The sequence below is a fragment of the Actinoplanes sp. KI2 genome (assembly GCF_025630775.1).
Classification (GTDB): domain Bacteria; phylum Actinomycetota; class Actinomycetes; order Mycobacteriales; family Micromonosporaceae; genus Actinoplanes.
The window spans coordinates 55621-110437 of record NZ_JAOSZE010000023.1; the positions used below are offsets into that span (position 1 = coordinate 55621).

Sequence of the window (54817 nt, forward strand, 5' to 3'; positions counted from 1 at the left end):
GCCCGGGCGGCACGATCGACGTCCGGGTCGCCGGCCACCCGGCGCTGATCGTCACGAACACCGGCGACGACGTCCCGCCCGAGGAGGTGACCGGCCTGTTCGAGCCGTTCCACCGCCTCTCCGGCACCCGCATCGACCACAGCGGCGGCGCCGGCCTCGGGCTGTCCATCGCCCGCTCGATCACCCGCGCCCACGGCGGCACCATCGCCGCCCACTCCACCGGCCACGACGGCCTGCGGGTCCAGGTGTCCCTCCCGGCCCAGGAGACGGCACCGGCCCGCACGCCCTGATCGTGGTCGATGCGTACCCCGGCCTGACACCGCCCTTACCGAACGCTTACCCGGCGGCCCTAGGGTGGCCGCCATGACGGACCGATCCGTGGTGGCGCACGTACTGCGGCGGCTGACGTTCGGGCCGACCGCGGCCGAGGTGGACGCCGCGGTGCGCGACGGGCTGCCGGCGACCGTCGACCGGGTCCTCGCGCCGCCCGGCCCGGTCGCGTACCCGTCGCTGCCGCCGGTCGACCGCAGCGACCGGCAGGCGGCACAGGCTCAGGTCGCCGACGCCACCGCCTGGTGGATCGGGCAGATGGCCGGGCGCGGCGGGACCGCTGCCGAGAAGCTGACCTTCTTCTGGCACGGTCACTGGGCCACCAGCGTGCAGAAGGTGCGCTCGGCCGGCCTCATGCTCACCCAGCAGAAAACCTTGCGCACGTACGGGTCGGGCCCGACCGGCCCGCTGGTCCGGGCGATGCTGCGCGACCCGGCGCTGATCGTCTGGCTGGACGGGCAGAAGAACACCCGCCGGGCGCCGAACGAGAACCTGGCCCGCGAGTCGATGGAGCTGTTCACGCTCGGCGTCGGCCACTACACCGAGGACGACGTGAAGGCGGCCGCCCGGGTGCTCACCGGCTGGACGGTCGACCGGCAGGCCGGCACCAGCCGCCTCGCCCCGGCCCGGCACGCCACCGGCCCGGTCACGCTGCTCGGCCGGACCGGACCGCTCGACGTCGACGGCTACGCCGACCTGCTCGTCCGGCACCCGCAGCACGTGCCGTTCCTGGCCGGGCGGGTCTGGCTGCGCTACGGCGGAACCGGCCCGGCGCCGGCCACGCTCACCGCGGCCGGCAACGACGTGCCCGCCATCCTGCGCGCGCTCGCCCTGGACCCGGCCTTCCCGCGAACCGCCGGGCAGCTCGTCAAGCAGCCGGTCGAGTGGCTGGTCGGCGCGGTCCGCCAGCTCGGCGTCGACCCGGCCGCGGCCCGCAAGCCACTGCAGGCCGGGCTGCGCGCACTCGGCCAGGTGCCGTTCCGCCCGCCGAGCGTGGGCGGCTGGCCGGCGGGGGAGGCCTGGCTCACCACCGCCGCCTGCCAGGCCCGGCTGCGCACCGGCCAGGCCCTCGCCGCCCTCGCCACGGCGACGACCCAGAGGCTCGCCGAGGCGGCGGAGGCCGACCGGCTCGACGCGCTCGCCCGGCTGCTCGCCGTGGACGCCTGGGCCGGCCGGACCGCCGCGGTGCTGCGGCCGGCCGCGAAGAACCCCGAGCGGCTGCTCGCGATCGGCCTGGCCACCCCCGAGTACACGGTCTGCTGAGGAGGCAGGAATGGACACCGTCACCCGACGCCGGTTCCTCGTCGCCAGCGGCGTCGCCGCCGGGGGCCTGCTCGCCGCCGGGGGCGCCGTCACCCTCGCCGACCTCCTGGCGACCGCCGGGGAGCGCGACCCGTCGGCGCGCACCCTGGTGCTGGTGACGCTCTACGGCGGCAACGACGGGCTCAACACCCTCATCCCGTACGCGGATCCCGCGTACGCGAAAGCACGTCCCGGCCTGGCCTACGACGCGGCGCAGGTGTTGCGCCTGGACGACGAGTTCGGGTTGAACCCGGCCATGGCCGGCCTGCACCGGGCCTACCAGGACGGCCGGCTCGCGGTGGTGCGCGGCGTCGGCTACCCGAAACCGGACCGCAGCCACTTCCGCTCGATGGACATCTGGCAGACCGGCCGCCCCGATCGTCCGGAGACCACCGGCTGGCTGGGCCGCTGGCTCGACACGGCCGGCGGCGACCCCCGGCTCGCGGTGTCCTTCGAGCCGGTGCTGCCGCCGCTGCTGGCCGGCGCGCACAGCGCGGGCGCGACCGTGCCCGGCGGCGAGGTGCGGCTCCCGGCCACGGTCACCACCGCCCAGCTGACCGCGCTCGGCCGGGCCGACCCCGCCGAGCCGGCCGCCCGGCAGCGCGCCGCCACCTGCTTCGCCGACCTGACCCGCATCCAGGACCTGATGCACGACGTGGCCGCCGCCGGTACCGGCCCGGACGACGAGCCCGCCGCGACCGCCACCGGCGGCGCCGCCCAGCCCCTGGAGCAGCAGCTCGCGCTGGTCGCCAAGTGCGTCGAGGCGGGCGCCGCCACCCGGGTCTACTCGGTCTCGCTCGGCGGCTTCGACCTGCACGCCGACGAGAAGACGGCGCAGGAGTCCCAGCTCACCAAGCTGGACAAGCCCCTCGCGGCCTTCGCCGACCGGATGTCGCGCACCGCGGCCGGCCGCAACGTGGTGGTCGCGGTCTACTCGGAGTTCGGCCGCCGGGTCGCCGCGAACGCCTCGGACGGCACCGACCACGGCACCGCCTCGTCGATGTTCCTGCTCGGCCCGGGGGTCACCGGCGGCATGTACGGCGAGCCGCCCAGCCTCACCGACCTGGACCAGGGCGACCTCAAGTACACGACCGACTTCCGGGACGTCTACGCGACGCTGCTCGCCGACGTGCTCGGCGCCGACCCGGCCCGGATCCTCAACGGCTGGACCGGACGGCTCACAGGCCGCCCCCTGACCCGTCGCTGATCAGCATCTGCGGGTGCCGCACCAGGAAGTCGCTGAGGTTGTCCTCGGCCGTGGCCTTGAACAGGTTCATGGTGTCCGGGTTGAAGGACTCGGCGGCGCCGCCGTCGATCGACGCGAACGTGCCGTCGTTGGTCTTGATCGGGATCAGGTCGGCGGCGGCGACGCTCTTCAGGCCGAAGATGAAGTCCTGCACGCCGACGCCGTGGGTGTCCATCTTGAGCGCGCTGCCGGCCGCCTTGAGGATGTTCGCCACCTTGGCCGGGTTGGTCAGGACGCCGGAGCTGCTCGCCTTCTTCGCCATCGCCCGCAGCAGCTGCTGCTGGTGGCGCTGCCGGTCGTAGTCGCCGTTGGCCGAGTGCCGGATCCGGGAGAACTCCAGCGCCTCCCACGGCGCCATGGTGCGGCAACCCTTGTGGAACCAGAGCGCGTTGCGCGGCGGCGAGGTCGGGTCGGCGCCGACCGCGTACTGCACCTTGCCCTTGACGATGACGTAGTGGCTCGACCAGACGTCCTTGTCGACGCACATGTAGACGCCGCCCATGGCCTCGAGGATGCCCTTGAAGCCGTTGAAGTCGATGACCACGACGCCGTCGAAGTTGATCCCGGTCACCGAGCGCACCGTCTTGGTCGCCAGCTTCGCGCCGCCGGCCCAGCCGCGGTTGTTCTGCGAGCCCAGCGCGTACGCCCCATTGATCTTGTCAGTGGTCGCGGAGGTGCCCAGCGTGCTGTCGGCCGGGATCTGGACCCGGGTGTCCCGCGGGATGGAGAGCATGTACGCCCGGTCGTGCGCCTTCGAGATGTGCAGGATGATCATCGTGTCCGAACGGGAGATCTGACCCTGCTTGTCCCAGTTGTCGCGGGTGTCCAACCCGAGCAGCAGCAGGTTGATCGCGCCGTCCGGCAGCTTGCCGGTCTCCTTGCTGCCGCCGCTCTCGTCGTCCAGCACGCTCTTGGTGGTCTGGATGTTGTCGGTGAGCTGACCGAGGAAGTACTTCACGCCGACGATGCCGGTGACGCTCAGGACGGCCAGGAACGCGCCGAGGGCGGTGACCGCTTTCGCCCAGAGAGGCGCCTTGCGCTTCTTGCCTGCGAGGGCGGGGACCTTACCGTTCGAACGGGCGGTCTGTCCCGGCATGCGCCGTCTCCTCCTGACACGAGCGTTGTTCACCCGCCCCGCATGAAGCGGGGCTGCCCGCGCCGGGCATGACATCGCACAGAAACAGATATATCTTCGCGTTGACCAAGTCAATCGGCCGTAGGGACGCTACACCCTCGGCGGTGACCGCTCGTGATCCCCCGGTGCCGGTTCGGGATGCCATCGGCTCGACCCAATTTGACCGATGACGATCCAGGGCCCGCCATCAATCCGGCCAAATATGACGAAGGGTCACGGACTCCCGTTTCGCCGAGGTTCTCGTTGTGGTCCCCGTCACACTCATCGCTGTCCCGTGCCTCAGGCGAAGACGATCGTGTGGTTCTCGTGCCGGATCACCCGGTCCTCGCTGTGCCACCGCACGGCCCGCGACAGCACGTCCCGCTCCACGTCCGCGCCCCGGCGCTGCAGATCGGCCACGGTGTCCCGATGGCTGACCCGGACCACGTCCTGCTCGATGATCGGTCCCTCGTCGAGGTTCTCGGTCACGTAGTGCGCGGTCGCGCCGATCAGCTTCACGCCGCGCTCCTTGGCCTTCGCGTACGGCCCGGCCCCGATGAAGGCGGGCAGGAACGAGTGGTGGATGTTGATGATCGGCACGCCCAGCCGGCCGATGAAATCGCCGGAGAGGATCTGCATGTAGCGGGCGAGCACCACGAAGTCGACGTTGCCGTGCAGCAGCCGCAGGTGCTCGGCCTCGGCCGCCGACTTGTCCGGGCCGGTCGACGGCACGTGGAAGAACGGGATGCCGAACGAGCGCACCTCGCCCGCGGTGTCCGGGTGATTCGAGATCACCATGGAGACGGTGATCGGCAGCTCGCCCCGGCGGTGCCGCCAGAGCAGGTCGAGCAGGCAGTGCTCGGCCTTCGACGCGAAGATCGCCACCCGCTTCGGGATGGACAGGTCGCGCAGCGTGAAGTCGAGCTCGAAACCGTTGTCCAGCTCGGCCCGCAGATCCGCCTCGATCTCCGGGAGCGCGACCCTGAGGTTGTCCCGGCCGAAGACCGTACGCTGGAAGAACGCTCCGCCGTGCGGGTTGTCGCTGTACTGGTCGAGCGACACGATGTTGGCCCGGTGCTTGGCCAGCACCGCGCCGACCGCGGCCACGATGCCGGTGCGGTCGCGGCCGTGCACGATCAGCGAGGCGTGGTCGGCCAGTGGTGCGGGCGACGGCGCGCGGTGGGGTGCCACCCCGGTGATCGTCACGTCGGCCCTCCTTCGGGTTCGGTCGGTGATTCAGTGGCTGAGGGTACGCATCCCCGGCGCGGCCTTCGAGCCCGCCGGGTGTGTCCACAATAAAAGGATATATCCGTTGTCTACCGCGGTGGTACGGGGAGTTGGCAAGGGTCGCTAACGTTCGGCTATGTCTCAGGAGACCCGCCGGGCGACACTCAAGGACGTGGCCGCCGCCAGCGGGGTATCCCGGGCCACGGTCAGCTTCGTGCTCAACGACACGCCCAACCAGACCATCTCGCGGGCCACCCGGGAACGGGTGCTGCGCACCGCCCGCGACCTCGGCTACGTGCCGCACGGCATCGCCAAGGCGCTGCGCGAGGGCGCGTCCCGGATCGTGGTGCTGCACATCGGGAGCGGGCCGGCGGGCAACTACTCGCGCAGCTACATCCACGGCCTCGACGAGGAGCTCGCGGTCCACGACCACGTGTTGCTGGTCCGGCACGGCCCGCCCACCGGCGCGTCCGCCCAGCAGGTGATCGCCGCGATCCGCCCCCGCGCGGTGCTCACCTTCGGCGAGATCTACCGGACCGGCCACGAGCGCGACGCCGGCGACGGCCTGGCCGCACATGCCGCGATGCAGATCGGTTACCTGGCCGACCGCGGCCATGCCCGGATCGCCCTGGCCACCCCGGCCGACCCGCCGTCGGGCGAGGCGCGGCTGCGTGTCGCGAACCGGGCCGCCGCGGCCGGGGCCGCCTCGGTCGACCCGGCGCCGGGCGAGGCGCGGCTGCGCGTCGCGAACCGGGCCGCCTCGGTCGACCCGGCGCCGGGCGAGGCTCGGCTGCGTGTCGCGAACCGGGCCGCCTCGGCCGACCCGGCGCCGGGCGAGGCTCGGCTGCGTGTCGCGAACCGGGCCGCCGCGGCCCGGGGCATCGAGCCGCTGCGCACGGTGGAGGTGCCCCGGCCGCGCTCGGCCGCGGCGGCCGCGATCGCCGCGTTCCGGGCCGCGCATCCGGAGGTGACCGCGATCGCCGGCTACGACGACGACACCGCGCTGAGGGTGCTGACGGCCCTGCACGACCTGGGCGTCCCGGTGCCCGGGGAGCTGGCGGTGATGGGCTTCGACGACACCGAGTACGGCGCGCTCGCCACGCCGTCGCTGACCACTGTGCACATCGACGCCGAGGCGCACGGGCGGCTGGCCGCCCGGCAGGCGCTCGGCCAGGACCTGGACGGCCTCGCGCCCACCCACGGCGAGATCGTCGCCCGCGAATCGGCCTGACCGGCGCGCCTGCCTATCGGGGTGAGCGCTCGAAGGTGAGCAGCGGCTCCGCGAACGGTGGCGAGGGCGCGCCCGGTTCCGCGGCGACGGCCTGCTCGATCCGGCGCAGGCCCTCGTCCTGCTCGTCCGGGCTGAGCCGGGCGAAGAACGAGAAGGTACGCAGCCGCAGCCGTTCGAGCATGTCCTCGCGGGTACCCGGCGACGGTTCGGTGACCATGTCGAAGCTCGCCACCCGCCACCCGGCCGCGGTGAACATCGCGATCACCTCGTGCAGCGGCTGGAACAGCGAGGCGTCCACCTCGTACCCGTGGGGGAAGTAGCCGAGCCACCACGGCCGCGGATGATGGTCGCGGAAGTTGGCGCGCAACAGCAGCCGCCCGCCGGGCCGGACCACCCGGCTCAGCTCCCGGACCGCCCGCGCCTTGTCCCCGACGTGGTGCCAGGACAGGAACAAGAGCGCATAGTCGGCGCTCGCGTCCGGCACCGGCAGGTTCTCGGCGGCGCCGGCCAGGTACCGCACGCCGGGGCGGTGGCCCTGCGTCGCGGCGACCTCCCGCATGCGCGCCGACGGCTCCACCCCGGTGACCGGCCCGAGGGCCTCCGCCAGCGCGGGCGTGAACCGCCCGGTCCCCGAGCCGACGTCCAGCCCGGTCAGCGGACGGCGCCCGGGCAGCACCGCCACGAAGGCGTCGACCCAGACCCGCAGTTGCTCCGCGCTGAGCGCACGGCCGCGCGCGTAGTCCCGGTACTGCTCCGTGTCGTAATCGACCAGCGTCATCGTTTCCCCCGTGTCGATATATCGATCCGATACATCAGGACGATATGCGCCGATGCCTCGCGTCACAAGGGTGGCGACGAGGTCACTGGAAGGGGCAGCCCGGGTTGGGCGCGTCCTCGGCCAGTGGGGCGCCGTGCGGCAGCACGTACAGCACGTCGAGGACCACCTCGGTCCGGCCGAGATTGCGACCGATGTGCACGTGTCCGGCCCCGGCCCGCTCGAAGATGAACGATCCGGTCCGGTACACGGCGTCCGGGTTGCAGGTCGAGTCGAAGTGGCTGAGCGTGCCCTTGCGCACCACCGCGTACAGATTGCCGTCGTGGAAGTGCCAGCCGGTGGCCTGGCCCGCCGGCAGGTGAATCTCCCGGAAGACCAGGTCGCGGCCGCCCACCGTCTTCTGCCAGAGGATCGTCCCGGTCACGCCCGGCCCCGGCGGCGTCGCCTCGGCCGCGCTGCCCACCAGCGACAGGCCGAGCACCGCCGCCACGCAGGCCAGGATCATCCGATTCGCTCGTGTTCGCTCCATAATTGAGCAACATGCCACAATCGCGCGGGTTCATGGTGGTTACCGCCCCGACGTCCAGCGATGCGGGACAGCCCGCGGGAGGTTCAGCCGTCCGAACGTTGGGGCAGGAGCCAGGTCAGGTCGAGCTCGACCGCGGTGGCGTCGGCGATCTCGTTCAGCTGGCGGGCCTCGTCCAGGTCGGCCGCGCGGGCCTCGGCCGACCGGTGGTCGCCGCCCGGCGGTCCCTCGGCGAGCACCTGGGCCAGGCTTCGCTGGGCCGCGGTGACGTGCGGGCGGGCGCCGCACGCCGCGCGCAGGTGCATCGAGCGGCGCAGCAGCCGGAGGCCGGTCGACCAGTCACCGTCGAGCAGGATCGCGCCCTGGTGCCGGACCGCGTACGACTCCAGCAGGCGGTCGCCGTCGGCCAGGGAGGCGCGCCGGGCCCGCTCGTAATGGCCCGCGGCGGCCACCGGCTCGTCGCGCAGGTTCTCCAGCGCGATGCCCTGCCAGAAGGCGGCCCAGCCGGCGAGCGCCGGGTCCGCTGCCGCCTCGGCGAAACCGTCGACCGGGTCGTGGGCGCCGTACGCCCCCGGCGGGCCGAGCTCGAGCAGGCGATGCCAATACACGATCTGGCTGAACAGCAGGGCCGCGAGCGCGGGATCCGTCGGCCGGATCGCGTCGATCGCGGCCACCGCCTCGCCGGGCGGGTCGAACCGCCACGCGTGCCGGTCGGTGAGGATCTCGGCCCGGCGTCGCGGGGAGGTGGTCGCCGCCAGCGCCGACTCCCACTGCCCGGCGCGCTGCAGCGCGAGAGTGTCGTCCAGGATCACACTGTCTACTGTGACACCTCGCCGTATGTCGTCGGCACGCCGCGAACGCCGCAACGACTGGCCCGAACCGGAGTCACCGGTAGTCTCGGCGGGTGATCAACTCAACCGGCCGGGATCCCGCGGCCGCCCCCGACGCCGCCCGGTTGCACGAGGTGGCGCCCGGCGCGTACGCGTGGGTGCAGCCGGACGGCACCTGGTGGATCAACAACGCCGGGGTGGTGGCCGGCGACGACGGACTCCTGGTGATCGACACCTGCGCGACGGCGGCCCGCTCCGAGCGCTTTCTGGACGCGGTGCGCGTCGCGACCGGCGGCGCGCCGATCCGGCTCGCCGTCAACACCCACCAGCACGGCGATCACACGTACGGCAACAGCCTGCTCCCGGCGAGCACGGTGCTGATCGGTCATGAGCGGATGCGCGAGGGCCTGCGGACCGATCCGGTCATCGACGGCTGCCCGCCGTTCTGGCAGCCGGTGCCCGACTGGGGACCGGTCCGCCGCCGCCTGCCGGACGTGACGACCGCGGCCGGGCTGACCGTCCACGTCGGCGACCGCCGGGTCGAGCTGCTGCACCCCGGCGGCCCCGCGCACACCACCGGCGACCTGATCGCGTGGCTGCCGGGGCAGCGGCTGCTCTACTCGGGCGACCTGGTCTTCGCCGGGCTCACCCCGCTGGTGTTCATGGGTTCGGTGCGCGGCGCGCTGGCGGCCGTCGACTGGCTGGCCGGCCTCGGCCCGGCGACGGTGGTGCCCGGGCACGGTCCGGTGCTGACCGGCCCGGACATCGAGCGGGTGTTCGACGAGCACCGCCGCTACTACCGGCTCGTGCTCGCGATCGCCGAGGACGGGATCGCGCGCAACCTGACCCCGCTGGCGGCGGCGGCCGAGGCGGACCTCGCCGAGTTCGCGGGCTGGGCGGACGCCGAGCGGATCGTGCTCAACCTGCATCGCGCGTACGCCGATCACGCCGGCAGCGACGTCGATCTGATGATGGCGTTCACGGACGCGACCGCCTGGCTCGGCGGCCCGATGCACACCTCGGTCTGATCGGATCAGATCAGGCCGAGCCGGAAGGTCTCGAAGCTCGCCGCGTACTTGGTGCCGAGCCGGGCGCCGGTCTGCCGGGAGAACCCTTCCAGGAACTCCTCGGGGTCGAAGTCACCGGTGCCCAGCCCGCGCAGGTACGCCGCGTGCGCCTCGAGCGAGCGCACACCGAGGTCGAACGTGTCGGTGATGTCCACGGCGTGTCTCGATCGGGGCGACCCGCCCGCCCACACCTCGCGTACGCCGCCCCACCGCTGGAGACCGTCACTCTCGATCTGCTCGCGGAACACCCACCGGTTCGCGGCGTCCCGCACGGCGTCCAGCACCGCCTTGCCGGTGACGATGTGATCGGACATGTTCAGGGCATTGCCCTCGTCGTCCCAGCTGTCCCGGAAGTTGCCCGTGATCACGATCTCCGGCTGATACTTGCGGATCACCCTGCTCAGCTCCCGCCGCAACGGCACGCCGTATTCGAGTACGCCGTCCGGCAACCCCAGGAACTCGACCGTGGCGACGCCGACCACCTCGGCCGACGCCCGCTGCTCGGCCTCCCGCAGCGGGCCCGCCTCGGCCGGGTCCATCCCGTCGATCCCGGCCTCGCCGCTGGTCAGGAGCACGTAGACGATCTGTTTGCCCTGCCCGGTCCACCGGGCGATGGCGGCGGCCGCGCCGAACTCGAGGTCGTCGGGATGGGCCACGATCGCGAGGGCGCGTTGCCAGTTCTCGTCGAGAGGCTGCAGCGGTTGGGGAACGGTCGGCGCATCGGCAGTCATGCGCCCATCTTGCTCGCCTCCCGCACCCACCGGCATCGCCGGGACAGCGGACGACCCCCGGGTCGATCTAGTCTGCGTGGGCTCGTCCGAGCGTCCGCGGGGGGACAAAACTGTATGCATCACCTGCTCACCGTCCTGTTCGGCGCGTTGGCCGGCGCGGTGTCGGCGGCCGCGCCCATCTACGCGATCACCACCGGCCGATCGGAAGAGACGCCGGCGCCGGACGAGGCGGTCGCGGTTGTGAGCGCTCCGGCGACACTCCACGTCGAACGAAGACGACGTCAGAGGCGCAGGGCACCGTGCAGGAAGCGCTCGATCGTCTCCAGCGTGGGCCGGTCGGCCGTGGCCTGACCGGGGACGTCGCTCACCACCATGGCCACCGGGTGGGCGGGGGAGACGATCGTCTTGTCGTGACCCGCGGCCGGCACCGCGTAGAAGGTCGCCGGGACGTGCGCGGAGGTGAGCGCGTCGAAGAGCAGCTCGCTCTGCTGCAGCGGCACCAGGGCGTCCGCCACGCCGTGCGCGATCAGGATCGGCGGGGCGGCGCTCGTCACGTACGCGATCGGATCGGCGCTCCTGACCCTGGCGGGGCAGGCCTGGATCGGGCAGCCGAGCAGGGACGACTCGGGGGAGCGGGGGTCGTCGTGGCAGGCCGTGAGCCCGAACGACCGGTCGAACGAGTCGCACGCGCCCGCAAGCATCTGTGCGTTCATCCGCGTGAAGTCGGTCGGCCCGTAGAGGTCGACCACCGCCTGCACGTCGCTGGGGTAGCCGGTGACCCCGACGGTGCCCTCCAGCGAGCGAACGTGACCGGTCACGCCCGCCATCGTCGCCGTCCAGCCGCCGGACGAGTCGCCGAGCACGGCGATGCGGCGCGGGTCGATGCCCAGCGCGCGAGCGTGCTTGCGCAGCCAGCGGATCGCGGACTTGACGTCGTGGAGCTGGGCCGGGAAGCGAGCCTGGGAGCTGGACCGGGTGGAGACGCCGACGACCGCGTAGCCCGCGGCGGTGAAGAACGGGGCCAGGCTCGACGCGTAGGCCTTGCCGTCGTCGCCGAACCAGCCGCTCCCGCCCATCACGATCAGAACCGGCCGGCCGACCTTGGTTCGCCGGCCCGGAAGATAGAGATCGAGGAGGTGTCCGCGGCCGACGGGCGCGGCGTACGCGATGTCGGAGTGGATCTGCATCTGTTCACCGGACGAGGCGGGCGCGGGCGTGGCGGCCACGAGCAACGTGATGACCGCGATCAGGCCGGGAAGGACGCGGTGCCGGGCCATGGGCGCCTCCTTCGGCCGATGGTCGCAGGCCGAGGCAAATCTTGGCGAGGGTGATCCTCGTCCGCTCTTGGCGAGGGTGATCCTCGTCCGCGGCCGGCCGGGTCGCGGCTTGCCTGCTCAGCGGTGGCCGGAGGCGACCAGTTCACGCACGGGCGGGTGGACCGGTGCGGGATCGATCGTGCTCGGCCGGATCGGGCGTCGCCGCTTCTCGGCGAGGGCGAACAGGGCGGCGAGACTCATCCCGATCGCGATGCCGAACGCGGCGCCGAGCAGCGGCGAGTGCGCGAACGTCGCGCCGCCGAGCCGGCCCAGACCGATCGCGTACGCGGCCCATGCCGTGCTCGCCAGCGCCGAGAACAGCCGGAAGCGGCGCCGAGGCAGCGACACCGACCCGGCCGTCATGGTGGTCGCGGTGCGCCCGTAGGGCAGGAACCGGCCGAGCAGGATCGCCGCGCCGCCGTACCTGAGCAGGGCCCACTCCGCCTTCGCCAGGGCCGCCGCCGCCCTGCCGCGCGCGGCCCGGCGGCCCGCCCGACGGCCGAGCAGATAGGAGATCCGATCGCCGGCCAGCCCGCCGGCTGCCGCGGCCAGGGCCAGCGCGGCGAGGTTCGGCCGCCCGGTCGCCGACAGAGCGCCGAGGCCGATCACCATCGTCTCGGACGGCACGATCGGCACGAAGCCGTCGATCGCCACCGCCGCGAGAACGACCAGGTACAGCCACGGCGAGGAGAGCAACGGGGTGAGGTGGTCGAGCATGTTCTCGACCGTACGGATCAAGCAGACTCCGCACGATGGTGCAGGCAGGCCGATCGAAGGTGGGGATAACACGACCCCGACTTCCTGCCGGAAGGCCGGCCGTCTCCCTATAGTTGGTGCAGTCGCGTGGAGGAGGCCGGGATGCTGCTGGTACCCAAGCAGTTGCTGCGCTCCGGGATGACCGGGAACGTGCCCTACTACGGTGGCCGTTTCACGCCGGCCCAGGCCTGGGCGGCGTCCCAACCGACCGGCGCACCCAAGACACCGCCGGCCGGACCGGCTGTCGGCGCCCGGCCACCGGCATCGGAGGTCCGGGCGGCGCTCGACCACCTGCACGAGTCCGGGGTGCTCACCACGACCGAGTACGACGAGCTGCTCAGCCGGATCAGTCGGTGACGGGCCCGGTCCAGGTCCTGGTCGTCGGATTCGATCAGCTTGTCCAGACCGGCGAGGTGATGGCGGAGCTGGAACGGCTGCGCCGGGCAGGCACCGTACGGCTCCTCGACGTCCTGGTAGTGAAAAGGACCGAGGACGGGGCGTTCCATACGCTGCCCGCGCCGGCCGGCGCGCCGCCGGACATGGGCACCCGAGTAGCCGCCATCCTCGGCGCTCCACCGGACGAGGACGGCAGCGCCGCAGCGCCGGGCGGCGGTCCGACCTGGTCATTGGCCGACGCGATCCCGGAAGGCACCACCGCCGCCGTAGCTCTCCTCGAGCACCTGTGGGCGACGCCGCTACGCGAAGCGATCCACCGCGCCGGCGGCAAGGCGCTCGACGAGACCTGGCTCGCGCAGCCGGACGTCGAACGGCTGGAACACCTGATCACCCCGTGATGCCGGACAGCCCCCGCCAAGCACGCGATGCGTTGCTCAGCGGGGGAGACGGTCGAGGCCGATCAATGGTCTAGGGGAGCGCGAACGAGGGGTGCGGCGGCTGGTTGTAGGCGGTGTTCACCCTCGCCTCATGATCGGGATACTTTGCAAGATCCTCCGGATTTCTTCCACGGGCGGCTCCCTCACCTTCACAGGCTGCAAGCTCAAGTAAGGGGTCACGCCGGACGCGTTGCCCAGTTTTGCAGAATGCTGACCTGTGCGGGCATCCCGTCGCGCAGGCTCCGCCGGACAGGCGCGGTCTGGCTGTCGCGCTGCGGGGATCCGGATCAACTGCGAGGTGGCGCATCCCAGCGGGCAAGCTCGTCGTCGATCACTCGCTGGTCGAAGTCAGCTTCGCGCTTGTCGGCGGCCTGGTCACGCCGGTCGGCTGCCTGGTCACGTTCCCGGGATGCCTGGTCGCGCCGGTCGGCGGCCTGGTCACGTTCCCGGGATGCCTGGTCACGCCGGTCGGCGGCCTGGTCACGTTCCCGGGCTGCTACGTCACGCCGGTCGGCGGCCCTGTCACGCTTGTCAGCGGTACTGTCGCGTTCGTCGGCTGCCTGGTCATGCATGGCGGCTTCCGAGTCTCGCATCTCCGCGTCGATCTCCCGCTGGTCGGCGTCGCGCTGCCCAGCACGGAATGCGGCGTCTCGTTCCCTGACTAGCCGGACTCGTGGAAGGCCACGTGGGAACGCCTGGCGGAGGCTGCCGAGTTGATGGCCGAAACGGCTCGGAACGGCGCACGTATTCATGATCAGATCATCGGTCGCTTGCCGGGCGCGGCTGACCATGCCGACCGCCAACGGCGCCTTGCGGCAGCAGCAGCGGCAGCGGCCGTCGCCTACCGCAACCTCGAGATACCCGCGGACGACGTACGGCGCGCGATAGTCGAGAACCGGTACCACCCGTACTGTGGCGCCACTGTCCCAGCCGCCGCGCGACAAGGCGCGACAGACCAATAGACACCCAGACCTAGACCAACCGTCAAGCAACAGCTGGGACGGAAACGTCAAGCATCAGCCGGGACTAGACATGATGTTGCTGGCCTGTCTGGTCTCATGACCCGGGCGACAGATTGGTATCAGGACCTGGGCGACACTCCGCCGAGTGTTGGTGGAGATCAGTGTGGTGGAGCAACGCTATCAGGCCGTTTTGGAAGTGCGGGCCGGATCGCGGTCACGGACCTGGCGGAACGGTTCGGGGTATGCCGACAGACCGTGCACGAATGGTTGGCCCGGTATCGTGACGACGGGCTCGCCGGGTTGGCGGACCGGTCCAGCCGGCCCAGGTCCTCGCCGGGCCAGACTGGGCCCGAGGTGGAAGCGCTGGTTTATGAGCTGCGCCGGAACCATTCGCGGTGGGGTGCCCGCCGGATCGTGTTCGAGCTCGGCCGGGAGGCCGAGGTCGTGACCGGGGTGGACCATTCCCGGTTCTGTGTGATCGCCGCGGTGGTGCCGAAGGCGACCGGCCGGGCCGTCTGCCTCGCCTTGGTCGCCGCCCTGCGTGCGCACGGGATTCCGGACGAGCTGCTCACGGACAATGGCAAGCAATTCACCGCCCGATTCAACGCCGGTGGTGGGGAGGTGATGTTCGACCGGATCTGCCGGGAGAACGGCATCACCCATCGGCTCACCAAACCCGCAGCCCGACCACGACCGGGAAAGTGGAACGGTTCCACCAGTCGCTGCGCCGGGAACTACTCGACGACCACCCGCCATTCGCATCGGTCGCCGCAGCCCAGACAGCGATCGACGCCTTCCGGCATGAGGACAACACCAACCGGCCGCACCAATCCCTGGACATGGCGTTCCACCACCCGCCTCTGTCAATGGGGTCGTCGAGGTGGACCGCACCGTCAACGGCAGCGGCCGGATCGGGCTCGCCGGACGCCAACACCCGGTCGGCTAACACCTCGCCGGACGCCGGGTCACCGTCCGCCTCGACCACAACCTGCTACACCTACTCGACACCGGCCGCGCCCTGCTTCGCACTCTGCCGAACCCGCTCACCCCGGCCCAGGTCGCCCGGATGTCCAACGCCCGACCCGCCGGCCCGGCCCCGGCACCCCCGGCTGGGCCGCTACGAGTGGATCGCCGGGTCAGCTCCCGCGGCAGCGTCAGCATCGCCCGCCAGAAGACCCAGGTCGGGATCGGCTACGCCGGCCACACCGTCACCGTGGCGGAAGCCGATACCACATTCCGCGTCTATCTCGGCGACCAGCTGGTGACCGAGGTCGTCCGCACCACCGCCCACACCATCGCCCGGTTCAAAGCCCGCAAGCCCGAACCGCCTCGGCGGCGGCCAAGAACCCGAACAGCCCACCCAGGTCCGCTGAGCTTGACATGATCGAGTCCATTGGCAGCGCGGACGACGCCTGACGCATATCCAGTGCCGGAGGAACTAGCCAGGTATGCCCGACGACCACCTGAATTACCCGGACATGATCGCGGAAGCAACCCGTGAAGCCGCGTTGCACGGACTCATGACCAGCACTGCCGAACGTGATCAGTGCCTCTTCGTCACCCTGACCTACGATCGGCAGCCTGGCGTCGTCTCGTCACGCCGCGAAGTCACGTTCTGGACCTCCGGGACGGGCGCCTTTCTCATCAATCTCGATCAACGATGGTCCTGGAATGTCATGGCCTACGAGCGGGCGGCCCAAATCGAAGCGATCCATGACATCGTTCGTGTCGCCCACCACTACCTGTCCGGGGCCGGGGAGGAAACCTGCGGCCCGGGACGGCGTGGACGGCCAAGGCTCGTCCTGCATGTCGACGGCGACCAGGTCGTCCTGCAAGAACGCAAACCACCAGGCCGCTGAAACAGCGCACATCACACGGCCGGACAACGCCCGTCAGCACACGGCCTATCCGACCACCAGAGCAGTCGTCTAGCTCCCTGTCACGGAGCATCTGACGCGTTCGCCGATTGATCTGCAGCAGCGTGCCGCTCCGTCGGGAAGTCGGCAGGCTCCTGGGCTGTCGCGCTTCACCTGGCAGACATGTGCTGCGCTGCTGGACGCGGGGAGAAGGCAAAGGCGGTAGCCGAGTGGCTCGGCCACGCCGATCCGGCGCTCACGCTGCGGGTATACGCCCACTTGACGCCGGACAGCCCCCGCCGAGCGCGGCGCGCACTCGATGCGCTCGGCGGGGGCGACGGCCCGGAGACGGCCTGGACCGATGGATGATCTACGGAAGCGCGAACGAGGGGTGCGGCGGCTGGTTGTAGGCGGTGTTCTGCCAGGCCACGGCCTCGCGGTACATGCGGTCCTGCATCAGCGACACGTGCGAGATGCTGGTGCTGTCGGTGGTGCTGTAGATGCGCAGCTTGGTGTTGTCCGTGGTCGGCCAGATGACCTCCTCGCGCCAGTCGCCGAGGATGTCGGCCTGTAGCGAGGGGGTCGACTTGGTGCCGTTGTTGGAGTGCACGCCGCTGGCGGTCAGCAGCCGGGTGTCGGCGCTGGTGCCGTACTTGTCGATGTGGGTGCCGTCGAGCAGTTCGCGCTGGGCGTCGCCGTCCCACCAGATGACGAAGTTGGTGCTGGACGGTTTGCGGCCGATGTTCTGGCCGGACGCGCTGTAGAGGCCGGAGACCGCGGACGACCACGACTCGGCGCCGGGGCTGCCGGCATAGATGTCGTCCGAGACGCCGCGGCCGTTGTCGCAGCCGCAGGACGGGTTCGACCAGATGATCTGACCGGTTCGCGCGTCGGCCATCCAGGCGGCGAGGCTGCCGGTGTTCTCGTCGACCTTGAACTCCTCGAGGCCGGGGCGGCTCGGGATCAGGTCGCCGACGTGCAGGGCGTCGCCGTGGCCCTGGCCGTTCACCCACAGGCCGGCGCCGTTGTCGTCGATCGCCATCGCGCCGTAGATGATCTCGTCCTTGCCGTCGCCGTCCACGTCGGCGATGGACAACTGATGGTTGCCCTGGTCGGTCCACTTCGATCCGTTGGTGGACGAGTTGCTGTCGAACGTCCACTTCCGGGTCAGGGTGCCGTTGCGGAAGTCCCAGGCCGTGATCGTGCTGCGGGTGTAATAGCCACGGGCCGTGATCAGGCTGGGGTAGGAGCCGTTGAGGTACGCGGTGCCGGCCAGGAATCGATCGACCCGGTTCCCGTACGAGTCGCCCCACGCCGAAACGGTCCCGCGCGCGACCACGTAGTCGACGGTCGACATCGCCTTGCCGGTCTGGCCGTTGAACATGGTCAGGTACTCGGGACCGGACAGGACGTAGCCGGACGAGTTGCGGTAGTCGGCGGTCGAACTGCCGATGACCGCGCCGGTGCCGTCCCTGGTGCCGTCGGCGGTCTTCATGGCGACCTCGGCCTTGCCGTCGCCGTCGTAGTCGTACACCTGGAACTGGGTGTAGTGCGCGCCGGCCCGGATGTTCCGGCCGAGATCGATCCGCCACAGGCGGGTGCCGTTCAGCTTGTACGCGTCGACGTACACGTTGCCGGTGTAGCCGGACTGCGAGTTGTCCTTGCTGTTGGACGGGTCCCACTTGAGGACGATCTCGTAGGAGCCGTCGCCGTCGAGGTCGCCGACGGAGGCGTCGTTGGCCGAGTACGTGTACGCGACGCCGTCGGGGGTGGTGCCGCCGGACGGGACCTGGATGGGGACGTCCATCGAGCTCGCGGCCAGCGTGGCGGTGGGCGCGACGGCGGCGAGCGTGCTCGATCCGGCGGGCCGCACGGTGTAGGACGCGCCGGCCGGCGCGCCGCGATCGGTGAAGTTCGTGGTGCTGGTCGTGGTGATCTTCGTGGCGCCGCGGTAGACGTCGAACGCGGCGCCGGCCGGATCGGATCTGAGCAGCCGCCAGGACAGGAAGTTGCCGGCGGTCGTCCGCATGCTGATCAGGCCGCGGTCGAGGTTCTCGGTGGTGCTGGTGACGTCGGGAGCCGCGGCCGCGGTTGACTCGGCGGCCCGGGCCACGGCGGCGGTGGAGGCGGCCACGACCAGGACCGTGGCGGTGGTGGAGGCGGCCACGACCAGGACCGTGGCGGCGGCCAGGATGCTGACACGTTTCATTCGTGCGTTCCCCTACTCGGTGGGCGATAGGCAAGCGCTTTCCGGCAAGCTAGTCCTTCCATCGAGAATTGTCTATGTCAAGCCGTCTGGTAGGCAGGAGCGATGAGAGCGTTGGTGGTACGCGGCGGCTGGGCGGGACACCGGCCGGTCGAGGCGACCGAGCTGTTCCTGCCCTTCCTCGAGGAGCACGGGTACGACGTCCGGGTCGAGGAGTCCCCGGCCGTCTACGCCGACCAGCCGGCAATGGCGAGCACCGATCTGATCGTGCAGTGCGTGTCGATGTCCTCGATCACTCCCGAGCAGGTCGACGGGTTGCGGTCGGCCGTCGCGGCGGGCGCCGGGCTCACCGGCTGGCACGGCGGGATCGTCGGCGCCTACGCCGAAACCCCCGCCTATCTCCAGCTGGTCGGCGGTCTGTTCGCGGCCCACCCGGCCAAGGAGCCCGCCGCGCGCCGCGGCGGGCCCGAGGACAACTTCCTGCCGCACCGGGTGAACCTGACCGAACTGGGCCGATCACATCCGATCACCGCCGGCCTGCACGACTTCGAGCTGGAGACCGAGCAGTACTGGGTGCTGCACGACGACCTGATCGACGTGCTCGCCACCACGACGCATCCGGTCCGGCCGTGGCATCCCTGGCACCGCGCGATCACGTCGCCGGCGATCTGGACCCGGCAATGGGGCGAGGGCCGCATCGTGGTCACCACGCCCGGGCACGACCTCGACGTGCTCCGGCACCCGACGGTCCGGACCGTGATCGAGCGGGGCATGGTGTGGGCGACCCGAGCGGTCAGGTCGTGAGGACGACCAGCCGCTGGGTGGCCCGGGTCATGGCCACGTAGCGGTCGACCGCTCCGAAACGCTCCGGATCGACGAGCACCACCAGGTCGAACTCCAGGCCCTTGGCCAGCTCGGGGGAGAGCGAACGCACCCGCGGGCGCTCCGCGAACGCCGGATCACCGATGACGCAGGCGATGCCCTCGCCGTGGGCGTGCTCGGCCAGCCACGCGTCGACGATTCCGGTCAGTTCCGATCGGGCGCCGCGGTGGACCGGGATGCCGTTGCTGCGGATCGAGGCCGGGACGTTGGCGTCGGGCAGGACGGCCCGGATGACCGGCTCGGCCTCGGCCATGACCTCGGACGGGGTGCGGTAGTTGATGGTCAGCGTGGCGACGTCGACCCGATCGAGCCCGATCCGTTCGAGCCGCTCCCGCCACGACTCGGGGAAACCGGCGCGGGCCTGGGCGCGATCGCCGACGATCGTGAAGCTGCGGGCCGGGCAGCGCCGCAGCAGCATCTGCCACTCGGCGTCGGTCAGCTCCTGCGCCTCGTCGACGACGACGTGCGCGAACGGTCCGGCCAGCCGGTCGGGTTCGGCCCTGGTCAGGACGGCCTCGTCGACCAGAGACGTGCGCATGTCGTCGCCGCGCAGCATCGACCAGAGGCCCTCGCCGTCGTCGAAGGCGAGCGAGTCGAGCAGGTCGTCGACGACCCGGTCCATCTCCCGGCGCTGGGTCTTCAGCTCGGCCTCGTTGCGGCGCAGCCGGCGGGAGGCCTCCGGGTCGCCCAGTCGCTGCCGGGCCGCGTCCAGCAGGGGCAGGTCCTCGATCGTCCACGCCTTGGCGTCGGAGCGGTGCAGGGCGCGAATCTCGTCGGCACTCAGCCAAGGGGCGCATTTGCGCAGGTAGGCGGGGACCGACCACAGATCCGAGACCAGGTCGGCGGGGTCGAGGAGCGGCCAGGCGCGGTTGAAGGCGGTGGCCAGCTCCCGATGGCGGGCGAGCTCCGCCCGTACCGAATCGGTGGTCTCCTCGCCGTCGTAGCGATCGATCAGGATCGTGAGCAGCTCCGTCCAGACCTCGTCGCGGGCCTCGTTGTGCGGCGTGCCCGGACCGGGGACCGCGAACGCCTCGGCCCAGTCGGCCGCGGTCAGCCGGAGGTCGGTGTCGCCGGCGGCCACCGTCATGCCGACGGCGGGCGGCTCCTCGTAGAAGCGGACGGCGGCCTCGATCGCTGCGGCCATCTCCCGGGACGACTTGAGCCGGGCCACCTCGGGATCGGTTTCGGTCATCGCGCCGGCGCCCTCGGCGACCAGATCGCGCAGGGTGCAGGTCTGCACGTCCTCCTCGCCGAGGCTCGGGAGCACGTCCGAGACGTACGCGAGGTAGGGCTCGTGCGGGCCGACGAACAGCAGGCCGCCCTGGCGCCGGCCGAGGCGGGGATCGGAATAGAGCAGGTACGCCGTACGGTGCAGCGCGACGACGGTCTTGCCGGTGCCGGGTCCGCCGTCGACCACGAGCGCGCCGTTCGAGCCGGCCCGGATGATGGCGTCCTGGTCGGCCTGGATCGTTCCCAGCACGTCGCGCATCCGTCCCGAGCGGCCGGCGCCGAGGCTGGCGATGAAGGCGGACTCGTCGTCGAGGGCGACGGTGCTCGCCAGCCCCTCGAGGGTGAAGACCTCGTCCCAGTAGTCGGTGACCAGGCCGCCGGTCCAGCGGTAGCGGCGGCGGCTGCGCAGACCCATCGGGTTGGCGTGGGTGGCGCCGAAGAACGGCTCGGCGGCGGGCGAGCGCCAGTCGACCAGCAGGCGCCGGCCGGCCGGGTCGGTCAGGCCGAGCCGTCCGATGTAGACCGGATCGCCGGCGATCGGATCCATCCGGCCCAGGCAGAGGTCCATCCGGTAGCGGTGCAGGGTGCGCAGACGGGCGGTCAGCCGGCGGACCTCCTGGTCGCGGTCGAGGGCGCGACGGCCGATGCCGCCGGGGGACTTGCGTTCGGCGTCCAGGCGATCGGTCAGCTCCGCGGTCGACTGCTCGATGCCGGCCGCGATCGCCGTGAAGTGTCTCTGATCGGCGGCGATCAGGGCCGGGTCGGCCTTGGCGGCGAGTCGCTCGGGGAGGTCGAAGGTGCTGGTGGACGAATCGGGTCGCACTTAGCGAATCTCCTAATTGCGCAGGTTCCTGGCCTCGAGTGACGATTCTGCGCCCTGACCTGGGTCTTGCCGCAAGCCCCGGGGTGCGATATACGTTAGAAGTGGCGGAGGGTGTCCCTCCGCCTTTTCCGTGTTCCAGGCCGGTTACCTAGCCTCCTAGGAAGCCTAAAGACGCCGTGACCGCGAGACACCGGGTCGGGCGGGACTCAGGTGCTGTCTCGGCGGGCCTGGCGGCGGGCGTTGGTCGCCCGCGTGGAGGCTCGGCGCTTTTGCAGATCAGGGGAGTCCGGGCGGGTCGTCGAGCGCTGCCGGGGCAGGCGCGTGACCTTGGCGGGCGCGGGCGCCGGCGGCGGCGGGGCGAACCGAGGCTGCTCGTCGGCCAGGCGTTCGGCGTGCAGGGCGTCGGCGCTCGCCTGGGCGGCTACCGCGAGGAGGCGGCTGACACCGGCGAGGATGTTCTCGAAGAGCTCGGCCTTGGCGCGGGCGCGGGAGTTGCGCGCGTGGGCCTTGCCGCGGCCGCCGGCCGGTTCGATGCTGGCTGCCGCCTGGCGGCGGTACTGCTTGACGTACTTGTCGCGGTGCCGGCGCACCCGGGCGTGCAAGGCGATCAGTTCGTCCTCGTCCAGGCCGATCAGGCGGTCGGGTTGCACCTCCCGCACCACCGCGAGCTCCGCTTCGGCCAGTGTGCCCAGTAGCGCGTCCATCCTGGTTCTCCCTCCGGCGGAAGTTTCCAGTCTGGTGCCGCGCACGCGGGCCGCGCCTCCTTCGTGCCGGGTGAAACCCGCTCGTATTAGGGTGCGGACATGCCGCCCCAACGCCGCGACGCCGCCCGCAACCGGGAGCGCCTCCTGGCCGCGGCCCGGCGGGTGTTCGCCGAGCAGGGTCACGACGTGCCGCTCGAAGAGGTGGCCAAGGCGGCCGACATGAGCCGGACCACGATCTACCGGAACTTCGCCACCCGGGAGGAGTTGGCGGCCGAGGTGCACGAGGACAACGTCGCCCGGATCGAACGGCGGGCGGCGGAGCTGGCCGGGCGGGCCGACGGGGTCGTGGAGCTGTTCGACTTCGTGCTGGCGATGCAGGCGGAGCACCGGTCGCTGGCCCGGATCCTGTCGGCGGCCGAGGTCGAGTGGTTCGCCGCCCTGGGTGAGCGGACCCGGGCCGCCTTCGTGCCGCTCGTCGAGCGGGCTCGCGCGGCCGGGGTGGTGCATCCGGGGGTCGGGGTGCAGGACGTGATGCTCGCGTTCTCGATGGCCGGCGGGGCCCTCGCCGATCACGTCCTGGCCGGCCACCCCGAGGTGGAGGACAGGTTACGAGCGATGCTGCACCGCGCGCTGTTCACGCACTGACGCAAGGGTCATTCCTTCGGGTGCTCGCCGAAGCTCGGCGCCCGGTCGCCGAACACCGAGGCGTCGGTCTCCCACCACGGGCGCTCCCAGACCGCCTCGGCGGTCGCCGGACCGGTGGTCGAGGCCCGGCGGGCGTCGAGCGCCTCGTCGGCCGCCCTCGCGTCGCGGGCGTCCGAGCGGACCCACTGCACCAGCAGCAGCACCAGGAAGGGCAGGTCGATCACCTCGCCCATGCCCCACAGCAGGTCGCCGCCGAGCTGCTGGTCGCGCAGCGGGTGAGCGGTGACGAACTGGCCGGCCGCCAGCACGTGCGTGTCCAGGCGGATGATGATTCCGGGCAGCGCGTCGGCCAGCAGCTCGATGAAGGCGACGAGCAGAGCCAGCGCGTACGGGATGCGGGTCTCGAGGGTTTGCGACTCCCACAGCGGAACCAGCACGATGATGCCGGCCGCGAGCAGCACCAGTCGCAGCAGGGCCAGCACCACCGGATGCGTGAGGCTGGCCGGCAGCAGCGCGGTGAAGAAGATGCCGAACGGCAGCACGGCCAGCATCAGCGGGCCGACGATGGGCTGCGAGAACAGCCGGGCCACCGGGTTGGCAAGCGCCGTGCGCAGCCGCTCGGCGCCGCGCGGCGGCAGGGCGCCGAGGGCCAGTTGCAGGGGGTGGCCCAGGGCCATCAGGAACGGGACGACCAGCAGCAACGCCATGACTTCCACGGCGTACGCGGGAAAGCGGGCCGGCGCGATCGCGGAGACCGCGACCAGGGATCCGACGCCGAGCAGCAGGAAGGCGGCGGTGTCGCGCAGCGGCCACCGGCGCACCCGGCGGACGCCCCACAGGTAGAGCGTCGCCGCGATCGCCGCGACGGCGAATCCCACCAGATCGGGCAGCACAGAGCTCACCCGGCCGATTGTGCTCCCAGCCCGATCGGATCGGTCAGGAGCCCACCCCCGCCGTCTCTGCTGCGGCTCAGTGCGGGCTGACGCGAACCTCCGGCGCGGGCAGCCCTTCGAACCAGGAGGCCTCCCGGATCGTGCTCAGCAGGCGTTGCCGGCCGGCCTCGTCCTGGCGGTCGATGAACAGGATGCCGTCCAGGTGGTCGGTCTCGTGCTGGATGCAGCGCGACAGCAGGCCCTCGCCGACGACCTGCACCGGGTCGCCGTGCTGGGTGAAGCCCTTGGCGACCACGTTGAGCCGGCGGCGGGTGTCGAGGTAGATGCCGGGGATCGACAGGCAGCCCTCGAAGCCGTCCTGGGTGTCCTCGTCCGGGAAGGTCAGCACCGGGTTGACCAGGTGGTCGAGCTTGCGGTCGTTGCCCGGCAGCTCCGGCGCGATGGCGAAGACCCGCAGCCCGACGCCGATCTGCGGGGCGGCCAGGCCGGCGCCGCGGGAGGCGGCGAGCGTCTCGTTCAGGTCGTCGACGAGGCGGCGAAGCTCGGCGTCGAAATCGGTCACCTCGGCGGCGGGCTTGCGCAGCACCGGGTCGCCGACCTTGCGGATGTCCAGCACGGTCATGCCCACAGTCTCCATCACCGAGGGGGCTGCTCGTCCAGCGGAAATCAAGTCTTGAAAGATGTGTCGATCTCGCAGAGACTGCGTGTTCCGCGCGCCCGGCCCGAGGCTCCGCCAGACCCTGGGCCGGGCACGCGGGTCAGCGGCCCGCCGCGACGAGGGCGGCCGCGGCGTCGCGCGGGCTGTCCGTGGTCACCAGGCCCTCGCCGACCAGCACCGCGCCGGCGCCGGCCGCGGCGTACCGGATCAGATCGTCCGGGCCGCGCACGCCGGACTCCGCCACCTTCAGCGACGCGTCGGGCAACAGCGGCGCCAGCCGCTCGAAAACCGATCGATCGACCTCGAGCGTGCGCAGGTTGCGAGCGTTCACCCCGATCACTCGTGCGCCGGCGTCGACCGCCCGGGTCAAATCGTCCTCGTCGTGCACCTCGACCAGGGCGGTCATGCCCAGCTCGTCCTCGATCAGCGCGCGCAGGTGGCTCAGCGTGGGCTGGTCGAGGGCGGCGACGATCAAAAGTGCCGCGTCGGCGCCGTACGCGCGGGCCTCGTACGCCTGGTACTCGCCGTACAGGAAATCCTTGCGCAGCACCGGAATCCGGACCGCTTGCCGGACCGCCGCGAGGTCGCGCAGCGATCCGCCGAACCGGCGCTCCTCGGTGAGCACGCTGATCCAGCTCGCCCCGCCGGCCTCGTAGTCGGCGGCGAGCGCGGCCGGATCGGCGATCGGCGCCAGCTCACCCTTCGACGGCGACCGGCGCTTCACCTCGGCGATCACCGACACACCGGGGCGGGCCAGGGCGGCGTACGCGTCGAGCGCGGGCGTCGCCGCCGCGGCCCGCGCCCGCATCTCGCCGAGGCCGGTCAGTGCCTCGCGCTTGGCGACGTCCTCGCGGACCCCCGCCATGATCTGGTCCAGCACGTTGCTCACCCGCAAACCATATGCGGACCCCGGCGGGGCCCGGCTACCGGTAGCCGTACGGCACGTGCGGGCGGTACGGGGCCTCCAGCCGGGTCACGTCCCGGTCGGTCAGGATCAGGTCGGTGGCGGCGAGAGCGTCGTCGAGATGGCCCGGTCTGGTGGCCCCGACGATCGGCGCGCTGACCGTCGCCTTGCTCAGCAGCCAGGCCAGCGCGATCTGGGCGGGCGGCCGGGCATGTTCGGAAGCGACCGCGCCCAGCGCGTCCACGACGGCGGCGTCGCTGTCGTCCGTTCTCCGCTCGCCGGCCTGCTCGGCGGCCACGCGAGGGGTACGCCGCGGACCGCGGCGGGCGAGCAGGCCGCGGGCCAGCGGGCTGTACGGCAGGACGCCGACGCCCTGGTCGGCGCAGAACGGGAGCATCTCCCGCTCCTCCTCGCGGTAGACCAGGTTGTACCGGGTCTGCATGGAGACGAAACGGGTCCAGCCGGCCGCCCGCGCGGTGTACTGGGCCTTCGCGAACTGCCACGCCCACATCAGGGAGGCGCCGAGATACCGGACCTTGCCGGCCCGCACCACGTCGTGCAGCGCCGCCATCGTCTCCTCGATCGGTGTCTCGGCGTCCCATCGATGGATCTGGTACAGATCGATGTGGTCGGTCGCCAGCCGCCGGAGGGAGGCGTCCACGGCGTCCATGATGTGTTTGCGGGACAGGCCGCGGTCGTTGGGGCCCGGCCCCATCGGGTAGTACAGCTTGGTGGCGAGCACGTAGTCGCCGCGCCGGCCGAAGAACTTGCCGAGCAGCCGCCCGGTGATCTCCTCGCCGGCGCCGCCGGAGTACATGTCGGCGGTGTCGAAGAAGGTCACGCCGGAGTCCACGGCGTGCCGGACGATCGGTTCGGCCTCGTCCTGGGTCAGGAACCACGACTCGTCGGCGGGATCTCCGTAGCTCATCATGCCCAGGCCGATCCGCGAGACGCGCAGACCGGACGAGCCCAGACGGACATAGCGCATGGGACCATCTTCCGAGGCACCCAACGCGCTGTGAATGGCAAGTTGAAGGCGGGAGGCGCGATTTGCCTGGAGATTCAAGGCCACTGGACGTGGTCAATCGGCGCCTGCTGGCCGAGTTGCAGGCCGACCCGCGCATGTCGATGTCGGAGCTGGCCCGCCGGGTCGGCATGTCCGCGCCGGCGGTCACCGAGCGGGTGCAGCGACTCGAAGCCACCGGCGTGATCGCCGGGTACCGGATGGACATCGACCCCGCCGCGCTCGGCATGCCGGTGACCGCGCTGGTCCGCATCCGGCCCGGGCCCGGTCAGCTCCCCAAGGTCGCCCTCGCCGCGCAGGAGACCGCGCAGGTGGTCGAGTGCCATCGCATCACCGGTGAGGACTGCTTCCTGGTCAAGGTGCACGCGCCGTCGGTCGGGGAGCTCGAGGAGATTCTCGACCGGTTCCTGCTGTACGGGCAGACCACCACCTCGATCGTGGTCGCCACGCCGGTGCCGGCCCGGCCGTTGCCGCTGCCGGGTGTGGACGATCGGAAGGGGCACTGACGTGCACGACGACATTCCGCTCACGGTCGGCCGGGCGAGGCGGGTCCTCGACGAGCGGATCCGACCGGCGATCTACTCCGACAGCGTGCCGTTCGAGGTGGCTTTCCGCTCGCTTCCCGGCGAGCCGATCCCGCCGGCCGAGGGACTCGCGCTGACCTACGAGCCGTACGCCGTGGGCACGGCGTGGGGACCGGCCTGGAACACCACCTGGTTCCGGCTGCGCGGGCGGGTGCCGCGGGAGTGGCTCGGGCGGCGCGTGGAGGCGGTGGTCGACCTCGGTTTCGACGTGAACCTGCCGGGCTTCCAGTGCGAGGCGCTGGTCTACCGCCCGGACGGCAGCCCGGTGAAGTCCCTCAACCCCCGGAACCAGTGGATCCCGATCGGCGACGCGGAAACGGTCGAGTTCTACCTCGAGGCCGCCGCCAACCCGGTCCTGCTCGGCTACCACCCCTTCCGGCCCACCGCGGAGGGCGACATCGAGACCGCGTCGTCGCGGCCGTTGTACACGACCGGGCGGATGGACCTCGCGCTCTTCGACGAGCAGGCGTACGAGTTGACGCTCGACCTGGAGGTGCTGCTGGAGTTGCAGGCCGCCCTGCCGGCGACCGCGCCGCGCCGCATGCGGATCCTCCAGGCGCTCGACGACGCGCTGGACGCGCTCGATCTGCAGGACGTCGCGGGTACGGCGGCCGCCGCCCGATCGCAGCTGCGCGACGTGCTGGCGGCGCCCGCGGAGCACAGCGCACACCAGGTCTCGGCGATCGGGCACGCGCACATCGACTCGGCCTGGCTCTGGCCGGTCCGCGAGACGATCCGGAAGGTCGCGCGCACCGCCGCCGGGATGACCGAGCTGATCGAGCTCGACCCCGATTTCCGGTACGGGATGTCCAGCGCCCAGCAGTACGCGTGGCTGAAGGAGCACCGGCCCGAGGTGTGGGACCGGGTGGTCAAGGCGGTCCGGGACGGCCGGTTCCTCCCACTGGGCGGCATGTGGGTGGAGAGCGACACGGTCATGCCGGCCGGTGAGGCGCTGGTCCGGCAGTTCACGTACGGGCAGCGGTTCTTCCGCGAGGAGTTCGGCGTGCAGTGCCAGGGGGTGTGGCTGCCGGACAGCTTCGGCTACTCCCCGGCACTGCCGCAGCTGATCCGGCGGGCCGGGTTCCGCTGGTTCTTCACCCAGAAGATCTCCTGGAACCAGGTGAACCGGTTCCCGCACCACACCTTCCTCTGGGAGGGCATCGACGGCTCCCGGGTGTTCACCCACTTCCCGCCGATGGACACGTACAACTCACAACTTTCCGGCGCGGAGCTGGCCAAGGCGTCGTCGCAGTTCCGGGAGAGCCGGGTGGCGTCCCGCTCGCTCGCGCCGGTGGGCTGGGGCGACGGCGGCGGCGGGACGACGCGCGAGATGGCCGGGCGGGCGCGGCGGCTGCGGGACCTCGAGGGCAGCGCGACGGTCCGGTGGGCGAGCCCCGACGACTTCTTCGAGGCGGCCCGGGCCGAGCTGCCACACCCGCCGGTCTGGGTGGGTGAGCTGTACCTCGAACTGCACCGGGCGACGCTGACCAGCCAGCACCGGACGAAGCAGGGAAACCGGCGCAGCGAGCATCTGCTGATCGAGGCGGAGTTGTGGGCCGCCACCGCCGCCGTGCGGGCGGGGGCGCCCTATCCGTACGAGGAGATCGACGCGCTGTGGCGGTCGGTGCTGCTGCATCAGTTCCACGACATCCTGCCGGGGACGTCGATCGCGTGGGTGCACCGCGAGGCCGTGGCCGCCTATGAGCGGATCCGATCGGCGGCGTCCGCGGTGATCGCGTCCGCCCAGCGTGCGCTGGTCGGTCCGGGCGATCGGCCGATCACGATGAATCCGGCGCCCTTCGCGCGGGACGGGGTGCCGGCACTGGGCGCAGCGGTCGCTCAGCCGCCCGCCGGCCCCGTCACGATCGACGGGAACGTGCTCTCGAACGGTCTGGTGTCGGTGACCGTCTCCGACGACGGCCTGATCACCTCGGCGGTCGATGCCGCCTCCGGGCGGGACGCGATCGCGCCCGGTCACGAGGCGAATCTCCTGCAGCTCCACCAGGACCTGCCGAACATGTGGGACGCGTGGGACGTCGACCGGTTCTACCGCAACCGGGTGACCGATCTCCGGGCGGTCGACTCGATCGAGTTCGCCCGGGACGACGCGGGCGCGCGCGTGACGATCGTCCGGTCGTTCTCGAAGTCGCGGGTCACCCAGACGCTCACCCTCGCGCCGGGCAGCCGGACCCTGCGGATCGACCAGGAGACGGACTGGCACGAGACGGAGAAGTTCCTCAAGGTGGCGTTCCCGCTGGACGTGCGCGCCGAACACGTCGCGGCCGAGACGCAGTTCGGGTATCAGAGGCGGGTCACGCACACGAACACCAGCTGGGAGGCGGCCAAGTTCGAGGCCTCCATGCACCGGTTCGTGCAGGTCGAGGACTCCGAGTTCGGGGTCGCGCTGGTGACCGACTCGACCTACGGGTACGACCTGACCCGGGACGCCGCGTCCGCCGGGGAGGTCACCACCACCGTGCGGCTGTCGCTGCTGCGGGCGCCGCGGTTCCCCGACCCGCAGACCGATCAGGGCCGGCAGACCTGCTCGTACGGGCTGGTGATCGGGGCCGGGATCGCGGCGGCCACGGCGGCCGGGATCGCCATGAACCTTCCGGCCCGGGTGGTGCCGGGCGACCACGGCTTCGAGCCGCTGGTCTCGATCGAGGGGGAGGGCATCCTCGTCTCCGCGGTGAAGCTGGCCGACGACCGCAGCGGCGACCTGATCGTGCGGGTGTACGAGTCGCTGGGGCGCCGGGCCGCGGGGACGCTGCGGGTGCACACCGGGTTCGGGTCGGCGCGTACGGTTTCGCTGCTGGAGAGTCCCGAGGGCGAGCCGCTCCCGGCCGGCCCGATCCCCGTGCGGCTGACGCCGTTCGAGGTGCGCACGATCCGGTTGACGGCGGTCAGCGACCGTTTTCCCGGCCGCTGAGGGAAGCCATGTACCGGCTGATCCGGCCGTCCTCGACCGCGTCCAGCCACAGGTCGAGGATCTGCTGGTCGAAGACCGGACGCGTGCGGGCCAGCCGCTCGTGCACCGGAGCCTGCAGGACCGCCTTGGTCAGCCGGTACGCCTCGGCCGAGGCCGGCGGCCGGGCCCGGGCGACCGCGGTGTCGACCACGAGGTCCGGTGCGGTGAGCTCGTCGACGTACCCGGCCGCGAGCGCCTCCGCCGGGGCAAGGGTGTGCCCGGTGAGCGCGGCACGGTGGACACCCCGGTCGCCGAACCCGTAGCCGAGGATCTCCAGCGCGGTGGGCGGGAACGCCATCCCGACGAGCATGCCGGTGACGCCGATCGTGCCCCGGCCGGTCGCCATGACGCGGTGGTCGCAGGCCGCGGCGAGGATCGCCCCGCCCGCGACGGCGTGCCCGTTGATCGCCGCGACGGTCGGCTTGCCGAGACCGAAGACGGCGAGGAAGGCCCGATCGAGAGCGGGCAGAAACGCCCGCACGTAGTCGGCGCCGCCCTCCGCCACGCGCCGGAGGTCGACGCCGGCGGAGAAGTTCGGTCCGGCGCCGGTGAGCACCACCGACTCCGCGGTGATCTCGTGGAAGACGTGGGTGATCTCCTCCAGGAGCTCGAGGTCGAGCGCGTTGACCTTGCCGTTCGCGAGCCGCACCACCGCGACACCGTCAACCTGATCGACCTGAACCCTCGCCATGCCGCCGATCTTCGCACGCCCCGGCGCGGCGCGCGGTCGCGATCAGTCGAGGGCGAGCCGGGTCACTTCGTCGGCGCAGCCCCAGGAGAGGGTCATGCCGGCGCCGCCGTGGCCGTAGGCGTGGACGATCCGCCGGCCGCCCGGGGCGTCCTCGCGCTCGACGCGTGGGCCGCCCGAGCGCACCGGGCGCAGACCGATCCGGTCGGCGAGCACCTTCGCGCCGGTCAGTCGCGGAACCAGTCTCGTGCAGCGCTCGACGATCGCCGCGGCCTCGGCCGGGTCCGGGTCGGTGTCGCCCCGGCCCACCTCGAACGACCCGCCGAGCACCACGTCCCGGCTGCGCGGATGCACGTAGGTGACGCCCGCCGGGTCGTCCGAGTCGCGCAACGACTCGTCCAGGCCGGGGTTCTCGACGATCACCACATGCCCGCGGGCCGGCCGGACCGCCGGGTCGCCGCACAGCCGTCCGGCCGCGAGTCCGGTCGCGTTGACCACCACCGGCGCCGGCACCTCGTCGAGGCGCCGGATGACTCGCCGCTCGACGTGCTTCACCTGCCGGGCCAACCACCGCAGGTAGACGCCCATCTCGGCGACCGGGGCGAGAAAACCGACCTCGTTGGCGTACGGGCCGGTGCCGTCCCGCAGATCGACCTGCCCGGCGGCCGGCGCCCACCACGGCAGCTGCGTGACGCGGTGACGGTGCAGGTTGCGGGTCGGGCACAGCAGGGTCCCGGGGACGCCGGCGTCGATCTGCCGCCGGAACTCGGCGTAGGTGTCGGTCGCCCAGCGCAGCACCCGCGGGTCGCCCTCGGTGCGGGTGGGATACCAGACGGCCGCCGCGACGCTGGAGACCGTCTGCTCGGGCTCGTCCGCCGTCCACACCGTCACCTCGGCGCCGCGCTCCCGCAGCCGGACGGCCGCGGTCAGGCCGATGATGCCGCCGCCCACCACAATCACGTCAGTCATGCCATCGATCGTGCGCCCCGCGGTATCAGTTTCCCATCGGACGCGAATTCCCGGCGAGCTGGACCGTTTGCCTCTCCCCGTCGAGAGCGGGCGCCTCCGCCGGCGTCGGCTGGGCGTTGCCGCCGTTCCCGGAGGTGTCCGGGAGCAGGATCGTCACCCCGGTGTCGTCGCCGCTCCGGGAGGTGTCCGGGAGCAGGACCGTCGGCCCGGTGTCGTCGCCGCCCGCGGCGGTGTCCGGCGGCGGGGTCGAAGCGGAGGCGTCCTGGAGCGGGGTCGGTGCAGGCGCCGGTCGGGTCATCGGCAGCACCTGCGCCGACTGTCCCTGCGGATCCTTGCTGGGCAACTGGTTGAGCAGCTGCTGCGCCCGATCGTCGGCCACCCGGGTGACCAACTGCTGGGCGATCCCGAACACCAGCGCGTAGGCCAGAATCTGCCGCTGACTGTCCAAGTTGGTCAGGCCCGGCACGAACCCACCGGCCAGCAACAGCATCCCGATGATCGCGGTCAGCGCCCCGGACGGCCCCTTGAGGATCGCCAGCGCGGTGGCCACCGAGTACGGCGTCGACGTCCCGCGCAGGTTGCGGATCGCCACCAGCGCCCCCAGCGCCCCGCCGATCGCGCCCAGCCCCGCGACGATCAGGATGTCGCCGGCCTCGGGCTGCTGCTGTGGCAGATCCCCGCTCGGGCAGACGCTGAACAACTGCTGCGCCGCCTGCGTGTTGGTCGCCGCGGTGGTCACGCCCGGCTTGAAGCACAGCGGGATCGCGTCCGGGAAGATGGCCACGAAGAACACCAGCAACCCGGTCAGCACCGCCATGGCGAGCGCGGTGAGCAGGATGATGTTCCGGAAGTCCCGCAGTCGCACGTACTGCTCGTCCGAGGCGTCGTAGGCGACCTCCATCGCCTGCTTCAGCACCGCGCGGCGGGCCGGCCCCTGCACCGTGCGCAGCTGGGTCTCCGCCTCGACCCGGCGCGGGTCGTTACGGTCCAGCGCCATCGCCAGCCGGGTGGTGACGTCCGGGACCACCGCCTCCAGCTCGGCCGGGGGCAGCAGGTCGATCAGGAAGATCTTGGCCGCGTGCAGATGCAGGAAGGCCCGCTCGATCGACGAACCGCGCCACCTGTCCCGCCAGCCGCGCCGCCGCAGCTTCCGGGTGCATCGGCACGCGTCCCGCGCCTGCTCGAGATGCTTGGTCACGGCGGCCTTGGACGCGGCCTCGGCGGGGGTCAGCCGGCGCGCGGTGACCGCATCCAGCCGGTTGCAGATCCGCTCGGCGTCGACGGACGCCTGCACCGCCCACTGCTCGGGCCACGGCGGTGCGGAGCTGGGTGGCTGGCTCATCGCTACCTCCCGATCGGAAATGCATCAAGCTCATCTCCGCTCGGGGGCATCGTCTATCCCTCGCCCGACCGATCCCGTGTCGGCTACCCGCAGACGGTGGCGACTTGTGGTTCCGACGCGGCCGGGCTTGTGGTTCCCGCGCGGCCGGGTTGTGGCTCCGCGTGAGCCGGGCTTGTGTTCTCGGCGCGGCCGGTTGCGGTTCCGGCGCGCACTGGCTTGTTGTCCTGGCGCGATCAGCCTCAGCGGCCGGAGCGCCAGCGACGGGCGCGCACCGTCAGCGTCGCGGCGGTGGCCAGGACGGTCGCGCAGGTCAGGGCCACACCCCACAGCCCCCAGGCGACCATCGCCACCGACAGAAAGCCCCACACCACGGCGCCCACGATGAGCACGGTGATCAGGACCGGGCGCGGCCACGGCGGCATGCCGGTACGTGCCAAGGACGGATAGTCGGCGGTCAGGCGCTCGACGATGTCCTCGAACTCCTGCCGCGTGTCCCTGCTGGCCATCGACGCCCTCCTCCTCGAGCCCACGGTGCGGGCCCGATCGGTGTTAAGGACCGTTCAGGACAGGACTGTACGTCGTGATCCTGTGATTGCTATCCCACTGAACGGATGAGCCGCGCCCAAAGTGAAGGAGGATTGTTCCCTCATATCCTGTGGATCCGGAATCTTCCGATTATCCGGATGCGCAGGCGCCGCTCATCTCGGCTCGCGCCGCGCACCGCGACCCGGATCGCTCCGCCGATCCCGCCCGGCCGCCGCCCCGACCGGTCGCGGCGAGATCTGAGTTTCGGGATGACAGACTTGATCCTCATGGGGCTCTTCACGCTTGCGCAGGCACGGATCGAGCTCGACAAGTTGCGACCGGTTCTGGACGAACTTGTCGTGGTCCGCGCCGACCTGGTCGAGCTGTCGGCGGCACTGAACCCGGGCGGGGAGCCGACCGCGCTCGGTGGACTGCCCGAGCGCAAGGCCGCCGAAGCGCGGCTCAACGAGCTGATGACCGACGTCCAGCAGACCGGCGCCGAGCTCAAGGGCATCGCGCCGCTGCTGGTCGACTTCCCGGCCGACCTCGGCGACCTGCCGGTGCTGCTCTGCTGGCTCGAGGGCGAGGACGCACTGACCTGGTACCACCGCGTCGACCTGGGCTTCGCGGGGCGGCGCCGGTTGCCGTCGGTCTGACCGCCGGCGGCTAACCCCAGAAACCCTCGTGGACGGCGGTGGCGCTGACCAGACCGACCGGCCCGTCCACGACGATCGGGCGCCCGCCCCGGGCGAACACCTCGCGGCTCGGCAGGCGCAGCGGCGGCACGCCCTCCTCGTCCGCGACCATGTCGGCCAGGCCCTGTTCGGAGAGCGCGAACACCACCCGGCCGATCCCGGACCAGTAGATCGCCCCGGCGCACATGGCGCACGGCTCGGTGCTCGTGTAGAGCACGCCGGCGGATCGGGTCGCGCGGTCGGTCTTGCCGGCCAGGCGTACCAGATTGGTCTCCGCGTGGCCGGTCGGATCGGCGCCCGTGATCACGCTGTTGAGCGCCTCCACCACCCCGCCGTGCGGCGTCACCAGCAGCGCGCCGAAGGGGTGGTCGCCACGCTCCCGGGCCCGCCAGGCGAGCGCCACCGCCCGCTCGAGCCACTTCCGGTCCCCATTCGTGACCCGGCCGGACGTCACCAGCGCCATCGAAGCCCCCTCCGCGTTGATGGTCACCCTACGGGCCCCCGCCGTCGAATGGTGACGCGATGTGTCGGCGCTACTTGCGGGGCCGCAGCCCCTGCACGCCGCCGTCGACCGCGAGCGAGGTGCCGGTGGTGGCCGACGCGAGCGGGCTTGCCAGGTAGGCGATCGCCGCCGCGACCTCGTCCGCCGACACCAGGCGGCCGGTGGGCTGACGCGCCTCCAGGGCCGCCCGCTCGGCGACCGGATCCGGCGCCCTGGCCAGCAACCGGCCGATCCACGGCGTGTCGGCCGTGCCCGGGTTGACGCAGTTGACCCGGATGCCCTCGCGCAGGTGGTCGGTGGCCATCGCGAGGGTCAGCGACAGCACCGCGCCTTTCGTGGCCGAATACAGCGCACGCTGGGGGAGACCCGCGGTCGCCGCGATCGACGAGACGTTGACGATCGCCGCGTGTGACGACCGGCGCAGATAGGGGAGCGCCGCCCGGCTGGTCCGCACCATCCCCTGCACGTTGACGTCGAACACGTGCGACCACTCCGCGTCGTCGTTGTCCTCGACCGATCCCTGGGCGCCGATCCCGGCATTGTTCACCACGATGTCGATGCCGCCCAGCGCCTCGGCCGCCGCCGTGACCGCCGCCCGGATCGAAGCGTCGTCGGTCACGTCCGCCTCGAGGCCGAGCAGGGGCGCCGGAACCGACGGCTTCAGGTCGAGACACGCCACCCGCGCGCCCCGCGAGGCGAGCAGTCCGGCGGTGGCCAGGCCGATCCCGGAGGCGCCTCCGGTGACGATCGCGTTCAGGCCGGCGAACTCGGTCATGGGTCAGCCCTTCGAAGGATCAACGTGGATCTTGGGTCCGGCACCGGGCGGGCGGTTCCCGGCCAGCACCTCGGCGATCTCGTCCAGGGACACGGTCGCGGCGACCAGCGGCCGCGGGTCGACGGTGCCGTCCGCGTACGCCTCGATCGCGCCGGGAAGCCCGTCCGAAGCACCCAGAATGCCCACCGCAGTCACGTCCTTGAGCACCAGCGCGCGGGTGTCGATCAGGCTCGGCGGCACCGACAGGCCGATGTAGACGATCCGGCGGCCGGGCTCGATCAGGTCGAGCGCGAGCGCGGGTATCTCGTCGCCCGTGGTGGCGTCGACGATCCCGTCCCACGGCAGCCCGGGCAGGGTCGAGCGGGTCCAGGCGTGGGCGAAGCCCAGTGCTCGGGGCAACGCCAGGTCGGTCTCCGATCTGCCGATCAGATGCACCTGCACGCCGCGGGCCCGCGCGAAGAACGCCACCAGCAGGCCGATCGTGCCGGTTCCGAACACCAGCAAGCGCTCGTGCGCCTCGACGGCGGCCGCCCGAACGCAGCGCAGCGCGTTGCCGCCCGGCTCGACCATCGCCCCGAGCGTGGCGTCGACCGGCGGCGGCAGGCGGTGCAGATACGCGGCCGGGAACGCGAGCTGCGTCGCGAGCGCCCCCGGCAGCCCGTCGGTGATGCCCAGTTCGTGCCGCGCGGCGCAGACCCAGTGCCGCCCGGCCCGGCACCGCGGGCACTCGCCGCAGCCGACCATCGTGTCGCCGGTGACCCGCACGCCGAGCCAGCTCTCGTCCACCCCGTCCCCGACCGCAGTGACCGTTCCGCACCACTCGTGACCGGGCCGGAGCGGATACGACGACTGACCGGTGCCGTAGTAGCTCATCTCGCCGCCGAACAGCTCCATGTCGGTGCCGCAGATGCCGGCCCGCTCGACGTCGACGACGACCTGGCCCTGCTCCGCCCGGGGCGCCGGCACCTCCTGGACCGACGCCTTGCCGGGGCCGGTGAAGACGAGGGCTCGCATCAGCGCGGTCCCAGGACCGGCTGCCGCCCGCTGCCGAGCCGATCGATGCCGAGCTCGACCACGTCGCCGGCCCGCAGCCAGATCTGCGGGTCGTGGCCCATGCCGACGCCCGGCGGGGTGCCCGTGTTGATCAGGTCGCCCGGCTCGAGCACCATGAACTGGCTCAGGTAGTGGACGATGAAGTGCGGATCGAAAATCATCGTTCGGGTGTTGCCGGTCTGCCGGCGTACCCCGTTCACGTCCAGCCACATGCCCAGGTCCAGCACGTCCGGGAGCTCGTCCGGCGTGGCCAGCCACGGGCCGGCCGGGTTGAACGTCTCGGCCGACTTCCCCTTGCTCCACTGGCCGCCGCGCTCCATCTGGAACGCCCGCTCGCTCACGTCGTTGACCAGCACGTACCCGGCGATCGCCGCGGCCGCGTCGGCCACCGAGTCCAGATAGGACGTCCGGCTGCCGATGACGATGCCCAGCTCGACCTCCCAGTCCGTCTTGGTGGAGCCGCGCGGGATCCGGATCTCGTCGTTCGGGCCGACGAGCGTGTTCGGCGACTTCGTGAACAGGATCGGCTCGTCCGGCACGGCCTGGCCGGTCTCGGCCGCATGGTCGCGGTAGTTCAGTCCGATGCACAGGATCTGATGCGGCCGGGCGATCGGCGCGCCGATCCGCTGCCCGCCGAACGGCTCGGTCTCGCCGGCCGCGATCCGCTCGGCGACCGGCTCGGCCAGCCGGCGCACCCCGTCGCCGCCGAAGAACGACTCGTCGAAGTCCGGCACGAGGTCGGACACGTCCACGTAGCGGGTGTCGTCGACGCGGACGACCGGCCTTTCGGCGCCGGGGGCGCCGACACGCATGAGATACACGAGGTCTCCGATGTCAGAGGGCAGGATTCCAGTACGGCGTGGGCAGGCCGGCCGTGTCCACCCGGCAGGCGTAGATGCGGCCGGCGTTCGGCGGGACGGGATCGAGCCCCTCGGCCGCCGACGTGATGACCAGGACGTCGAGGTCCGGGCCGGCGAACGCGACGCTCGTCGGCTGCGGGGAGTCGAGCTCCACGACCGCCAGCAGCCCGCCGGCCGGGGTGCGGCGCTCGACCCGGCCGCCGCCGTGCACCGCGATCCAGAGGTTGCCCTCGCGGTCGGCGCACATGCCGTCGGGCAGGCCGCCGGTGACCCGGAACAGCTCCTCGCGCGGGCCGTCCGGGTAGTCGCGGCCGTACACCACGCCGGGAACCGAGTCGATGCTGTAGCACCGGTCGCCGACCCAGGCCAGCCCGTTGGAGAGGGTCAGGTCGTGATCGAGTGTGCTCAGTTTCCCGCCCTCGAAGCGAGCCAGCCGCTCGTCCGTCGCGCCGGTCACGTCGATGAGCGACATGCTGCCGATCAGAAAGCGGCCGTCCGGATCGACGGCGCCGTCGTTGAGCCGGCTGCCGCCGCCGGCCGGGAGCACCCGGGCCAGCGGGGTGCGGGTGCCGTCCGGGTCGACGCGGGTGAGCGTTTCCTGCTCGGCGACCAGCAGCGCCCCCTCGGCCGCGACGGCGACCGCGCCGACCATGCCGTCGAACGACCAGGTCTGCTCGATCGCGAACGGATCGAGCCGGCCCGCGAAGACCTTCCCCGGGATGATGTCGACCCACAGCAGACGTCGGCGGCTCTCGTCCCAGACGGGACCTTCGCCGAGGACGTACGCGTCGGCGCTGAGCGGCGTAGCCCGATAGGTGATCACGATGGTCCGCTCACGATCGCCCGGATCGCCGGCAGGTCGTCCACGAGCGCCTGGATCGGGGTGCGGTAGGCGAGACCACTGATGCTGATCGCCCCGCTCGGCACGCTCGGCGAGGTCAGATACGCCGGCACGGCCAGGCAGGCGACGCCCGGCTCGTTCTCCTGGTCGTCGACACCGTAACCGCGCTCGCGAGTGCGAACCAGCTCCGCGAACAGCCGCTCGGCGGTCCCGATCGACCGCTCGGTCGGCGTCGCGAGCGGTTCGTCGCCGATCCAGTCGCGTACCCCCTGCTCGGTGTGCAGAACGCCGGAAAGCAGCAGCTTGCCGACCGCGGTGGTGTGCGCCGGGTTGCGCCCGCCGACGACCGAGGTCAGCTTGACCGCGCCCGACGGCGGGTCGAGTTTCGAGCGGTAGACCACCCACCGGCCGTCCAGCGTCGCGTAGTGCACGGTCTCGCCGTATCGCTCGCAGAGCCGCCGCAGGACCGGGAGCACGCGGACGTGATCGGGCCGGGCCTCGTGATGGGCGAACGCCAGCCGCAGGAACTCGTCGCCGAGCACGTACCGGCCGTGCCCGTCCTGGGCCGCGAACCCGGCCCGGCGCAGCGCGGCGAGCGCACGGTGCACGGTCGGCTTGGGACTCGCCATGGCCCGGGCCATGTCCTCGAGACCGATCCCGTCGGGATGCCGGGCCAGCTCGGCCAGCACGGCGAGCACCCGGTCGGCCCCGACGAGCCGCTCGGACAGGTCGGTCATGTTCCGGATGTTAGACCGTTGTTCCGCCAAGTTGAAAGGTTTACGGTGACGAAATGCGGCGTAGCGCGGAGTGGTACGGCGGCGACGATCGGAACAGCTATATCCACCGGGCCTGGATGCGCCGTGGCCTGCCGGCCGACGCGTTCGACGGCCGGCCGCACATCGCGATGGCCAACACGGCCTCCGACCTGACCCCGTGCAACGCGCACCTCGACGAGGTCTCCCGCAGCGTCGCCGACGGCATCCATCAGGCCGGCGGCATCGCGCTCAACCTGCCGGTCGTGTCGCTCGGCGAGACGCAGGTCCGGCCGACCGCGATGCTGTGGCGCAACATGGCCGCGATGGCCATCGAGGAGATGCTGCGGGCGAATCCGATCGACGGCGTGGTGCTGCTCGGCGGCTGCGACAAGACGATCCCGGCGCTGCTGATGGCCGCGGCCTCGGTCGACATCCCGGCGGTTGTGGTGCCCGGCGGGCCGATGCTGACCGGCACCTTCCGCGGCGTGCCGCTCGGCTGCGGCACCGGCGTCTGGCAGCTCTCCGAGGAGGTACGCGCCGGCACGATGAGCGCGGCCGAGTTCCAGCGCTCCGAGTCCTCGATGATCCGCAGCCGGGGGCACTGCAACACGATGGGCACCGCCTCGACGATGGGGTTGCTCGCCGAGGCGCTCGGCATGACGCTGCCGGGGATCGCCGGCACGCCCGCGCCGGACAGCCGCCTGCTGGAGGCCGCGCACGCGACCGGCGTGCTGGCCGTCGACCTCGTCGACCGGGAGCGCCGGCCCAGCGCCGTGATGACCCGGGAGTCTTTCCGCAACGCGATCGTCGCGCTCGCCGCGCTCGGCGGGTCGACCAACGCGGTGGTGCACCTGCTCGCGATCGCCGGCCGGTTGGGCGTCGCGCTGTCGCTGGACGACTTCGACCGGATCGGATCGGGGGTGCCGCTGCTGGTCGACCTGCAGCCGGCCGGCCGCTTCCTGATGGACGACCTGTATCGGGCCGGTGGGCTGCACGCGGTGCTGCGCGAGGTGCGCGACCTGCTCGATCCGGACGCGATCACGGTCACCGGCCGGCCGCTGGTGTCCTATCTGGACGACGCGCCCGTCTACGACCGGGAAGTGATTCGCGCCCGGGAGACGCCGCTGCAGCCCGAGGCGGGCATCGCCGTCCTCTACGGCAACCTCGCGCCGGACGGCGCGGTCATCAAGCCGGCCGCGGCGACCCCGGCGCTCCTGTCGCATCGCGGACCGGCGGTCGTCTTCGACTCGATCGAGGATTTCCACGCCCGGATCGACGACCCCGCCCTCCCGGTCACCCCCGACTCCGTGCTGGTGCTGCGCGGCTGCGGCCCGAAGGGCTACCCGGGCATGCCCGAGGTGTCGAACATGCCCCTGCCGGCGAAGCTGCTGGCCGAAGGCGTCCGCGACATGGTGCGGGTCTGCGACGGGCGGATGAGCGGCACGGCGTACGGAACGGTGGTTTTGCATGTCGCCCCGGAGGCCGCCGCCGGCGGTCCGCTCGCGAAGGTGCGCACCGGCGACATCATCGTGCTGGACGTCGCGAAGCGGCGGCTCGCCGTCGAGATCCCGGACGACGAGCTCGCCGCCCGGGTGCCCTCGCCGGAGGCGGCCGCCGCCTACGCGGCACCCCGGCGCGGCTGGGAGAAGCTGTACGTGGACACGGTCGGACAGGCCGACACCGGCGCCGACCAAGACTTCCTCCTCGGCTCGAGCGGCTGGCACGTCTCCCGGGAATCGCACTGATGGCCCGCACCGCGGTGGTCACCGGCGGGATGAGCGGAATCGGCGCGGCCGCGGCGCAACGGCTGCGCGCCGACGGCGTCACGGTGCTCACCCTCGACATCTCGCCCGACGCCGACCTGGTCGCCGACGTGACCGATCCCGATCGGATGCGGTCGGCGGCCGCGGCGGCCGGCGCGGTGGACATCCTGGTCAACTCGGCCGGGATCGTCGGCCCGAACGCCCCGTTGTGGAAGATTGCGATCGACGAGTGGGAACGCGTCTTCGCGGTCAACGTGCGCGGCACGCTCGTCGCCTGCCAAGCCTTCGTCCCCGGCATGATCGATCGTGGCTGGGGCCGGATCGTCAACCTGGCGAGCATGGCCGGCAAGGACGGCAATCCCAACATGTCGCCCTACTCGGCCTCGAAGGCCGCGGTCATCGCGCTCACCAAATCGCTCGGAAAGGAGCTCGCGACCACCGGAGTGCTGGCCAACGCGGTCGCCCCGGCGGTCATCGAGACCCCGATGAACGCCGACACCAGCCCGGAAGCGCTCGCCCACATGACCGGCCTGATACCGATGCGGCGGGTCGGGCGGGCCGACGAGGTGGCCGAACTGATCGCCTGGCTGTGCTCGGAAAAGGTCAGTTTCTCCACCGGCGCGGTTTACGACATCAGCGGCGGCCGGGCCACCTACTGACCGTTCGCCCTGGCTGAGCGCTTTGGATCGGCCGGTAGCATGGCCGGGTGCTAACCCCCGGAGTCGTGCTCAGCGACCGTTACAGGCTCACCGAACGGATCGCCGCCGGCGGCATGGGCGAGGTCTGGCGCGGCGACGACCTCCTGCTGCGCCGCCCCGTCGCGATCAAGGTGCTGCTGCCGACGCTGACCGCCGACGCCGAGTTCATCGCCCGCTTCCGCCGCGAGGCGCGCGTGCTGGCCGCCGTGCGCCACCCCGGGATCGTCCAGGTCTACGACTACGGCGAGAACGCGACGGCCGGCGGCCGCCGGCTCGACTACCTGGTCATGGAATTCATCGACGGCACCCCGCTGTCCAAGCGGATCGACGCGGCCGGCCGGCTCTCCGCCGCCGAGACCATGACCATGGTCGCCCAGGTCGCCGACGCCCTTCAGGTGGCGCACGACGCGGGCATCGTGCACCGCGACGTCAAACCCTCGAATCTGCTCGTACGCCCCGGCGGAGCGCTCGTCCTGGTCGACTTCGGCGTCGCCCGATCGACCGCGATGGAGGGCCTGACCGGCACCAACGTCGTCCTCGGCTCGGCGCACTACATGGCGCCCGAGCAGGCCGAGGGCAAGCCGGTCACGGCCGCGACCGATGTGTACGCGCTGGGCGCGGTCGCCTACTGCTGCCTCACCGGCCGGCCGCCGTTCGTCGGCGAGAACCCGCTGCAGGTGCTCACCCAGCTGGTGATGAGTGAGCCGCCGGCCCTCCCGGCCGACGTTCCGCCGCAGGCCGCGGCCGTGGTGATGCGAGCGCTCGCGAAGGATCCGGCACGGCGCTTCCCGAGCGCGTCCGCTCTCGCCGGGGCCGCTCGCGGCGGGTCCCAGGTGCCGTCCTCCGGGCCGCAGGGGGCGCCCGGCTCCCCGGCCCGGCCGGGAACGGGTTTCGCCGCGGCCCGCCCCGGCTCGGGGTTCGCCGCGCCGGTCGCGTCCGCGGGCCGGCCGGCCTCCGGGTTTGCCGCCGCCGCCGTGCCGGTGCCCGCTTCGGCGCCGGCCTCCGGGTTTGCCGCCGCTGCCGTGCCGGTGCCCGCTTCGCCGCCGGTCCGTCCGATCGGCGCCACCCCGCCCGGCGGCTTCCGGCCGTCCGAGTTTCCGTCGTCCGGCCGCGGCCACCGCCGCCGGAATGCCATCGTCGCCGGCGTCGTCGCGGCGGTCGTGGTGGCCGCGATCGGTATCGGCACCGCGATCGCGCTGGGCCCCGGCGCGGGCCAGGCCGAGACCGGTACGGGCTCCGACCTCGGCGTCGCCGGCCCGGGCGGCAACGCCGCCGGGGGCACGAAGGGCAATCCCGCCGGCGCCGCGCCGACCCGGAAGAGCCCTCGTCCGCACCCGAGCGCGACCGTCACCGCGACCGTCCCGGTGCTCACCGATCCGTCCACCGACCCGACCGGCGATCCGAGCGACACCCCCTCCTCGGCCCCCGCCACGAACAAGTACACGCCGAAGGAGCTCTGTGGCGGCGACTTCGCGGTGATCGATCAGCACGCCCTCAGGGGAGCGGACGGCACCCTGCTCGGCCGGGTCTACCTGCTCTTCAACTCCTCGACCGGTAAGAACTGCACGGTCACGCTCAAGGCGACCGACCTGGACACGGCCACCCCCGCCTCGGCGTACCTCGAGGTGCAGGGGTCCCCCCGGGTCACCGACAGCGGCAGTGTCCCGTCCTACGCCGGGCCGGTGCGCGCCAAGGCCGACGGCATCTGCGTGAAGTGGGGCGGATCGATCCAGGACGCCACCTACGACAGCCCGTTCGAGCATTGCTGACCGGGACCGAGCCGCCGGCTGGTCCCTCGGGACGCGCGACGGCCGGCCGGCGCGCGGTTCCGGCTGCGATCCGCTCAGCCCGGCACATCGAGGCGCTGGGTGCCGATCACCGCGAGCAGGCGGAGCGCCTCCGCGGACGGTGAGCCGGGCGTGGCCGTGTAGATGACCAGGCGCTGGTCGCGGTCGGCGATGTCGAGCACATCGCAGTTCACCGTGACCGGACCGACCTGCGGGTGCTGGAAGGTCTTGACCCGGGTCGGCTGGTCGGCCACGTCGTGCGACGCCCACAGCGATCGGAACTGCGCACTTCCGGCCAGCAGATCGCTGATCAGCCCGGCGAGCTCGGGGTCGCCGGGGTAGCGGGCGGCGGCGGCCCGCAGCCGCTGCGCCGAGTTGCGGGCGAACTCGTCGGCGTCGGACACCCCGTACAGGCGCAAGCCGGCCTGCTGCGGACCGAGGAAGACCCGCCGGACCAGGTTCCGATCGCGCCGGGGCACCGCGGAGAAGTCCTCCATCAGCGCGGCGGCCAGATCGTTCCAGGCGATCACCTCGAACGCCGCCGAGATGACCGTGGCCGCGGCCTGGGGGAGCCGGCCGATCAGGTCGACGATGCTCGGCCGCACCTCCCGGGACGGCCCCACCGGCGGCGCGGGCTGCTCCCCGGCGAGGTGATGCAGGTGGCGGCGCTCGGCGTCGGTCAGCCGCAGTGCGCGGCTCAGCCCGCCCAGCACCTCGCGCGACGGCCGCGGCGCGCGGCCCTGCTCGAGCCGGGCGTAGTACTCGGTCGAGATGAACGCCAGCCGGGCGACCTCCTCGCGGCGCAGCCCCGGCGTGCGGCGGCGGCTCCCGGCCGGCAGCCCCACGTCGGCCGGGCCGATCCGCTCGCGGCGGCTGCGCAGGAAGTCGGCCAGCTCTTGTCGGTCCACGTCCACAGTCTCCGCCGCGCCGCCGGCCGCAGCCAGGTACCGGTGATGCCTGGCTGAGCGTTGTCGATCGCATCAGGATGGCTCCATGACACTCCTGCTCGAGGACAAGGTTGCCTTCGTGAGCGGCGCGGGGCGGGGCATCGGCGCCGCGGCGGCGCGCCTCTTCGCCCGGGAGGGCGCGCGCGTGCTGTTGGCGGCGCGCACGGAGGAGCAGCTGAGGGCGGTGACCGAGGACATCCGTACGCACGGAGGCGAAGCCGATTTTGTGATTTGTGACCTGGCTGATGCGGCGAGCGTCCGGGCCGCGGTCGACCGTGTCGTGTCGGTTTACGGCCGGCTGGACGTCGCCTTCAACAACGGCGCCACCATCACCCCGCCCGGCGAGTCGACCGAGCGCGATTTCGATCGGTTGTACCAGGTGAACCTGCGCGGCGTATGGCTGGCGATGAGAGCCCAGATCGCGGCGATCCGAGCCACCGCGGGTCGCGGCGCGATCGTCAACAACTCCAGCATCGGCAGCCTGCGCGGCAACCCCGCGCTGCCCGCCTACGGCGCGATGAAGCGGGCGGTCAACAGCCTGACCGAGTCGGCGGCGATCAGCTACGGTCCCGAGAACATCCGGATCAACGCGATCGCACCCGGCAACACCCGTACGGAAATGATCGAAACCTGGGAGTCGACCTCGCCCGGCCTGGTCGAGCGGCTGATCGCGAACTGCCCGCTGCGGCGGCAGGCGGCCCCGGAGGAGATCGCCGAGGCGGCCGCGTGGCTGCTGAGCGACCGCTCCTCGTTCGTGACCGGCACGGTCCTACGAGTTGACGGCGGCGCGGGCTCCTAGCGTTCTGGCTGCGGGCCGGCGGGCGATCCGCCAGGCGAGGGCACCGATCGCGATCGATCCGAAACCGGCCAGCAGGCGCTCGACCAGCCCGCCCAGGCCGGCGGACTCGGCCAGGGCGAGGGCGACCAGGAGCACCGCGAAGATGATGCCCACGCAGCGCGCCGGCCAGGCCCAGCCCGGCCACCCCGGCGTGCGCCTCATCGCCGACGCCAGCACGAACGCGGCCGCGACGAACAGCAGGATGCCGAGCGTGCTGAGGAGGTTGTCGAGCTTTCCGCCGAGGTTGGCGGTCTGATCGGAACCGGTGCAGCCGGTGTCCGCCAGCCGGCAGTTCTCGCGCTCGAACGGGCTGAACAGGTCGCCGACGCCGTAGATGGACAGGGCGAGCAGGACCGCCCCGACGGTCGCCCGGCGGCCGCCCCCGCGGAGGGCCGGCCGCACCGCCAGCAGAGCGAACAGGACGGTCGCGAGTCCGCACAGGGTCAGCACGACGACCAGGAACCAGCCGTCGGGCGCGGTCTGCGCGTACATGTCGCTGATGCTGTGCTTGAGCGAGTCGTAGTCGCTGCCCTGCCAGGCGGGCGCGATCAGCCAGCTCACGACGAACACCACCTGGGCGGCGAACCCGACCCAACCCCACGTGCGCACGCTGTCCCCGTCCATCGCCGCATCGTATTCGTCCGAACATTTGTGCGCTGCCCCTCGCTTGCCAACAAGTGTTTGCCAACGAGCGTTGGCATAGACTACTCTCGTGCCAACAGTTGTTGGCATTCGGAGGAGCAGCCATGTGGGACACCGAAGTGCTGATCGCCGGCGCCGGCCCGGTCGGCCTCACCCTCGCCGCCGCGCTCACCCGGCGCGGCCGCCCGGCGATCGTGATCGATCGCCAGCCGGAGGGCGCGAACACCTCGCGCGCCGCCGTCATCCACGCGCGCACGCTCGAGGCGCTCGACGAGCTCGACGTGACCGGCGAGATGGTCGAGCGGGGCGTCATCGTGCCGCACTTCACCGTGCGGGACGGCGATCGCGCCCTGCTCACCGTCGATTTCAGCGACCTGCCGACGCGCTACCCGTACACGCTGATGCTGCCGCAGAGCGACACCGAGCTGATCCTTTCCGATCGGCTGCGGCGCCTCGGCGGCTCCGTCCGCCGCCCGGCGGAGCTCGTCGGCTTCCGGCAGGACGACGACGGGGTGACCGCCACGCTGCGCGACGGCCAGACCGTCCGGGCGCGCTATCTGGTCGGCGCCGACGGCATGCACAGCACGGTGCGCGACCTGAGCGGGATCGGTTTCACCGGAAAGGCGTACGAGGAGAGCTTCGTCCTCGCCGACGTACGGATGGACTGGCCGTTGCCGGCGGACGAGGTGACCCTCCACTTCTCGCCGGCCGGACTGGTCGTGGTGGCGCCGCTGCCCGGCGGCCGGCACCGGATCGTGGCCACCCTCGACGAGGCGCCGGAACACCCGGCGGCCGCCGACGTGCAGGCGATCCTCGACGCGCGCGGCCCCCGGCGGGAGCATGCGAAGGTGCGCGAGGTGCTGTGGAGCTCCCGCTTCCGGGTGCATCACCGGCTCGCCGAGCACTACCGATCGGGACGCGTCTTCCTGGCCGGGGACGCGGCGCATGTGCACAGCCCGGCCGGCGGCCAGGGCATGAACACCGGCGTCCAGGACGCGATCGCCCTCGCCGCGGTGCTCGCCGAAGGGAGCGATCTCGATCGGTACGAGACGGTGCGCCGCCCGATCGCCGCCGGTGTCGTGGCGCTCACCGATCGGATGACCAGACTTGCCACTCTGCGCAGTCGTCCGCTCATCGCGGTACGCAACACCGTGCTGCCGATCGTGGGTGGCGTGCCCGCGGTCCGTCGTGGCCTCGCGATGAATCTGTCCGAGCTGTCTACGATCGCGCGGGGGAAGGGAGCCTGAACATGGCGGTACGGCGGTCGGATGCGACCCGCGCGGCGATCCTGGTGGCGGCCCGGGAGCGGTTCGCCAGCGACGGGTACGAGCGGGCGACGATCCGTTCGATCGCGGCCGACGCCGACATCGACCCGTCGATGGTGATGCGGTACTACGGCAGCAAGGAGAAGTTGTTCGCCGCGGCGGCCGAGTTCGACCTGCAGTTGCCGGACGCGTCCGCGATCCGGGCGGAGGAGATCGGCGCGGTGCTGGCCCGGCACTTCCTGCACCGCTGGGAGGGCGACGACACGCTCACCGCCCTGCTGCGCGCCGCCGCGACTAACGAGGCCGCCGCCGATCGGATGCGTGACCTGTTCGGCGCCCAGCTGCTGCCGGTGGTCGCCGCGGTCTGCCCCGATCCGGCCGACGCTCCCCGCCGCGCCGGGCTGGTCGCGAGCCAGATGCTGGGGCTCGCGCTGTGCCGCTTCGTGCTGCGTCTGCCGCCGATGGTGGCGATGCCCGCCGAGGAGGCCGCGGGCTGGGTGGGTCCGACAATCCAGCGCTACCTGACGTCCGCCTCCTGACCCCTCGAAAAGGGGTCAGGAGGCGGTGCGCGTCCACTGCTGGTTGGTGCCGCCGTTGCAGGTGTACTGCTCGATGTCGCCGCCGTCCGCAGTGGAGGCGCCGGTCACGTCGAGACACTTGCCGCTGTGCCGAGCCTTGAGCGTGTAGTAGCTGCCGGTCGCGGTCCACTGCCACTGCTGGTTGGTGCCGCTGCCGCAGGTGTACTGGATGACGTTGGCGCCGTCGGCCGTCGATGCCGAGGCCACGTCCAGGCACTTGCCACTGTTCTGGTTGACGATCCGCAGGTAGCCGGTGCCGAGGTCCTCGAATGCCCACCTCTGGTTGAGTCCGCCGTTCGATGCGTACTGCTTCACCTCGGCGTTGTTCGCGGTGGACGCGCCGACCAGGTCCATCACCTTGCCGCTGTTGCGGTTGGTGACCCGGTAGTGGGTGAGCGGCACGTTGGTGCCGCCGTCCTGCCCCCACGAGTAACGCAACTGATCGCGGCCGCTCGCGTTCGTCGTGGACAGGGTCAGGCTGGTCCCGCTGCCGCCGATCTCCTGCAGCCGGTACGGGTCGGCAATCCGCACACCCGGCCAGTAAACGGTGCCCAGCCCTTCGGCGCGCGCCTCCGCGGCGGTACCGCGGATGAAGGCGACGAAGCTGTCGGTCGCCGAGGGGGAGTCGTAGTTGCGCCCGTCGGTCATCGGCGCGCCGAACTCGGTGATCAGCACCCGGGACGCGTACGAGCCGACGCTGGTCCGCAGCGACTCGCGCCAGGAGTCCTCGGTCGTGCGGCTGGTGTCGAAGAACTCGTACGTGTGCCGCGAGATGAGCGTTCCGTCGAAGCGACTGTCCGACCCGATCGTGGTGAGGCGCTGGTTGTACCCGGCGCCGGAGACGACGACCCGGCCGCGGGGCACCGACGAGTAGGTGGACAGCCACTGCGCGGCCAGGTTCTTCCAGTCCGCGTCGCTGTATCCGTACGGCTCGTTCATCGGCTCGAAGTACACGTTGGCGTTGCCCGAGTACTTGCTGACGATCGTCTGCCACATCGACCAGAACTGGGTGAGGTTGTCCACCGTCCCGTTGCGGGAACTGGCCGCCTCCCAGTAGCTGAGGATCACCCGCATCCCCTTGGCGGTGGCCGCGTCGATCGCCCCGGTGTACGAGTTCCAGTACGAGCCTGAGACGGTCGGATAGTTCACCGGCATCCGGACGGTGTTGGCGCCCAGGTTGTTCTGGAAGCCGGCCAGGATCCCGTTCGCCTTGGCCTGCGTGGTCGCGTAGCTGTCGCCGGTGCTCAAGCCGCCGAGCACCAGGGTGTCGTCGACGAAGTTGTCGCGCTGGTCGGCCCAGTTGACCCCGCGGAAGTCGCTGGTGGCGGCGGCCGCGGGGGAGGCGGCGACGGGCACGGCCAGGGTCGCGGCGACGAGGGCCAGGATTGGCAGAGCTTTCTTCATGGCCTCATCTCAGAGACTCGGAAATGGGCACGCCACGATGCGAACCGAGATGGTCGGAAACGTTCACACCCGAACATGGAACGGCGACGACTGGCGGACCACGAGCGACGGCGCGACCAGGACGCCCTGGACCGGGCGCTGCGAGCCGTCGAGCAGCCGGGTGACGATCAGTTCCACGGCGAGCCGGCCGACGTGGTTCTTCGGCGGGCGTACCGCGGTCAGCGCCGGCTCCGCCAGGTGGGCGACCTCGTCGTCGTACGAGATGAGGGCGATGTCCTCCGGGATGCGCAGGCCCTGTTCCGCGCAGGTCTGCGCGACCGCGATCGCGTGCGGGTCACTGTGCACGATCAGCGCGGTCTCGCCTCGCCGGCGGCACCCGGCCAGCACTTCCCGCAGCATCCGGTCCGGCGGGTCGTCCAGCATGATCGGCGGCGGCAGCTCGCGGTGCCGCAGGTACGCCGAGGTGGGGCTGCCCCGCGACAGCAGCAGCCCGATCCGCCGGTGCCCGTGTTCCCGCAGGTGCTGCACCGCGATCTCCAGGCCGAGCGCGTGGTCGCTGCGTACCCACTCGACCCGCCGGGACGCGGCGGTCCAGCGGCGCGGTTGCCGCTCGACGAGCACGCACGGGACCGGCAGCCGGCCGATCCAGTCGATCATGTCGTCGTCGTCGAGGTCGGGCGCGAGCAGCAGGCCGCGTACCTCGCCCGCCTCCACCAGCCGGCCGATCTGCCGACGGTCCTCGTCCGGGTCGTAGCTGGAGCCGCGCAGCTGGACGGTCACGCCGAGCGCGGCGGCCGCGGCCCGCGCCCCGGCGATCACCGGCGGCCAGTAGAAGTCGAGCGAGGGCACCACCATGCCGATCGCGATGCCGGTCGTGGTGACGGCGCGCGGGCGCCCGGCCGAGCGGGCCCGGTTGGGCAGGGTGGCTCCGCCGTGCACCCGGTTGACCAGATTGCGGGCGGCCAGGGCGGCGATGTCGCGGCGGATGGTCAGCTCGCTGACGCCGAGGTCGCGCGCGAGCTCGCGGACCCGCACGGCGCCGAGCCGGTGCAGCTCGGTGAGCAACCGCTCGTGCCGTTGCACCTGGAACAGGCGTTCGTCGGTCACCACGCTCTCCAGACCGGCGGGAGGAGCGCCATGCTTGTTTCGTGATGGTTAACGTAATGCGTCACGATATCGATCGTCAACGATGTTCGAGTGGCTTCGTTTGCGGACGATCCCGATCGGATCGTGGCGTCCCGATCGGTCGGAGCGCTACCAAGAGGCCATGAGAAGGGCTCTCGTCATCGCTCTGGTCATGGCGACGATCCTCGCCGCCGAGCCGGCCGCGGCGGCGCCGGTCACCGTGGTCAACGGCACCCAGTTCACCGACACCTCCGGCGCCGTCGTGCACGCGCACGGCGGAGGGGTGTTGAAGGTGGGTTCCTATTACTACTGGTTCGGCGAGAACCGGAACGCCGACGACACGTTCAAGGCCGTCTCGGTCTACCGCTCGACCGACCTGCGCACCTGGGAGTTCCGCAACAACGTGCTCACCCCGTCCTCCGCCGCGGAGCTGCAGGGCGCCAACATCGAGCGCCCGAAGGTCATCTACAACGCGAGCACCGGGCAGTACGTGATGTGGATGCACAAGGAGAACGGCACCGACTACAGCGAGGCCCGCGCGGCCGTCGCGTACTCGTCGACGGTCGACGGGGCGTACACGTATCAGGGCAGCTTCCGCCCGCAAGGCACGTACATGTCCCGCGACATCACGCTGTTCAACGACAACGGCACCGCCTACATGGTCTCCGCGGCGGACGAGAACTACGACCTGATGATCTACCGGCTCACCGCCGACTTCCGCGGCATCGCGAGCGTGGTCGGCAACTTCTGGAACGATGCACACCGCGAGGCGCCCGCCCTGTTCAAGCGGGGAAGCACGTACTTCATGCTCACCTCGGCGGCGACCGGCTGGAGCCCGAACCAGGCGCAATACGCGACCGCTTCGAGCATCTCCGGACCGTGGACCGGGTGGTCGAACGTGGGCGACTCGACCACGTACAGCTCCCAGCCCGCGTACGTGCTGCCGGTCCAGGGCACCTCCGCGACCGGCTATCTGTACCTGGGTGACCGCTGGGCCGGCGCGTGGGGTGGCCGGGTGAACGATTCCTCGTACGTCTGGCTGCCGATCGCCTTTCCGACGTCGACCACCATGAGCCTGTCCTGGTACCCGACGATCACCATCGACGCGGCGGCCGGCACGGTCACCGGAAACCCGGCCACCTACTACCGGATCACCAACCGCAACAGCGGCAAGGTGATGGACGCGGTCGGCGCCTCCACCGCCAACAACGTCGAGATCAAGCAGTACAGCTGGAACGGTGGCGGCAACCAGAAGTGGGAGTTCCAGGACGCCGGTGGCGGCTACCTCCGGATCGTCAACCAGAACAGCGGCAAATGCCTGGACGTGGCCTCGTCGTCGACCGCCGACGGCGCGAACATCATCCAGTACACCTGTGGCAGCGGGACCAACCAGCAGTGGCAGTGGACCGCGACCGGCAGCTACTACACGCTCAAGGCGCGCCACAGCGGCAAGTGCCTGGACGTGGTGAACGCGAACACCGCGGACGGCGCGGACATCCAGCAGTACACCTGCAACGGCGGAAACAACCAGCAGTGGAGCCGCACCCAGTCATAGTTCGGCGCCGCCCGGATCGCGGAGATCCGGCGGCTGCTGGACGCGCCGGAACTGAGCGCGGACCGTCGTCCCCTCGACGAGCCGACGGCCGATCGGATTCGGACGGGCATGTGGGACGACTGGCCGTGGTCGCTGATGCCGATCGTCCCCGCCGCGACGGCCGCTGCCACGAGCGGCATGCCCGCCGCCATGCTCTGGCACCTTCAGCCGGCCGCGGCGCCGCCGAGGCCGATCTCGTTGCCGTCCGGGTCGACGTAGGTCGTCTTGCGGACGCCGTTGTCGTACGTCTCCTCCTTCGCCGGCGTCAGCCCGCGGGCCGCGATCGCCGCGACCCGCTCGTCGAAGTCGTCGAGGAACAGGGTGTGGATGGCGTGGCCCGCCTTCTCCGGCAGGTGTTCGATGTAGACGTACCGGTGCTCGGCGATCTCCCATACCGCCTCGACATCGTTCGGGAAGAACGCCGGCGGCGCGCCGAGCAGCTTCTCGTACCAGGTGAGCGCCGTCGCGTAGTCACTGACGGCGATCCCGGCGAACAGGTCGACGGACATGACTCATGCTAAATCGCCCGGTCGCCCAGTTTCACCGCGACGACGCCACCGATCACGAGCAGCCCGCCGACCAGCTGGAGCGGGCCGGGCAGCTGATCGACCAGCAGCCAGGCGAAGACGACCGCCGCGATCACCTCGAGCAGCGCCACGAACGACGCGACCCGGGAGCCCAGGCGGCGGCTGGCGGCGATCCCGGTCGCGTACGCCAGAGCGGCCGTGACCAGCCCGAGCAGCAGCAGCGGCACCCACCAGGACACCGTCGCCGGAGCGAACGCGATCGGCGCCGTGCTCGCGTGCATCGGCAACAGCCCGGTCGCCGCGAGCAGCCCGAGCGTGAGCGCGCCGACCGTCAGGCCCACCCCGGCCAGGGCGAGCGGCGGCAGCCCGCTGTCGGTGTCGGCCGAGATCAGGAAGTACGCCGTGGCGCCGACCATCGCGGCCAGCGCCCACGCCACGCCGGACCAGGCCAGGTGCGCTCCGGAGGTCAGATCGAGCACGAGCACCAGCCCGGCCGCGGCGATCGCGGCGCCCGCGACGGTCAGCTTGCTCGGGCGCTGGCCGCGGCGCAGCCACAGCCAGGCGACCACGGCGGCGGGCGCCGTGTACTCGATCAGCAGGGCGGGGCCGACGTCCATCCGGGCGACGGCCGAGAAGTAGCAGAACTGCGCGCCGGCGACGGCCAGCACCCCGTACGTCAGGATCTGCCCGGCCTGGCGTCGCAGCAGGTGGCCGCGTCCGCGCAGCGCGGCGACGGTGAAGGGCGCCAAAGCGATCGCGGCGATCGCGATCCGCACCAGCACGATCGCGCCCGGGCTCCACCCCGTGGCCAGCAACCCGGTGGCCAGCGAACCGGACAGACCGAACGCCGTCGCGGAGCCGACGGCGAGCAGCACGCCGCCGCCGACGGCCGGGGCGGCCTGGCTGGCCTGCACCGCGGGAATGTCATTGGCTATCTGCGTCATAGCCTATGACGCTATGGACGCCGGAGGTAATATGTCAAGGTGGTTTTGGCGCATGACACAGAGGCATCGCTGCTGGCCGCCGTCGAGCTGGTGAACAGCGGCGAGGATCCGGAGACCCTGCTCACCCTCGACCAGGCCGACGCCTGGTACGCGCGGCACCGCTACAGCGGCCGGCGCGACCGGACCGAGGCCGAGCTCGCCGACCTGCGCGCGATCCGGCCGGTTCTGCGCGAACTGCTCACGGCCGACCGCGACACCGCCGCCGAGCTGGTGAACCGGATGCTCGCCGACGCCAGCGCGACGCCGCGGCTGGTGCGCCACGACGGCATCGACTGGCACATCCACGCGGTCTCGCCCGACCAGCCGCTGGTGCGGCGGGTGCTGGTGGAGACCGCGATGGCGATGGCCGACGTGGTCCGCGGCGACGAGATGTCCCGGCTCGCGGTCTGCGCCGACGACACCTGCGCGGGCATCGTGCTCGATCTCACCCGCAACCGATCGCGCCGCTTCTGCAGCACGACGTGCGCCAACCGGATCGCCGTCGCCGCCTATCGCGCCCGCCGGCGAGGTTAGATCCCGCCGGCGAGGCCAGATCCCGCCGGCGAGTCAGAGCAAGGGTCACATCCACCGCTGCGTCACCCGGTCGGCGGTGAGCTCCTTCTCGCGTACGAGTCGATGGAGCTCACCGCCGTCGCCGGCCTGCGGCTCAACGCCTACCGCGCCGAGCCCGGGTCACCCTCGCAGGACGCCCTGAACCTGCTGGCCGGCTGGACGGTCACCACCGCCGGCTAGGGACAGCCGGCTAGGGGCAGCCGAGCGCCCCGCGGTACCCCGCCGGCGGCTTGCCGGCGGCGGTCTGGTCGGCCATCTCCCAGAACACCTCGGGGTAGTCGCCGTCCTTGTCCATCCGCTGCAGAACCTTCCACTGGTGGCTGCTGCGCAGCGCGTCCGCCGCCTTCTCCAGGGCGACCTGGTCGCCGGCCTGCTTCGCCCGCTGCCACTCCTCGATCCAGCCGCAGCCGACCCGGGCGGCCACCGCCGCGCCGAACTGGTACTGATCGTTCGTGCCGACGGCGTTGAGCGCCGCACGGTCGAACTTGGGCGGGAGCGGCACGCCCTCGAGCGCCTTGGCGGCGGCCTCGTCGGCGCGGCCGGGGGTGACGATCTCGGGCGGCATTGCGGCCAGCCAGGTCTGCACGTCGACCCGCTTGATCCGGGTCAGCTCCTGATCGAAGGCGCTCCGCGTCCACTTGCCGCCGGTGCGCAGTTCGGCGAAGGTGTCGCCGTTCGGCTTCAGCTGCATCGCGAAGTCGCTCGCGTCGTACGTGAAGATGTTGCCGTCGATGCCGTCGACCTTGCCCGGCTCCGGCTTGCTGACGTCGAGCCGGTCGGCGTAGTAGCCCGGGTACTCCTTGGCCGGGTACCAGTTGATCTCCAAGTCATGGTCGCCCTTGGTGAACCGCATCGTGCCGCTGTTCTCGGTGAAGCCGTACACCGTCGTGATCTTCCATCCCGGCTCCTGGATGAGCAGCCGCGGGTTCTGTTCGGCGGCGCGCAGGACCAGGGCGTTCCAGTCGGCGCCGGTGGTCGGCGCCGGGCGGTCGGCCTCGTGCGTCTCCGGTCGCTGGTGGCGGATGACGGCCGAGACGGCGAGCACGCCGATGAGGGCGGCGGCCGCGGCAATGGGGGCGATCAGGCGGCGCCGCCAGGGCGCCGGCATACGGTCGGCAGACATGATCTCCTCGAGCAGGGTCTGGTCGGCCCCGTCGAGCTGCCCGATGATCTCGGGACGGTAAGGGTCGGCATCGTGCAGCCGGTCGTCGATCATTGGCCCTCCTCGGGGACGGGTGCGGTCAGGACGTCGAGCACATGTCCGGAGGGGACCGAATCGTCACCGACATCGTCACCGACGAGTTCGCGGAGCCGGGCGCGGGCCCGGGAAAGCCGGGTCCGAACGGCGGCCGGCGACACCCCGAGCACCTGGGCGGCCTCCCGGGGTTCGAGACCTTCCCAGACCGTGAGCAGCAGGACCTCCCGATCGAGCTCGCTCAACCGGCCGAGAGCAGCGCGGATCGCG

General features: G+C 71.7%; 57 protein-coding genes and 3 pseudogenes (2 of these 60 running past the window's edge). 26 read left to right on the forward strand and 34 right to left on the reverse strand.

Annotated features, from left to right (window positions below):
- From ODJ79_RS24255 to ODJ79_RS24265, 3 genes are all read left to right on the forward strand, one after another.
- Positions 1-290, forward strand: the final stretch of a protein-coding gene (locus tag ODJ79_RS24255) for a sensor histidine kinase (RefSeq protein WP_263025856.1). Its footprint begins 799 nt before the window's first position; the window shows 290 of its 1089 coding nt (coding positions 800-1089); the start codon falls outside the window, past its left edge; the stop codon is at positions 288-290.
- Positions 291-363: 73 nt separating this feature from the next.
- On the forward strand, positions 364-1593 hold the full coding sequence (locus ODJ79_RS24260; RefSeq protein WP_263025857.1) for a DUF1800 family protein: 1230 nt from the start codon (positions 364-366) through the stop codon (positions 1591-1593).
- 10 nt (positions 1594-1603) lie between these two features.
- Positions 1604-2839 (forward strand): DUF1501 domain-containing protein, encoded by a 1236-nt coding sequence (locus ODJ79_RS24265; RefSeq protein WP_263025858.1) that lies wholly within the window; start codon positions 1604-1606, stop codon positions 2837-2839.
- On the opposite strand, the gene ODJ79_RS24270 is transcribed toward ODJ79_RS24265, so the two are convergent.
- Positions 2811-3974 carry an LCP family protein gene (locus ODJ79_RS24270; protein ID WP_263025859.1) on the reverse strand — a complete coding sequence of 388 codons (1164 nt, stop codon included), beginning with the start codon at positions 3972-3974 and terminating at the stop codon, positions 2811-2813. The two genes, ODJ79_RS24265 and ODJ79_RS24270, sit on opposite strands and share 29 nt — an antisense overlap.
- 318 nt (positions 3975-4292) lie before the next feature.
- Entirely contained in the window at positions 4293-5198 is a 906-nt protein-coding gene (gene purU / locus ODJ79_RS24275) for a formyltetrahydrofolate deformylase (RefSeq protein WP_263025860.1), read from the reverse strand.
- A gap of 157 nt (positions 5199-5355) precedes the next feature.
- Between purU and ODJ79_RS47020 the strand changes: the two genes are divergently transcribed.
- Positions 5356-6450 (forward strand): LacI family DNA-binding transcriptional regulator, encoded by a 1095-nt coding sequence (locus ODJ79_RS47020; protein WP_317620695.1) that lies wholly within the window; start codon positions 5356-5358, stop codon positions 6448-6450.
- Between the two features lie 13 nt (positions 6451-6463).
- On the opposite strand, the gene ODJ79_RS24290 is transcribed toward ODJ79_RS47020, so the two are convergent.
- The 3 genes from ODJ79_RS24290 to ODJ79_RS24300 all read right to left on the reverse strand — a co-directional run bounded on the left by ODJ79_RS24290 (position 6464) and on the right by ODJ79_RS24300 (position 8563).
- Positions 6464-7228, reverse strand: a complete 765-nt coding sequence (locus tag ODJ79_RS24290) for a class I SAM-dependent methyltransferase (RefSeq protein WP_263025861.1) — start codon at positions 7226-7228, stop codon at positions 6464-6466.
- 82 nt (positions 7229-7310) lie between these two features.
- Entirely contained in the window at positions 7311-7754 is a 444-nt protein-coding gene (locus ODJ79_RS24295; RefSeq protein ID WP_263025862.1) for a cupin domain-containing protein, read from the reverse strand.
- A gap of 83 nt (positions 7755-7837) precedes the next feature.
- The gene (locus ODJ79_RS24300) at positions 7838-8563 is read right to left on the reverse strand and encodes a hypothetical protein (protein ID WP_263025863.1); all 726 of its coding nucleotides are present in this window, start codon (positions 8561-8563) and stop codon (positions 7838-7840) included.
- Positions 8564-8655: 92 nt separating this feature from the next.
- Between ODJ79_RS24300 and ODJ79_RS24305 the strand changes: the two genes are divergently transcribed.
- Positions 8656-9609 carry an MBL fold metallo-hydrolase gene (locus tag ODJ79_RS24305; RefSeq protein ID WP_263025864.1) on the forward strand — a complete coding sequence of 318 codons (954 nt, stop codon included), beginning with the start codon at positions 8656-8658 and terminating at the stop codon, positions 9607-9609.
- 5 nt (positions 9610-9614) lie between these two features.
- Here the strand turns inward: ODJ79_RS24305 and ODJ79_RS24310 are convergent, their stop codons facing one another.
- From ODJ79_RS24310 to ODJ79_RS24320, 3 genes are all read right to left on the reverse strand, one after another.
- Positions 9615-10379: a PIG-L deacetylase family protein gene (locus ODJ79_RS24310; RefSeq protein ID WP_263025865.1), complete on the reverse strand. Its 765-nt coding sequence runs from the start codon at positions 10377-10379 to the stop codon at positions 9615-9617.
- Between the two features lie 281 nt (positions 10380-10660).
- The gene (locus tag ODJ79_RS24315; protein ID WP_263025866.1) at positions 10661-11656 is read right to left on the reverse strand and encodes an alpha/beta hydrolase; all 996 of its coding nucleotides are present in this window, start codon (positions 11654-11656) and stop codon (positions 10661-10663) included.
- A 117-nt stretch (positions 11657-11773) separates the two neighbouring features.
- Entirely contained in the window at positions 11774-12433 is a 660-nt protein-coding gene (locus ODJ79_RS24320) for a DedA family protein (RefSeq protein WP_263025867.1), read from the reverse strand.
- 120 nt (positions 12434-12553) lie between these two features.
- On the opposite strand from ODJ79_RS24320, the gene ODJ79_RS24325 reads away from it, so the two are divergent.
- Positions 12554-12808: a hypothetical protein gene (locus ODJ79_RS24325; RefSeq protein ID WP_263025868.1), complete on the forward strand. Its 255-nt coding sequence runs from the start codon at positions 12554-12556 to the stop codon at positions 12806-12808.
- Complete coding sequence (locus ODJ79_RS24330; RefSeq protein ID WP_263025869.1) at positions 12805-13245, forward strand: DUF6325 family protein; 441 nt, start codon at positions 12805-12807, stop codon at positions 13243-13245. Before ODJ79_RS24325 ends, ODJ79_RS24330 begins: the two co-directional genes overlap by 4 nt.
- Before the next feature lie 326 nt (positions 13246-13571).
- On the opposite strand, the gene ODJ79_RS24335 is transcribed toward ODJ79_RS24330, so the two are convergent.
- Positions 13572-14189 (reverse strand): hypothetical protein, encoded by a 618-nt coding sequence (locus tag ODJ79_RS24335; RefSeq protein WP_263025870.1) that lies wholly within the window; start codon positions 14187-14189, stop codon positions 13572-13574.
- 153 nt (positions 14190-14342) lie between these two features.
- Between ODJ79_RS24335 and ODJ79_RS24340 the strand changes: the two are divergent.
- The 5 genes and pseudogenes from ODJ79_RS24340 to ODJ79_RS24360 form a co-directional block, all read left to right on the forward strand.
- Positions 14343-14651: pseudogene (locus ODJ79_RS24340) on the forward strand (helix-turn-helix domain-containing protein); the annotation flags it as partial.
- A gap of 84 nt (positions 14652-14735) precedes the next feature.
- Positions 14736-14962, forward strand: a pseudogene (locus tag ODJ79_RS24345) (DDE-type integrase/transposase/recombinase); the annotation flags it as partial.
- Positions 14948-15028: pseudogene (locus ODJ79_RS24350) on the forward strand (hypothetical protein); the annotation flags it as partial. The pseudogenes ODJ79_RS24345 and ODJ79_RS24350, both read left to right, overlap by 15 nt.
- A gap of 341 nt (positions 15029-15369) precedes the next feature.
- Positions 15370-15630 carry a hypothetical protein gene (locus ODJ79_RS24355; protein WP_263025963.1) on the forward strand — a complete coding sequence of 87 codons (261 nt, stop codon included), beginning with the start codon at positions 15370-15372 and terminating at the stop codon, positions 15628-15630.
- A 64-nt stretch (positions 15631-15694) separates the two neighbouring features.
- On the forward strand, positions 15695-16105 hold the full coding sequence (locus ODJ79_RS24360; RefSeq protein ID WP_263025871.1) for a hypothetical protein: 411 nt from the start codon (positions 15695-15697) through the stop codon (positions 16103-16105).
- Between the two features lie 367 nt (positions 16106-16472).
- Here the strand turns inward: ODJ79_RS24360 and ODJ79_RS24365 are convergent, their stop codons facing one another.
- A complete protein-coding gene (locus tag ODJ79_RS24365) occupies positions 16473-18311 on the reverse strand; it encodes a rhamnogalacturonan lyase (protein WP_263025872.1) in 1839 nt (612 codons plus the stop codon).
- Between the two features lie 102 nt (positions 18312-18413).
- Here ODJ79_RS24365 and ODJ79_RS24370 point away from each other — a divergent pair, with 102 nt between their 5' ends.
- Entirely contained in the window at positions 18414-19112 is a 699-nt protein-coding gene (locus ODJ79_RS24370; protein WP_263025873.1) for a ThuA domain-containing protein, read from the forward strand.
- Here ODJ79_RS24370 and helR read toward each other — a convergent pair.
- Together helR and ODJ79_RS24380 are read right to left on the reverse strand one after the other, a co-directional pair.
- On the reverse strand, positions 19102-21243 hold the full coding sequence (gene helR, locus ODJ79_RS24375; RefSeq protein WP_263025874.1) for an RNA polymerase recycling motor ATPase HelR: 2142 nt from the start codon (positions 21241-21243) through the stop codon (positions 19102-19104). The genes ODJ79_RS24370 and helR overlap by 11 nt on opposite strands.
- Positions 21244-21449: 206 nt before the next feature.
- Entirely contained in the window at positions 21450-21947 is a 498-nt protein-coding gene (locus tag ODJ79_RS24380; protein WP_263025875.1) for a hypothetical protein, read from the reverse strand.
- Between the two features lie 99 nt (positions 21948-22046).
- On the opposite strand from ODJ79_RS24380, the gene ODJ79_RS24385 reads away from it, so the two are divergent.
- A complete protein-coding gene (locus ODJ79_RS24385) occupies positions 22047-22592 on the forward strand; it encodes a TetR/AcrR family transcriptional regulator (RefSeq protein WP_263025876.1) in 546 nt (181 codons plus the stop codon).
- Between the two features lie 8 nt (positions 22593-22600).
- Here the strand turns inward: ODJ79_RS24385 and ODJ79_RS24390 are convergent, their stop codons facing one another.
- The 4 genes from ODJ79_RS24390 to ODJ79_RS24405 all read right to left on the reverse strand — a co-directional run bounded on the left by ODJ79_RS24390 (position 22601) and on the right by ODJ79_RS24405 (position 26035).
- Positions 22601-23494: a cytochrome c oxidase assembly protein gene (locus tag ODJ79_RS24390; protein ID WP_263025877.1), complete on the reverse strand. Its 894-nt coding sequence runs from the start codon at positions 23492-23494 to the stop codon at positions 22601-22603.
- A gap of 67 nt (positions 23495-23561) precedes the next feature.
- Positions 23562-24107 (reverse strand): peptide deformylase, encoded by a 546-nt coding sequence (gene def, locus ODJ79_RS24395; protein ID WP_263025878.1) that lies wholly within the window; start codon positions 24105-24107, stop codon positions 23562-23564.
- A 136-nt stretch (positions 24108-24243) separates the two neighbouring features.
- A complete protein-coding gene (gene trpC / locus ODJ79_RS24400; protein ID WP_263025958.1) occupies positions 24244-25023 on the reverse strand; it encodes an indole-3-glycerol phosphate synthase TrpC in 780 nt (259 codons plus the stop codon).
- A gap of 43 nt (positions 25024-25066) precedes the next feature.
- Positions 25067-26035: an aldo/keto reductase gene (locus tag ODJ79_RS24405; protein ID WP_263025879.1), complete on the reverse strand. Its 969-nt coding sequence runs from the start codon at positions 26033-26035 to the stop codon at positions 25067-25069.
- Between the two features lie 83 nt (positions 26036-26118).
- On the opposite strand from ODJ79_RS24405, the gene ODJ79_RS24410 reads away from it, so the two are divergent.
- Together ODJ79_RS24410 and ODJ79_RS24415 are read left to right on the forward strand one after the other, a co-directional pair.
- Positions 26119-26577 carry an Lrp/AsnC family transcriptional regulator gene (locus ODJ79_RS24410; protein WP_263025959.1) on the forward strand — a complete coding sequence of 153 codons (459 nt, stop codon included), beginning with the start codon at positions 26119-26121 and terminating at the stop codon, positions 26575-26577.
- A gap of 1 nt (position 26578) precedes the next feature.
- Entirely contained in the window at positions 26579-29584 is a 3006-nt protein-coding gene (locus ODJ79_RS24415) for an alpha-mannosidase (protein ID WP_263025880.1), read from the forward strand.
- Here ODJ79_RS24415 and ODJ79_RS24420 read toward each other — a convergent pair.
- The 4 genes from ODJ79_RS24420 to ODJ79_RS24435 form a co-directional block, all read right to left on the reverse strand.
- Positions 29559-30314 carry an enoyl-CoA hydratase/isomerase family protein gene (locus ODJ79_RS24420; RefSeq protein WP_263025881.1) on the reverse strand — a complete coding sequence of 252 codons (756 nt, stop codon included), beginning with the start codon at positions 30312-30314 and terminating at the stop codon, positions 29559-29561. The two genes, ODJ79_RS24415 and ODJ79_RS24420, sit on opposite strands and share 26 nt — an antisense overlap.
- Before the next feature lie 42 nt (positions 30315-30356).
- On the reverse strand, positions 30357-31280 hold the full coding sequence (locus tag ODJ79_RS24425; protein ID WP_263025882.1) for an FAD-dependent oxidoreductase: 924 nt from the start codon (positions 31278-31280) through the stop codon (positions 30357-30359).
- Positions 31281-31305: 25 nt separating this feature from the next.
- Positions 31306-32622 (reverse strand): hypothetical protein, encoded by a 1317-nt coding sequence (locus ODJ79_RS24430; RefSeq protein ID WP_263025883.1) that lies wholly within the window; start codon positions 32620-32622, stop codon positions 31306-31308.
- A 239-nt stretch (positions 32623-32861) separates the two neighbouring features.
- Complete coding sequence (locus ODJ79_RS24435; RefSeq protein WP_263025884.1) at positions 32862-33128, reverse strand: hypothetical protein; 267 nt, start codon at positions 33126-33128, stop codon at positions 32862-32864.
- A gap of 288 nt (positions 33129-33416) precedes the next feature.
- Here ODJ79_RS24435 and ODJ79_RS24440 point away from each other — a divergent pair, with 288 nt between their 5' ends.
- The gene (locus tag ODJ79_RS24440) at positions 33417-33803 is read left to right on the forward strand and encodes a DUF2203 domain-containing protein (RefSeq protein ID WP_317620696.1); all 387 of its coding nucleotides are present in this window, start codon (positions 33417-33419) and stop codon (positions 33801-33803) included.
- A gap of 10 nt (positions 33804-33813) precedes the next feature.
- On the opposite strand, the gene ODJ79_RS24445 is transcribed toward ODJ79_RS24440, so the two are convergent.
- The 6 genes from ODJ79_RS24445 to ODJ79_RS24470 form a co-directional block, all read right to left on the reverse strand.
- Positions 33814-34305 (reverse strand): nucleoside deaminase, encoded by a 492-nt coding sequence (locus tag ODJ79_RS24445; RefSeq protein ID WP_263025885.1) that lies wholly within the window; start codon positions 34303-34305, stop codon positions 33814-33816.
- Positions 34306-34375: 70 nt separating this feature from the next.
- Complete coding sequence (locus ODJ79_RS24450) at positions 34376-35119, reverse strand: SDR family NAD(P)-dependent oxidoreductase (protein ID WP_263025886.1); 744 nt, start codon at positions 35117-35119, stop codon at positions 34376-34378.
- 3 nt (positions 35120-35122) lie between these two features.
- Positions 35123-36133, reverse strand: coding sequence for a zinc-dependent alcohol dehydrogenase (locus tag ODJ79_RS24455; protein WP_263025887.1), 1011 nt, complete (start codon positions 36131-36133; stop codon positions 35123-35125).
- A complete protein-coding gene (locus tag ODJ79_RS24460) occupies positions 36133-36993 on the reverse strand; it encodes a fumarylacetoacetate hydrolase family protein (RefSeq protein WP_263025888.1) in 861 nt (286 codons plus the stop codon). Before ODJ79_RS24460 ends, ODJ79_RS24455 begins: the two co-directional genes overlap by 1 nt.
- A gap of 13 nt (positions 36994-37006) precedes the next feature.
- Positions 37007-37855, reverse strand: a complete 849-nt coding sequence (locus ODJ79_RS24465; RefSeq protein ID WP_263025889.1) for an SMP-30/gluconolactonase/LRE family protein — start codon at positions 37853-37855, stop codon at positions 37007-37009.
- Entirely contained in the window at positions 37852-38610 is a 759-nt protein-coding gene (locus ODJ79_RS24470; protein WP_263025890.1) for an IclR family transcriptional regulator, read from the reverse strand. Before ODJ79_RS24470 ends, ODJ79_RS24465 begins: the two co-directional genes overlap by 4 nt.
- A gap of 53 nt (positions 38611-38663) precedes the next feature.
- Between ODJ79_RS24470 and ODJ79_RS24475 the strand changes: the two genes are divergently transcribed.
- From ODJ79_RS24475 to ODJ79_RS24485, 3 genes are read left to right on the forward strand one after another with little or no spacing between them, the layout of a single operon-like run.
- Complete coding sequence (locus ODJ79_RS24475) at positions 38664-40373, forward strand: IlvD/Edd family dehydratase (protein WP_263025891.1); 1710 nt, start codon at positions 38664-38666, stop codon at positions 40371-40373.
- Positions 40373-41050, forward strand: coding sequence for an SDR family NAD(P)-dependent oxidoreductase (locus ODJ79_RS24480; RefSeq protein ID WP_263025892.1), 678 nt, complete (start codon positions 40373-40375; stop codon positions 41048-41050). The genes ODJ79_RS24475 and ODJ79_RS24480 overlap by 1 nt, the downstream gene beginning before the upstream one ends.
- 47 nt (positions 41051-41097) lie before the next feature.
- Positions 41098-42858: a serine/threonine-protein kinase gene (locus ODJ79_RS24485; protein ID WP_263025893.1), complete on the forward strand. Its 1761-nt coding sequence runs from the start codon at positions 41098-41100 to the stop codon at positions 42856-42858.
- Between the two features lie 74 nt (positions 42859-42932).
- Here ODJ79_RS24485 and ODJ79_RS24490 read toward each other — a convergent pair whose 3' ends face one another.
- Positions 42933-43784, reverse strand: a complete 852-nt coding sequence (locus ODJ79_RS24490; RefSeq protein WP_263025894.1) for a helix-turn-helix transcriptional regulator — start codon at positions 43782-43784, stop codon at positions 42933-42935.
- Positions 43785-43869: 85 nt separating this feature from the next.
- Here ODJ79_RS24490 and ODJ79_RS24495 point away from each other — a divergent pair, with 85 nt between their 5' ends.
- Positions 43870-44622, forward strand: a complete 753-nt coding sequence (locus tag ODJ79_RS24495) for an SDR family NAD(P)-dependent oxidoreductase (protein WP_263025895.1) — start codon at positions 43870-43872, stop codon at positions 44620-44622.
- On the opposite strand, the gene ODJ79_RS24500 is transcribed toward ODJ79_RS24495, so the two are convergent.
- Positions 44593-45285 (reverse strand): DUF998 domain-containing protein, encoded by a 693-nt coding sequence (locus ODJ79_RS24500; RefSeq protein ID WP_263025896.1) that lies wholly within the window; start codon positions 45283-45285, stop codon positions 44593-44595. The genes ODJ79_RS24495 and ODJ79_RS24500 overlap by 30 nt on opposite strands.
- Positions 45286-45407: 122 nt before the next feature.
- Between ODJ79_RS24500 and ODJ79_RS24505 the strand changes: the two genes are divergently transcribed.
- Positions 45408-46550, forward strand: coding sequence for an FAD-dependent oxidoreductase (locus tag ODJ79_RS24505; protein ID WP_263025897.1), 1143 nt, complete (start codon positions 45408-45410; stop codon positions 46548-46550).
- A gap of 2 nt (positions 46551-46552) precedes the next feature.
- Positions 46553-47107, forward strand: a complete 555-nt coding sequence (locus ODJ79_RS24510; RefSeq protein WP_263025898.1) for a TetR family transcriptional regulator — start codon at positions 46553-46555, stop codon at positions 47105-47107.
- A gap of 15 nt (positions 47108-47122) precedes the next feature.
- Here the strand turns inward: ODJ79_RS24510 and ODJ79_RS24515 are convergent, their stop codons facing one another.
- Both ODJ79_RS24515 and ODJ79_RS24520 read right to left on the reverse strand, forming a co-directional pair.
- Complete coding sequence (locus ODJ79_RS24515; RefSeq protein ID WP_263025899.1) at positions 47123-48550, reverse strand: RICIN domain-containing protein; 1428 nt, start codon at positions 48548-48550, stop codon at positions 47123-47125.
- A gap of 63 nt (positions 48551-48613) precedes the next feature.
- Positions 48614-49657 carry a substrate-binding domain-containing protein gene (locus tag ODJ79_RS24520; protein WP_263025900.1) on the reverse strand — a complete coding sequence of 348 codons (1044 nt, stop codon included), beginning with the start codon at positions 49655-49657 and terminating at the stop codon, positions 48614-48616.
- A 160-nt stretch (positions 49658-49817) separates the two neighbouring features.
- On the opposite strand from ODJ79_RS24520, the gene ODJ79_RS24525 reads away from it, so the two are divergent.
- Entirely contained in the window at positions 49818-51230 is a 1413-nt protein-coding gene (locus ODJ79_RS24525) for an RICIN domain-containing protein (RefSeq protein ID WP_263025901.1), read from the forward strand.
- A gap of 203 nt (positions 51231-51433) precedes the next feature.
- Here the strand turns inward: ODJ79_RS24525 and ODJ79_RS24530 are convergent, their stop codons facing one another.
- Together ODJ79_RS24530 and ODJ79_RS24535 are read right to left on the reverse strand one after the other, a co-directional pair.
- Positions 51434-51778, reverse strand: coding sequence for a VOC family protein (locus ODJ79_RS24530; protein ID WP_263025902.1), 345 nt, complete (start codon positions 51776-51778; stop codon positions 51434-51436).
- An 8-nt stretch (positions 51779-51786) separates the two neighbouring features.
- Positions 51787-52740 carry an EamA family transporter gene (locus ODJ79_RS24535; protein ID WP_263025903.1) on the reverse strand — a complete coding sequence of 318 codons (954 nt, stop codon included), beginning with the start codon at positions 52738-52740 and terminating at the stop codon, positions 51787-51789.
- Between the two features lie 39 nt (positions 52741-52779).
- Between ODJ79_RS24535 and ODJ79_RS24540 the strand changes: the two genes are divergently transcribed.
- Both ODJ79_RS24540 and ODJ79_RS24545 read left to right on the forward strand, forming a co-directional pair.
- Positions 52780-53313 (forward strand): CGNR zinc finger domain-containing protein, encoded by a 534-nt coding sequence (locus ODJ79_RS24540; RefSeq protein ID WP_263025904.1) that lies wholly within the window; start codon positions 52780-52782, stop codon positions 53311-53313.
- A gap of 57 nt (positions 53314-53370) precedes the next feature.
- Entirely contained in the window at positions 53371-53532 is a 162-nt protein-coding gene (locus tag ODJ79_RS24545; RefSeq protein WP_411267367.1) for a hypothetical protein, read from the forward strand.
- A gap of 10 nt (positions 53533-53542) precedes the next feature.
- On the opposite strand, the gene ODJ79_RS24550 is transcribed toward ODJ79_RS24545, so the two are convergent.
- Together ODJ79_RS24550 and ODJ79_RS24555 are read right to left on the reverse strand one after the other, a co-directional pair.
- Entirely contained in the window at positions 53543-54568 is a 1026-nt protein-coding gene (locus tag ODJ79_RS24550) for a hypothetical protein (protein WP_263025905.1), read from the reverse strand.
- Positions 54565-54817, reverse strand: the final stretch of a protein-coding gene (locus ODJ79_RS24555) for an RNA polymerase sigma factor (protein WP_263025906.1). Its footprint extends 323 nt past the window's final position; 253 of the gene's 576 nt are visible here — the last part of the coding sequence; the start codon falls outside the window, past its right edge; the stop codon is at positions 54565-54567. The genes ODJ79_RS24550 and ODJ79_RS24555 overlap by 4 nt, the downstream gene beginning before the upstream one ends.

Excerpts from the sequence above, each read along its gene's own strand:
- ODJ79_RS47020 (WP_317620695.1), top strand. The coding sequence starts at position 5,356 with ATGTCTCAGGAGACCCGCCGGGCGACACTCAAGGACGTGGCCGCCGCC.
- ODJ79_RS24440 (WP_317620696.1), top strand. The coding sequence starts at position 33,417 with ATGACAGACTTGATCCTCATGGGGCTCTTCACGCTTGCGCAGGCACGG.
- ODJ79_RS24455 (WP_263025887.1), bottom strand. The coding sequence starts at position 36,133 with ATGCGAGCCCTCGTCTTCACCGGCCCCGGCAAGGCGTCGGTCCAGGAG.
- ODJ79_RS24535 (WP_263025903.1), bottom strand. The coding sequence starts at position 52,740 with ATGACGCAGATAGCCAATGACATTCCCGCGGTGCAGGCCAGCCAGGCC.
- ODJ79_RS24550 (WP_263025905.1), bottom strand. The coding sequence starts at position 54,568 with ATGATCGACGACCGGCTGCACGATGCCGACCCTTACCGTCCCGAGATC.
- ODJ79_RS24310 (WP_263025865.1), bottom strand. The coding sequence starts at position 10,379 with ATGACTGCCGATGCGCCGACCGTTCCCCAACCGCTGCAGCCTCTCGAC.
- ODJ79_RS24270 (WP_263025859.1), bottom strand. The coding sequence starts at position 3,974 with ATGCCGGGACAGACCGCCCGTTCGAACGGTAAGGTCCCCGCCCTCGCA.
- ODJ79_RS24360 (WP_263025871.1), top strand. The coding sequence starts at position 15,695 with ATGCCCGACGACCACCTGAATTACCCGGACATGATCGCGGAAGCAACC.
- ODJ79_RS24510 (WP_263025898.1), top strand. The coding sequence starts at position 46,553 with ATGGCGGTACGGCGGTCGGATGCGACCCGCGCGGCGATCCTGGTGGCG.
- ODJ79_RS24290 (WP_263025861.1), bottom strand. The coding sequence starts at position 7,228 with ATGACGCTGGTCGATTACGACACGGAGCAGTACCGGGACTACGCGCGC.
- ODJ79_RS24265 (WP_263025858.1), top strand. The coding sequence starts at position 1,604 with ATGGACACCGTCACCCGACGCCGGTTCCTCGTCGCCAGCGGCGTCGCC.
- ODJ79_RS24430 (WP_263025883.1), bottom strand. The coding sequence starts at position 32,622 with ATGAGCCAGCCACCCAGCTCCGCACCGCCGTGGCCCGAGCAGTGGGCG.
- ODJ79_RS24505 (WP_263025897.1), top strand. The coding sequence starts at position 45,408 with ATGTGGGACACCGAAGTGCTGATCGCCGGCGCCGGCCCGGTCGGCCTC.
- ODJ79_RS24385 (WP_263025876.1), top strand. The coding sequence starts at position 22,047 with ATGCCGCCCCAACGCCGCGACGCCGCCCGCAACCGGGAGCGCCTCCTG.
- ODJ79_RS24315 (WP_263025866.1), bottom strand. The coding sequence starts at position 11,656 with ATGGCCCGGCACCGCGTCCTTCCCGGCCTGATCGCGGTCATCACGTTG.
- ODJ79_RS24530 (WP_263025902.1), bottom strand. The coding sequence starts at position 51,778 with ATGTCCGTCGACCTGTTCGCCGGGATCGCCGTCAGTGACTACGCGACG.
- ODJ79_RS24295 (WP_263025862.1), bottom strand. The coding sequence starts at position 7,754 with ATGGAGCGAACACGAGCGAATCGGATGATCCTGGCCTGCGTGGCGGCG.
- ODJ79_RS24260 (WP_263025857.1), top strand. The coding sequence starts at position 364 with ATGACGGACCGATCCGTGGTGGCGCACGTACTGCGGCGGCTGACGTTC.
- ODJ79_RS24500 (WP_263025896.1), bottom strand. The coding sequence starts at position 45,285 with ATGGACGGGGACAGCGTGCGCACGTGGGGTTGGGTCGGGTTCGCCGCC.
- ODJ79_RS24475 (WP_263025891.1), top strand. The coding sequence starts at position 38,664 with ATGCGGCGTAGCGCGGAGTGGTACGGCGGCGACGATCGGAACAGCTAT.
- ODJ79_RS24480 (WP_263025892.1), top strand. The coding sequence starts at position 40,373 with ATGGCCCGCACCGCGGTGGTCACCGGCGGGATGAGCGGAATCGGCGCG.
- ODJ79_RS24495 (WP_263025895.1), top strand. The coding sequence starts at position 43,870 with ATGACACTCCTGCTCGAGGACAAGGTTGCCTTCGTGAGCGGCGCGGGG.
- ODJ79_RS24365 (WP_263025872.1), bottom strand. The coding sequence starts at position 18,311 with ATGAAACGTGTCAGCATCCTGGCCGCCGCCACGGTCCTGGTCGTGGCC.
- ODJ79_RS24325 (WP_263025868.1), top strand. The coding sequence starts at position 12,554 with ATGCTGCTGGTACCCAAGCAGTTGCTGCGCTCCGGGATGACCGGGAAC.
- ODJ79_RS24515 (WP_263025899.1), bottom strand. The coding sequence starts at position 48,550 with ATGAAGAAAGCTCTGCCAATCCTGGCCCTCGTCGCCGCGACCCTGGCC.
- ODJ79_RS24370 (WP_263025873.1), top strand. The coding sequence starts at position 18,414 with ATGAGAGCGTTGGTGGTACGCGGCGGCTGGGCGGGACACCGGCCGGTC.
- ODJ79_RS24420 (WP_263025881.1), bottom strand. The coding sequence starts at position 30,314 with ATGGCGAGGGTTCAGGTCGATCAGGTTGACGGTGTCGCGGTGGTGCGG.
- ODJ79_RS24470 (WP_263025890.1), bottom strand. The coding sequence starts at position 38,610 with ATGACCGACCTGTCCGAGCGGCTCGTCGGGGCCGACCGGGTGCTCGCC.
- ODJ79_RS24425 (WP_263025882.1), bottom strand. The coding sequence starts at position 31,280 with ATGACTGACGTGATTGTGGTGGGCGGCGGCATCATCGGCCTGACCGCG.
- ODJ79_RS24435 (WP_263025884.1), bottom strand. The coding sequence starts at position 33,128 with ATGGCCAGCAGGGACACGCGGCAGGAGTTCGAGGACATCGTCGAGCGC.
- ODJ79_RS24405 (WP_263025879.1), bottom strand. The coding sequence starts at position 26,035 with ATGCGCTATGTCCGTCTGGGCTCGTCCGGTCTGCGCGTCTCGCGGATC.
- ODJ79_RS24445 (WP_263025885.1), bottom strand. The coding sequence starts at position 34,305 with ATGGCGCTGGTGACGTCCGGCCGGGTCACGAATGGGGACCGGAAGTGG.
- def (WP_263025878.1), bottom strand. The coding sequence starts at position 24,107 with ATGACCGTGCTGGACATCCGCAAGGTCGGCGACCCGGTGCTGCGCAAG.
- ODJ79_RS24380 (WP_263025875.1), bottom strand. The coding sequence starts at position 21,947 with ATGGACGCGCTACTGGGCACACTGGCCGAAGCGGAGCTCGCGGTGGTG.
- ODJ79_RS24525 (WP_263025901.1), top strand. The coding sequence starts at position 49,818 with ATGAGAAGGGCTCTCGTCATCGCTCTGGTCATGGCGACGATCCTCGCC.
- ODJ79_RS24450 (WP_263025886.1), bottom strand. The coding sequence starts at position 35,119 with ATGACCGAGTTCGCCGGCCTGAACGCGATCGTCACCGGAGGCGCCTCC.